The 50,889-nt window shown below is 73.0% G+C and carries 44 protein-coding genes; 25 read left to right on the top strand and 19 right to left on the bottom strand.

From position 1 onward, the window contains the following. Positions 1 to 319: 319 nt before the first annotated feature. The 5 genes from AB0C73_RS30405 to AB0C73_RS30425 all read right to left on the bottom strand — a co-directional run bounded on the left by AB0C73_RS30405 (position 320) and on the right by AB0C73_RS30425 (position 6,899). Positions 320 to 3,469 carry an efflux RND transporter permease subunit gene (locus tag AB0C73_RS30405; RefSeq protein ID WP_362536415.1) on the bottom strand — a complete coding sequence of 1,050 codons (3,150 nt, stop codon included), beginning with the start codon at positions 3,467 to 3,469 and terminating at the stop codon, positions 320 to 322. Positions 3,470 to 3,712: 243 nt separating this feature from the next. Further along, on the bottom strand, positions 3,713 to 4,402 hold the full coding sequence (locus tag AB0C73_RS30410; protein ID WP_362536417.1) for a response regulator transcription factor: 690 nt from the start codon (positions 4,400 to 4,402) through the stop codon (positions 3,713 to 3,715). Further along, the gene (locus AB0C73_RS30415) at positions 4,399 to 5,658 is read right to left on the bottom strand and encodes a histidine kinase (RefSeq protein WP_362536419.1); all 1,260 of its coding nucleotides are present in this window, start codon (positions 5,656 to 5,658) and stop codon (positions 4,399 to 4,401) included. Before AB0C73_RS30415 ends, AB0C73_RS30410 begins: the two co-directional genes overlap by 4 nt. Positions 5,659 to 5,793: 135 nt before the next feature. Then, a complete protein-coding gene (locus AB0C73_RS30420) occupies positions 5,794 to 6,072 on the bottom strand; it encodes a hypothetical protein (RefSeq protein WP_362536421.1) in 279 nt (92 codons plus the stop codon). Between the two features lie 26 nt (positions 6,073 to 6,098). Then, positions 6,099 to 6,899: a PspA/IM30 family protein gene (locus tag AB0C73_RS30425; protein ID WP_362536423.1), complete on the bottom strand. Its 801-nt coding sequence runs from the start codon at positions 6,897 to 6,899 to the stop codon at positions 6,099 to 6,101. Between the two features lie 299 nt (positions 6,900 to 7,198). On the opposite strand from AB0C73_RS30425, the gene AB0C73_RS30430 reads away from it, so the two are divergent. From AB0C73_RS30430 to AB0C73_RS30440, 3 genes are all read left to right on the top strand, one after another. Further along, positions 7,199 to 7,801 (top strand): DUF3043 domain-containing protein, encoded by a 603-nt coding sequence (locus AB0C73_RS30430; protein WP_362536425.1) that lies wholly within the window; start codon positions 7,199 to 7,201, stop codon positions 7,799 to 7,801. Between the two features lie 71 nt (positions 7,802 to 7,872). Next, entirely contained in the window at positions 7,873 to 8,640 is a 768-nt protein-coding gene (locus tag AB0C73_RS30435) for a methyltransferase domain-containing protein (RefSeq protein WP_362536427.1), read from the top strand. A 103-nt stretch (positions 8,641 to 8,743) separates the two neighbouring features. Next, the gene (locus AB0C73_RS30440) at positions 8,744 to 9,805 is read left to right on the top strand and encodes a trypsin-like peptidase domain-containing protein (RefSeq protein WP_362536429.1); all 1,062 of its coding nucleotides are present in this window, start codon (positions 8,744 to 8,746) and stop codon (positions 9,803 to 9,805) included. A gap of 403 nt (positions 9,806 to 10,208) precedes the next feature. Here AB0C73_RS30440 and AB0C73_RS30445 read toward each other — a convergent pair whose 3' ends face one another. Then, positions 10,209 to 10,415: a hypothetical protein gene (locus tag AB0C73_RS30445; protein ID WP_265861758.1), complete on the bottom strand. Its 207-nt coding sequence runs from the start codon at positions 10,413 to 10,415 to the stop codon at positions 10,209 to 10,211. A gap of 92 nt (positions 10,416 to 10,507) precedes the next feature. Here AB0C73_RS30445 and AB0C73_RS30450 point away from each other — a divergent pair, with 92 nt between their 5' ends. The 4 genes from AB0C73_RS30450 (at position 10,508) to AB0C73_RS30465 (ending at position 15,502) form a co-directional block, all read left to right on the top strand. Continuing rightward, a complete protein-coding gene (locus AB0C73_RS30450) occupies positions 10,508 to 11,710 on the top strand; it encodes a bifunctional adenosylcobinamide kinase/adenosylcobinamide-phosphate guanylyltransferase (protein ID WP_362536431.1) in 1,203 nt (400 codons plus the stop codon). 135 nt (positions 11,711 to 11,845) lie between these two features. Then, complete coding sequence (cobT, locus tag AB0C73_RS30455) at positions 11,846 to 12,916, top strand: nicotinate-nucleotide--dimethylbenzimidazole phosphoribosyltransferase (RefSeq protein WP_362536500.1); 1,071 nt, start codon at positions 11,846 to 11,848, stop codon at positions 12,914 to 12,916. Between the two features lie 100 nt (positions 12,917 to 13,016). Then, positions 13,017 to 14,777 carry a phosphatidylglycerol lysyltransferase domain-containing protein gene (locus AB0C73_RS30460; protein ID WP_362536432.1) on the top strand — a complete coding sequence of 587 codons (1,761 nt, stop codon included), beginning with the start codon at positions 13,017 to 13,019 and terminating at the stop codon, positions 14,775 to 14,777. Next, positions 14,774 to 15,502 (top strand): hypothetical protein, encoded by a 729-nt coding sequence (locus AB0C73_RS30465; protein ID WP_362536434.1) that lies wholly within the window; start codon positions 14,774 to 14,776, stop codon positions 15,500 to 15,502. Before AB0C73_RS30460 ends, AB0C73_RS30465 begins: the two co-directional genes overlap by 4 nt. Here the strand turns inward: AB0C73_RS30465 and AB0C73_RS30470 are convergent. Next, positions 15,439 to 16,209 (bottom strand): hypothetical protein, encoded by a 771-nt coding sequence (locus tag AB0C73_RS30470; protein ID WP_362536435.1) that lies wholly within the window; start codon positions 16,207 to 16,209, stop codon positions 15,439 to 15,441. The genes AB0C73_RS30465 and AB0C73_RS30470 overlap by 64 nt on opposite strands. Positions 16,210 to 16,287: 78 nt before the next feature. On the opposite strand from AB0C73_RS30470, the gene cobS reads away from it, so the two are divergent. Further along, on the top strand, positions 16,288 to 17,052 hold the full coding sequence (gene cobS, locus AB0C73_RS30475; protein WP_362536437.1) for an adenosylcobinamide-GDP ribazoletransferase: 765 nt from the start codon (positions 16,288 to 16,290) through the stop codon (positions 17,050 to 17,052). 18 nt (positions 17,053 to 17,070) lie between these two features. Here cobS and AB0C73_RS30480 read toward each other — a convergent pair whose 3' ends face one another. From AB0C73_RS30480 to AB0C73_RS30500, 5 genes are all read right to left on the bottom strand, one after another. Next, the gene (locus AB0C73_RS30480) at positions 17,071 to 17,892 is read right to left on the bottom strand and encodes an endo alpha-1,4 polygalactosaminidase (RefSeq protein ID WP_362536439.1); all 822 of its coding nucleotides are present in this window, start codon (positions 17,890 to 17,892) and stop codon (positions 17,071 to 17,073) included. Beyond that, positions 17,889 to 18,506 (bottom strand): spherulation-specific family 4 protein, encoded by a 618-nt coding sequence (locus tag AB0C73_RS30485; RefSeq protein WP_362536441.1) that lies wholly within the window; start codon positions 18,504 to 18,506, stop codon positions 17,889 to 17,891. The genes AB0C73_RS30480 and AB0C73_RS30485 overlap by 4 nt, the downstream gene beginning before the upstream one ends. An 11-nt stretch (positions 18,507 to 18,517) precedes the next feature. After that, positions 18,518 to 19,999: a hypothetical protein gene (locus AB0C73_RS30490; protein ID WP_362536443.1), complete on the bottom strand. Its 1,482-nt coding sequence runs from the start codon at positions 19,997 to 19,999 to the stop codon at positions 18,518 to 18,520. Next, positions 19,996 to 21,513, bottom strand: coding sequence for a GT4 family glycosyltransferase PelF (gene pelF / locus AB0C73_RS30495; RefSeq protein WP_362536445.1), 1,518 nt, complete (start codon positions 21,511 to 21,513; stop codon positions 19,996 to 19,998). Before pelF ends, AB0C73_RS30490 begins: the two co-directional genes overlap by 4 nt. A 196-nt stretch (positions 21,514 to 21,709) precedes the next feature. Further along, a complete protein-coding gene (locus AB0C73_RS30500; RefSeq protein ID WP_362536447.1) occupies positions 21,710 to 23,848 on the bottom strand; it encodes a hypothetical protein in 2,139 nt (712 codons plus the stop codon). Between the two features lie 303 nt (positions 23,849 to 24,151). Here AB0C73_RS30500 and AB0C73_RS30505 point away from each other — a divergent pair, with 303 nt between their 5' ends. The 6 genes from AB0C73_RS30505 (at position 24,152) to AB0C73_RS30530 (ending at position 34,181) form a co-directional block, all read left to right on the top strand. Beyond that, positions 24,152 to 25,660 carry a leucyl aminopeptidase gene (locus tag AB0C73_RS30505; RefSeq protein ID WP_362536449.1) on the top strand — a complete coding sequence of 503 codons (1,509 nt, stop codon included), beginning with the start codon at positions 24,152 to 24,154 and terminating at the stop codon, positions 25,658 to 25,660. Between the two features lie 311 nt (positions 25,661 to 25,971). Continuing rightward, positions 25,972 to 27,360 carry a dihydrolipoyl dehydrogenase gene (gene lpdA / locus AB0C73_RS30510; RefSeq protein WP_362536451.1) on the top strand — a complete coding sequence of 463 codons (1,389 nt, stop codon included), beginning with the start codon at positions 25,972 to 25,974 and terminating at the stop codon, positions 27,358 to 27,360. Positions 27,361 to 27,422: 62 nt separating this feature from the next. Further along, complete coding sequence (gene sucB / locus AB0C73_RS30515) at positions 27,423 to 29,177, top strand: 2-oxoglutarate dehydrogenase, E2 component, dihydrolipoamide succinyltransferase (RefSeq protein WP_362536453.1); 1,755 nt, start codon at positions 27,423 to 27,425, stop codon at positions 29,175 to 29,177. Between the two features lie 156 nt (positions 29,178 to 29,333). Then, the gene (locus AB0C73_RS30520; RefSeq protein WP_362536455.1) at positions 29,334 to 29,957 is read left to right on the top strand and encodes a GntR family transcriptional regulator; all 624 of its coding nucleotides are present in this window, start codon (positions 29,334 to 29,336) and stop codon (positions 29,955 to 29,957) included. Between the two features lie 303 nt (positions 29,958 to 30,260). Continuing rightward, positions 30,261 to 32,963, top strand: a complete 2,703-nt coding sequence (gene aceE / locus AB0C73_RS30525; RefSeq protein WP_362536457.1) for a pyruvate dehydrogenase (acetyl-transferring), homodimeric type — start codon at positions 30,261 to 30,263, stop codon at positions 32,961 to 32,963. Between the two features lie 255 nt (positions 32,964 to 33,218). Continuing rightward, positions 33,219 to 34,181, top strand: coding sequence for a WYL domain-containing protein (locus tag AB0C73_RS30530; protein WP_362536458.1), 963 nt, complete (start codon positions 33,219 to 33,221; stop codon positions 34,179 to 34,181). On the opposite strand, the gene AB0C73_RS30535 is transcribed toward AB0C73_RS30530, so the two are convergent. Beyond that, positions 34,172 to 35,101 (bottom strand): SDR family oxidoreductase, encoded by a 930-nt coding sequence (locus tag AB0C73_RS30535; protein WP_362536460.1) that lies wholly within the window; start codon positions 35,099 to 35,101, stop codon positions 34,172 to 34,174. The genes AB0C73_RS30530 and AB0C73_RS30535 overlap by 10 nt on opposite strands. A 99-nt stretch (positions 35,102 to 35,200) precedes the next feature. Here AB0C73_RS30535 and AB0C73_RS30540 point away from each other — a divergent pair, with 99 nt between their 5' ends. Then, positions 35,201 to 35,722, top strand: a complete 522-nt coding sequence (locus tag AB0C73_RS30540) for a DUF4240 domain-containing protein (protein WP_362536501.1) — start codon at positions 35,201 to 35,203, stop codon at positions 35,720 to 35,722. Between the two features lie 33 nt (positions 35,723 to 35,755). Here the strand turns inward: AB0C73_RS30540 and AB0C73_RS30545 are convergent, their stop codons facing one another. Beyond that, the gene (locus AB0C73_RS30545; protein ID WP_362536462.1) at positions 35,756 to 36,550 is read right to left on the bottom strand and encodes an SDR family oxidoreductase; all 795 of its coding nucleotides are present in this window, start codon (positions 36,548 to 36,550) and stop codon (positions 35,756 to 35,758) included. A 125-nt stretch (positions 36,551 to 36,675) separates the two neighbouring features. Here AB0C73_RS30545 and AB0C73_RS30550 point away from each other — a divergent pair, with 125 nt between their 5' ends. Then, complete coding sequence (locus AB0C73_RS30550; RefSeq protein WP_362536464.1) at positions 36,676 to 37,320, top strand: TetR family transcriptional regulator; 645 nt, start codon at positions 36,676 to 36,678, stop codon at positions 37,318 to 37,320. Between the two features lie 36 nt (positions 37,321 to 37,356). Here the strand turns inward: AB0C73_RS30550 and AB0C73_RS30555 are convergent, their stop codons facing one another. After that, positions 37,357 to 37,884, bottom strand: a complete 528-nt coding sequence (locus tag AB0C73_RS30555) for a GNAT family N-acetyltransferase (protein WP_362536466.1) — start codon at positions 37,882 to 37,884, stop codon at positions 37,357 to 37,359. A gap of 46 nt (positions 37,885 to 37,930) precedes the next feature. Here AB0C73_RS30555 and AB0C73_RS30560 point away from each other — a divergent pair, with 46 nt between their 5' ends. Further along, positions 37,931 to 38,875: a TIGR01777 family oxidoreductase gene (locus tag AB0C73_RS30560; RefSeq protein WP_362536468.1), complete on the top strand. Its 945-nt coding sequence runs from the start codon at positions 37,931 to 37,933 to the stop codon at positions 38,873 to 38,875. Between the two features lie 243 nt (positions 38,876 to 39,118). Next, positions 39,119 to 40,423 (top strand): NAD(P)/FAD-dependent oxidoreductase, encoded by a 1,305-nt coding sequence (locus AB0C73_RS30565; RefSeq protein WP_362536470.1) that lies wholly within the window; start codon positions 39,119 to 39,121, stop codon positions 40,421 to 40,423. 42 nt (positions 40,424 to 40,465) lie between these two features. Here the strand turns inward: AB0C73_RS30565 and AB0C73_RS30570 are convergent, their stop codons facing one another. Further along, the gene (locus AB0C73_RS30570; protein ID WP_362536472.1) at positions 40,466 to 41,989 is read right to left on the bottom strand and encodes a regulator; all 1,524 of its coding nucleotides are present in this window, start codon (positions 41,987 to 41,989) and stop codon (positions 40,466 to 40,468) included. Positions 41,990 to 42,337: 348 nt separating this feature from the next. Between AB0C73_RS30570 and lipB the strand changes: the two genes are divergently transcribed. The 4 genes from lipB to AB0C73_RS30590 all read left to right on the top strand — a co-directional run bounded on the left by lipB (position 42,338) and on the right by AB0C73_RS30590 (position 45,436). Beyond that, complete coding sequence (lipB, locus tag AB0C73_RS30575) at positions 42,338 to 43,189, top strand: lipoyl(octanoyl) transferase LipB (protein WP_362536474.1); 852 nt, start codon at positions 42,338 to 42,340, stop codon at positions 43,187 to 43,189. 102 nt (positions 43,190 to 43,291) lie between these two features. Then, positions 43,292 to 44,263 carry a lipoyl synthase gene (lipA, locus tag AB0C73_RS30580; RefSeq protein WP_362536476.1) on the top strand — a complete coding sequence of 324 codons (972 nt, stop codon included), beginning with the start codon at positions 43,292 to 43,294 and terminating at the stop codon, positions 44,261 to 44,263. A gap of 239 nt (positions 44,264 to 44,502) precedes the next feature. Next, a complete protein-coding gene (locus tag AB0C73_RS30585) occupies positions 44,503 to 44,712 on the top strand; it encodes a hypothetical protein (protein WP_362536478.1) in 210 nt (69 codons plus the stop codon). Between the two features lie 10 nt (positions 44,713 to 44,722). Beyond that, positions 44,723 to 45,436, top strand: a complete 714-nt coding sequence (locus AB0C73_RS30590) for a DUF4191 domain-containing protein (protein ID WP_362536480.1) — start codon at positions 44,723 to 44,725, stop codon at positions 45,434 to 45,436. A gap of 80 nt (positions 45,437 to 45,516) precedes the next feature. Here the strand turns inward: AB0C73_RS30590 and AB0C73_RS30595 are convergent, their stop codons facing one another. Further along, positions 45,517 to 45,984, bottom strand: a complete 468-nt coding sequence (locus tag AB0C73_RS30595; protein WP_362536481.1) for an RDD family protein — start codon at positions 45,982 to 45,984, stop codon at positions 45,517 to 45,519. Positions 45,985 to 46,205: 221 nt separating this feature from the next. Here AB0C73_RS30595 and glnA point away from each other — a divergent pair, with 221 nt between their 5' ends. Continuing rightward, positions 46,206 to 47,615 (top strand): type I glutamate--ammonia ligase, encoded by a 1,410-nt coding sequence (gene glnA, locus AB0C73_RS30600; protein ID WP_362536483.1) that lies wholly within the window; start codon positions 46,206 to 46,208, stop codon positions 47,613 to 47,615. A 98-nt stretch (positions 47,616 to 47,713) separates the two neighbouring features. Here glnA and AB0C73_RS30605 read toward each other — a convergent pair whose 3' ends face one another. After that, on the bottom strand, positions 47,714 to 47,989 hold the full coding sequence (locus AB0C73_RS30605) for a hypothetical protein (RefSeq protein WP_362536485.1): 276 nt from the start codon (positions 47,987 to 47,989) through the stop codon (positions 47,714 to 47,716). Between the two features lie 147 nt (positions 47,990 to 48,136). Between AB0C73_RS30605 and AB0C73_RS30610 the strand changes: the two genes are divergently transcribed. Beyond that, positions 48,137 to 48,496: an arsenate reductase family protein gene (locus AB0C73_RS30610; protein ID WP_362536486.1), complete on the top strand. Its 360-nt coding sequence runs from the start codon at positions 48,137 to 48,139 to the stop codon at positions 48,494 to 48,496. Position 48,497: 1 nt separating this feature from the next. Here AB0C73_RS30610 and AB0C73_RS30615 read toward each other — a convergent pair whose 3' ends face one another. Beyond that, positions 48,498 to 49,427 carry a Gfo/Idh/MocA family oxidoreductase gene (locus tag AB0C73_RS30615; protein WP_362536488.1) on the bottom strand — a complete coding sequence of 310 codons (930 nt, stop codon included), beginning with the start codon at positions 49,425 to 49,427 and terminating at the stop codon, positions 48,498 to 48,500. A gap of 303 nt (positions 49,428 to 49,730) precedes the next feature. Between AB0C73_RS30615 and glnII the strand changes: the two genes are divergently transcribed. After that, complete coding sequence (gene glnII / locus AB0C73_RS30620) at positions 49,731 to 50,762, top strand: glutamine synthetase (RefSeq protein ID WP_362536490.1); 1,032 nt, start codon at positions 49,731 to 49,733, stop codon at positions 50,760 to 50,762. The last annotated feature ends 127 nt before the right edge of the window (positions 50,763 to 50,889 follow it).

The following is a 50,889-nucleotide window of genomic DNA, read 5'->3' on the forward strand; positions in this document are numbered from 1 at the left end:
TCTGGGGGGGCCCCCCGCCCCCGGCGGGGGCCCCCACCCCTTTCCCGCCCCGGGTCCGGCACCGGAGCCCGGCCGCGGGGCCGGGCAAGCTCCGCCGCACGCGGCGTCCAGCACGCCCGGAGGGGGTGCCCCGCGCGACCGCGCGGAGCCCGGCCGGGGACGGCCTGCGCCTGCGGCGCGGCCGTGCGAGTTCCGCCGCGTGGGGCCCGACCGGCTCCCGGCTCGGCTCCCGCACGCGGGGCCGGCCCGCGGCGTCCCGGACGCCCGGAGGGGGGCCTCACACGATCGTGTGAGGCCCCCCTCCGGCGTTGAGCCGTGCTCAGACGCCCACGGCGTCCAGCGCGTCGCCCTCCGCCTCGGCCGCGTCGGCCGCGTCGTCGGCGGCCTCGGCGGCCTTGCCCGCCTTGCCCGCCTTGCCCGCCTTCTTCGCCGCGCGGCGCTCCTTGCGGAGCTCCACCATCGCGTACAGCGTCGGGACGAGCAGCAGGGTCAGCAGGGTCGAGGTGATCAGGCCGCCGATCACGACCACGGCCAGGGGCTGGGCGATGAAGCCGCCCTCGCCGGTGACGCCGAGCGCCATCGGGAGGAGGGCGAAGATCGTCGCCAGGGCGGTCATGAGGATCGGGCGGAGGCGGTGGCGGCCGCCCTCGATGACGGCCTCGACCACTCCCAGGCCCTGGGCCCGGTACTGGTTGATGAGGTCGATCAGGACGATCGCGTTGGTGACCACGATGCCGATGAGCATCAGCATGCCGATCATGGCCGGGACGCCCATCGGGGTGCCGGTGACGATCAGCAGGCCGATCGCGCCGGTGGCGGCGAACGGGATGGAGACCAGCAGGATCAGCGGCTGGATCAGCGACCGGAAGGTCGCCACGAGCAGCATGAACACGATCGCGACGGCCGCGAGCATGGCCAGGCCCAGGTTCACGAACGCGTCGCTCTGGTCCTCGGAGACACCGCCGATGGTCGCGGTCGCGCCGGCCGGCAGGTCGATCTCCTTGAGCTTGGTCTGCAGCGCCGCGCTGACCGCGCCGGTGTTGTCGCCGGTCGGGGTGGCGGTGATGGTCGCCGCCCGGGCACCGTCGATCCGGGTCTTGGAGACCGGTCCCGGCACCAGCTCGACGGTGGCGATGTCACCCAGCTTCACCGGGCCGATCGGCAGCGCCTTCAGCTCGGCGAGCGTCGTGGCCGGCTTGGCCGAGGTGAGGACGACATCGCGCTCGGCGTCGTCCAGGATCGCCGTACCGGCCGGGGTGCCGTGCACCGCCTGGGCGACGATCAGACCGAGGGTCGCGTCGTCGAAGCCGGCGTCGGCGGCCTTGTCGTTGGCGCGCACGGAGACCCGCGGGACCGACTGGGACAGGTCGCTCTGGACGTCGGTGACGTCCTTCAGCCCCTCGACGCCCTTCTTGACGGCGTCGGCGGCCTGCTTCAGGACATCGGCGTCGGCGGCCTTGACGACCACCTTGAGGTCCTGGTTGCTGAAGGCGTCGCCGCCCGCGATGGTGGTGTCGCCGATGCCGTCGAGCCTGCCGAGGGCCTCGTCGATGGCGTCGTGGGTCTTCTCGTACGAGGCCGAGTCCTCCAGGGTCACCTGGTAGGAGGCCTGGTTGGTGCCCGTACCGCCGCCGAAGGCCGCCATGAAGCCGGAGGAGCCGATGGTGACCTGGTAGTCCTTGACGCCCTCGGTGTCGGCGAGGACCTTCTCGACCTTCTTCGCGGCCTCGTCGGAGACGGCGAGGCTGGTGCCCGGCGGGAGCTCCTGCTTGATGCTGAGCAGCTTCTGCTCGCCCTGGTCGAAGAAGTTGGTCTTCAGCAGACCGCCCATGCCGAAGGTGACCCCGAGGACCACCAGCGCGATGACCAGGCTGGTGACCCGGCGCCGGGTGGCGAAGCGCAGCACCGGGACGTACGCGCGCTGCAGCCTGCTGCGGCTCTCCTTCTCCTCGGCCTGCCGGCGGGCCTCGTCCGGGTCCTCGGACGTGCCCTTGGGGGCGCGCAGGAACCAGTACGAGAGGACCGGGACCACGGTCAGCGAGACGAGCAGCGAGGCGAGCAGCGCGGCCGTGACGGTCAGCGAGAAGGAGCCGAACAGCTCGCCGACGATGCCGCCGACCAGGCCGATCGGCAGGAAGACGGCGACGGTGGTGAGGGTCGAGGACGTGACCGCGCCGGCCACCTCCCGGACCGCGGTGATGATCGCGGTCCGGCGCTCCTCGCCGTAGCCCAGGTGCCGCTTGATGTTCTCCAGGACCACGATCGAGTCGTCGACGACCCGGCCGATGGCGATGGTGAGGGCGCCCAGGGTGAGCATGTTGAGCGAGAGGTCACGGGTCCACAGCACGATCAGGGCGAGGACCACGGACAGCGGGATGGAGACCGCGGTGACCAGGGTGGAACGCAGCGAGGCCAGGAAGAGCAGGATCACGAGGACGGCCATGACCAGGCCGAGCGCGCCCTCCGTGGTGAGGCCGGCGATGGACTTGGCGACGGCCGGGCCCTGGTCGGAGACGACCGTGAGCTTCGCGCCGGCGCCCAGGTCCTCGCGCAGCTTCGGCAGCTTGTCCTCGACGGCGCGGGAGATGGTGACGGCGCTGCCGTCCTTGTCCATGGTGGTGACCACGGCGAGGCTGGGCCTGCCGTCGGTGCGGGTGACGGAGACCCGGCGGGCCTCGTCCTGCTCGACGGCGGCGACGTCGCCGAGGCGGACGGCCCTGCCCTGCGCGGGCTTGATGCGCAGGTCCTCGATCTGCTTGAGCGAGGTGAAACCGCCGCCGACCTGGACGGTGCGGTTCATGCCGTCCTCGGTGAAGGCGCCGGCGGGCATGGTGCCGCCGCCGTTCCTGATCGCCTCGGCGAGCTTCATGGTGGTCAGACCGGCCGCGGCGAGCTTCCGGTCGTCCGGGGTGACGGAGACCTGGAGCTCCTGGACGCCGTCGATGGTGACCTGGCCGACGCCGTCGATGTCCTTGAGGACCGGGACGACGGTGCGCTCCAGCTGGTCGGCGAGCGCCTGCGGGTCCTTGTCCGAGGAGACGGCGAGGACGACGGTCGGGATGTCGTCGGTGGAACCGGCCACGACCTGCGGGTCGACGCTGTCGGGCAGCTTGCTGCGGGAACGGTTCACCGCCTGCTGGACGTCGGCGACCAGCTGCTTGGTGCCCTCGTCGCCGTAGTCGAAGCTGGCCATGATGACGGCGCTGCCCTCGGAGGCGGTGGAGGTGACGCCCTTGACGCCGTCGACCGCCTTGAGGGCGTTCTCCAGCGGCTCGACGACCTGCTTCTCCACCACGTCGGGCGAGGCCCCCTGGTACGGGGCGATGACCGAGACCATCGGGAACTCGATCGAGGGCAGCAACTGCTGCTTCAGCTGCGGGATCGCGATGGCTCCGAAGAGGAGGGCGATGATCGACATCAGTCCGATCAGCGCCCGTTGCGCGAGGCTGAATCTGGACAGCCAGGACATGGGGACTCGTTTCTGTGGCGTACTCGTATTCGGCAGGTCGGCGGCCCGTGTTCGGCGCGTCCGCACCGTGTTCGGCGCGTCCGCACCGTGTTCGGCGCGTCTGCGGCGCTCTCGGCAGGCTCCGGACACCCGCGAGGGGTGCCCAGGTACACCCTCAGGCATGACAAGGGGCCGATTCCTCGGCCCCGGGTCCCAATTCCTCACGCCGCGCATACCGCGTCTGGAGTACGCGCCGCCACGGTGTCACTCCACCCTCGGACGTACCAACCCCGACTCGTACGCGGTGACCACCAGCTGGGCCCGGTCGCGGGCGCCCAGCTTGGCCATGGTCCGGTTGACATGCGTCTTGACGGTGAGCGGGCTGACGTCGAGCCGCTCGGCGATCTCGTCGTTGGAGTGCCCGCCCGCCACCAGGACGAGCACCTCGCGCTCGCGGGCGGTGAGCGCGGACAGGCGCTCGGAGTAGGCGGGGCCGCCGTCCTCGGCGGGGTCCGCGCCGCCGCCCTGGGCGAGGAAGGAGGCGATCAGGCCCTTGGTCGCGGCTGGCGAGAGCAGCGCCTCGCCGGCGTGCGCGACCCGGATGGCGCCGAGCAGTTCCTCCGGTTCGGCGCCCTTGCCGAGGAAGCCGGAGGCCCCGGCGCGCAGCGACTGCACCACGTACTCGTCGACCTCGAAGGTGGTCAGCATGACGATCCGCACGTCGGCGAGTTCGGGGTCGGCGGTGATCATGCGGGTAGCGGCGAGCCCGTCGGTGCCGGGCATCCGGATGTCCATGAGGACCACGTCCGCCCGGGTGGTGCGGGCGAGGGCCACCGCCTCGGCCCCGTCGGCGGCCTCGGCGACCACCTCCATGTCGGGCTCGGAGTTCACCAGGACCTTGAACGCGCTGCGCAGCAGGGCCTGGTCGTCGGCAAGCAGTACCCGGATGGTCACGCGTCCCCCTCGCAGTCGGCCGGCACCGGCAGTATCGCCTGCACCCGGAAGCCGCCCCCGTAGCGGGGTGCCGCGGTGAGCGTGCCGCCGAGCGCGGTGACCCGCTCGCGCATCCCGACCAGGCCGTGCCCGCCGCCCGGCCCGGGCGCCGGCACCACCGCGGGGCCGTCGTCGAGGACGGTGACCTCGACCGTACGGCCGACCCGCAGCACGCTCACCTCGGCCCTGGCCTCGGGGCCGGCGTGCTTGCGCACATTGGTCAGCGCCTCCTGGATGATCCGGTACGCGGCGAGGTCGACGGCGGCTGGCAGCGCGACGGCCGCGTCGGTACGGGCCACCTGGACCGGCAGGCCCGCGTTGCGGAAGGTGGCGAGCAGGTCGTCGAGGACCGCGAGGCCCGACACCGGTTCGGTGGGCGCCTCGGGGTCGCCCGACTGACGCAGCAGCCCGACGGTGGCACGCAGCTCGTCGAGGGCCGAGCGGGAGGCGGCCCGGACGTGCGCCAGGGCCTCCTTGGCCTGGTCGGGGCGCTTGTCCATGACGTGCGCGGCGACCCCGGCCTGCACGTTGACCAGCGCGATGTGGTGGGCGACGACGTCGTGCAGATCGCGGGCGATCCGCAGCCGTTCCTCGGCGACCCGCCGCCGCGCCTCCTCCTCGCGGCTGCGTTCGGCGCGCTCGGCCCGCTCCCGGATCGCGGCCACGAAGGCCCGGCGGCTGCGCACCGCGTCACCGGCGGCCGCGGCCATGCCGGTCCAGGCGAACACGCCGAGGTTCTCCTGCGCGTACCAGGGGGTGGGTCCGAAGACCATGGCGGCGAAGGTCAGCACGCCCATGGTGGCGAGGCCGAGCCGCCAGGTGGTGGGCCGGTCGGTGCGGGAGGCGACGGTGAACAGGGCGATGACGGCGCCCATCGTGACGGGCGCGGGCCGCTCGTCCCGGACCAGCTCCACCAGCGAGAAGAGGGTGGTGACGGCGAGCACCGGGATGGGCCGGCTGCGGCGGAACACCAGGGCGGCGGCGGCGAGCAGCATCAGGAGCAGGCCGGCCGCGGTGGGCACCCGGTCCCCGAAGGTGGGCCCGTCGGGGCTGCCGTGCGGGTCGGTGAAGGACCCGCAGACCATGGCGGCGAGCACCACGAGGGCGAGCCCCGCGTCGAAGGCGAGTGGGTGGGCCCGCAGCCGGTCCCGGGTCCGCGCGAGCGGGGTCCCGGTGGTCGGGTCGGCCGGGGTGGCCGGGGTGCCGTAGGTCGTCACCAGGAGAACGGTACGGGGTACGGACACCACCGCGCCCCGTCCCGGGTGCGGGGGACGGGGCACGGTGGGTGGTACGAGCCGGGGGCCGGGGCCCGGCAAGGGCCTCGGCCGGTCGCCCGCCGCCCGGGCCTCAGCTCAGCCGGGGATCAGACCGTCGTCGGAGAGCATCTGGCGGACCTCGTCGAGGCTCGCGTCGGGCGCGGGCAGGATCAGCTCGGAGGGCTCCAGGGCGTCGTCCGGAAGCGGCTCCCCCAGCTCCCTGACCTTGTCGAGCAGGGCGCCGAGGGTGCGGCGGAAGCCGTCCTCGTCGCCCGACTCCATCTCTTCCAGGAGTTCGTCGTCGAGCCCGTTGAGCTCGGCGAAGTGACTGTCGGCCAGGGTGACCTGGCCCTCCCCCATGATCCGTACGATCATGACGTGCCGTCCTCCTGCCGAAGGGGTTACTTCTCGAAGCGAGGCTGGGACTGCTGCTGGTTCTGGCCCTGGTTCTGCGCGGAGCCGTTGCCGCCCTCGATGGCCTGCTGCTGGGCGGACGGGCCTCCGGCCAGTTCGGCCTTCATCCGCTGGAGCTCCAGCTCCACGTCCGTACCGCCCGAGAGGCGGTCCAGCTCGGCCTGGATGTCGTCCTTGGCCAGGCCCGACTGGTCGTCGAGCGCGCCCGAGGCGAGCAGCTCGTCGATCGCGCCGGCCCGCGCCTGGAGCTGGGCGGTCTTGTCCTCGGCCCGCTGGATGGCCAGGCCGACGTCGCTCATCTCCTCCGAGATGCCGGAGAAGGACTCGGCGATCCGGGTCTGCGCCTGGGCGGCCGTGTACGTCGCCTTGATCGTCTCCTTCTTCGTACGGAAGGCGTCGACCTTGGCCTGCAGCCGCTGCGCCGCGAGGGTGAGCTTCTCCTCCTCGCCCTGCAGGGTCTGGTGCTGCACCTCCAGGTCGCTGACCTGCTGCTGCAGCGCGGCGCGCCGGGACAGCGCCTCGCGGGCCAGGTCCTCACGGCCGAGCGCCAGCGCCTTGCGGCCCTGGTCCTCCAGCTTGGAGGACTGCCCCTGCAGCTGGTTCAGCTGCAGTTCGAGGCGCTTGCGGGAGGTCGCCACGTCGGCGACGCCGCGGCGCACCTTCTGCAGCAGCTCCAGCTGCTTCTGGTAGGAGTAATCGAGGGTCTCGCGCGGATCCTCGGCCCGGTCGAGGGCCTTGTTTGCCTTCGCGCGGAAGATCATCCCCATACGCTTCATGACACCGCTCATGGGCTTCGCGCGCCCCCTTCTGACGGACTCGGCTCAAGCACTCCAACAAGAACCACAGTACGGTTCCTCACTCCATTACCGCACTGTTCGGGGCCCGATGTGCTCCTCCCCAAGAAGGAGTGGAGATCACCGGCCCTCCGGCCCAGGGAGTAGAGGGGCACTCCGGGTGTCCTTCCCCGCCCCGGGCACGGGGTCTGCCACCGGGCAGACCCGGGGTTCGGCAGCGAAGACGCGGGCCGTTAGCGGATCGTTCCCGCCCACGCTGGGTCCCACACCCCGCACCACGTACCCTTGGCCTTGTGTTCCGTAGCCGTTCGAAGGATGAGAAGGCCCCCACCGACAAGGTGACGGCGGACCTCTCCAAGCAGCCCCGCGACCCCGAGGCCCCCAAGGGCCGCCCGACCCCGAAGCGGAGTGACGCGCAGTCCCAGCGCCGCCGTGCGCAGTCAGCGCCGCTGGACCGCAAGGAGGCCGCCAAGCGTCAGCGCGAGGCCCGCCGCGCGGATCTCGCCCGCCAGCGCGAGGCGCTGAACAGCGGTGACGAGCGCTATCTGCCGGCCCGCGACAAGGGTCCGGTGCGGCGCTTCGTCCGCGACTTCGTCGACTCGCGCTTCGCGGTCGCCGAGTTCTTCCTGCCGATGGCCGTGGTCATCCTGGTCCTGTCGCTCTTCGGCAACACCAATCGCTCGCTGCAGAGCATCTCGCTGCTGCTGTGGGGCGTCGTGGTCGTGCTGATCGTGCTCGACTCGATCGGCCTCTGGTTCCGCCTGAAGAAGCAGCTCAACGAGCGCTTCCCGAACGAGCCGAAGCGCGGCGCCATCGCGTACGGCCTGATGCGCACGCTCCAGATGCGCCGGCTGCGGCTGCCGAAGCCGCAGGTCAAGCGCGGAGAGCGGCCCTGAGCGTCGAGCACCCGCCCGCGGCTCCGGCCGCGGGCGGTTCCGTCGGCGCGACCGGGGGCGAGGCACTTCCCGTGGTCGGCAGCCGGCCCGCCGAGCCCGGCGGGCTGCGCGACACCGTCCGCCAGGAACTGATCGCGCGCCAGCTCGACGAGCAGATAGGCGCCCGCTATCCGGTGGGGCAGCGGCTGCGCATCCTCGACGCGGGCATGGGACAGGGCACCCAGGCCCTGCGCCTGGCCCGGGCCGGGCACACGGTGACCGGTCTGGAGGCCGACCCCGAGCTGCTCCAGGCCGCCCGCGAGTCGCTCGCGACCGAACCGGCCGGGATCCGCGAGCGGGTCCGGCTGATCCACGGCGACGGGCGCGAGACCGGGGTGCACTTCCTGCCCGGCAGCTTCGACGTCGTCCTCTGTCACGGTGTGCTGATGTACGCCGACGAGCCCGACGCGCTGCTCGCGGGCCTGGCCCGGATGCTGGCCCCCGGGGGCCTGCTGTCCCTGGTGGTACGGAACGCGGAGGCGCTGGCCATGCGGCCGGGCCTCGCCGGGGACTGGGCGGGCGCGCTCGACGGCTTCGAGTCGGACACGTACACCGACCGCGACGGGGTGAAGGGGCGGGCCGACCGGCTCGACGCCCTCACCACGACGCTCGCCGGGATCGCGGCCCCGCTGCACGCCTGGTACGGGGTGCGGGTCTTCACCGACGGCATCCCCGCTGACATGGGCCTGCCGGCCGCCGCCGACCTCGAGCGGCTGCTCACCGCCGAGGACCGGGCCGGCCGCACCGAGCCGTACCGCCGGATCGCGGGCCTGCTGCACCTCTGCGGCGTACGGGGCTGAGGCGGACGGGAGCGGGGGCCGTTCCGGTGGCCACCGGTCCGCACCCCCCTGATCGGGTGTCTTCACCAAGGCGTACGCCTCCCGCGGCCCGGAGACTGCGGACATGAGACGTCTCCTGCTCCCCCTCGCCGCCGGGGCCTGTGCCGTCGCCCTGGTCGGCGGCTGCTCGGCCGGTGGCGCGCCGCGCGCCGAGCGGTCGCCGTCCGGACCGTCCACCCAGGCCGCCGCCGCTCCGCGGGTCTCCAACGAGCTCCAGGACGACTACCAGGAAGTGATCAAGGACGTCCTGCCGTCGGTGGTGCAGATCGACGCGTCGCAGAGCCTCGGTTCCGGCGTCGTCTACGACGACAAGGGCCACATCGTCACCAACGCGCATGTGGTCGGCGAGGAGCGGACGTTCCGGGTCTCGGCGGCGACCGGCGGGCAGCCGGTGACGGCGAAGCTCGTCTCCGCCTATCCCGAGCAGGACCTCGCGGTGATCAAGCTGGACAGCCTGCCGGAGGGGCTGAAGCCGGCGAAGCTCGGCGATTCGAGCAAGGTCGACATGGGGCAGATCGTGCTGGCGATGGGGTCTCCGCTCGGCCTGTCCGGCAGCGTCACCCAGGGCATCGTGTCGGCGACCGGCCGGACGGTCAGCGAGGGCAGCGAGGGCGGCGGGACCGGCGCGACGATCGGCAACCTGGTGCAGACCTCCGCCGCGATCAACCCGGGCAACAGCGGGGGCGCCCTCGTGAACCTGGACAGCGAGGTCATCGGCATCCCGACCCTCGCGGCGATCAGTCCGGACCTGGGCGGCGGCTCGGCGCCGGGCATCGGTTTCGCGATCCCCGCGTCGATGGTCAGGACGGTGGCCGACCAGATCATCGCGACCGGCAAGGTGACGGACTCGGGGCGGGCCGCGCTCGACATCACGGGCCGCACGATCGTGGACGAGAACAACGAGCCGGCCGGCGTCGCGATCGTCGAGGCGGAGCCGGGCGGGGCCGCCGCGAAGGCGGGGCTTCGCGCGGGTGACGTGATCACCCGCGTCGATGACGACCCGATCACCACGATCACCTCGCTCGCGGAGTCGCTGGCGGGCCGGAAGCCGGGCGACAAGGTGACGGTGACGTTCACGCGGGGCGCGCAGGAGGGCGAGGTCCAGGTCACGCTGGGCGAGATCTAACACCGCCGCGCCCGTTGTGCGCGCCCGCCCGTTGCAGGGCGCCTCGCCCCCCGTTGCGGGCCGCCCCGCTGCCCCCCGTTGTGGGCATACGTTCCGCAGGGGCGGAACGGGTGGGCACAACGGACGGCGCCCCTTGCCGGGCCTAGGCTCCCTGCGCCTGGACGGTCACCCGTAGGGCACTGCGCAACTGGTGCGGGTTCAGGCGCAGGTGCGGAACGCGCCCGCATGGGCGCCGTCCCGTGTGCCCACCCGTCCCGCCCCAGCGGGACGAATGCCCACACGGAGGCGACGACGGGCCACCGCCCATGCAGGGCGCAGGCTCGCAACGGAGTGGCGAGCCCCGCACCGTCAGGCACCGCCCAGCGGGCGCGGGCCCACGCGGAGGGCGGGCGGTGCTCCTGTCCTAGCCCTCGGCGTCCAGCGGCATCGGGCCGTAGATCTTCGCGCCGTCCTCCGACAGCGTCACCTGGTCCGCGCCTCCGTCCAGGAGGTCGCGCCAGTGTTCACCGATCCAGGACTCGGCGTCGCCCTGGGTGGTGAACTCCTCGGGGGTCACCACCGGCGTGACCTCGGTGCCGTCGGACTTCTCGAACCGCCACGTCCATGCCATGTCCGCCTCCGGTTGATCTTCCGGTTGATCGGTTTCCTGCCCGCAGCGTAGCCGGGCGCGCACCCCTCGCGGTGTCGCGGGAGGATCTGGGTGTGGAACTGACTCTGCTCGGCACCGGCGCCCCGCTCGGACTCCCCCGCCCCGACTGCCCGTGCGCCGTGTGCGCGGTGTCCCGCGGGGAGCGGGCGCGGGCCGCGACCTCGCTGCTCGTGGACGGGGCGCTGCTGCTCGACCTGACGCCGGGGGCCGCGCTGGCGGCCGCCCGTTCGGGGCACTCGCTGGTGGGCGTACGGCAGGTGCTGCTCACGCATCCGCACGACGGGCCGGCCGTGGAGGTCCCGGCGGGGCTTCCGACGGCGGGCCGGGTGCCGGACGGGCGGGAGCTGACGCTGATCAGCGGGCACCGGGTGCGGGCGATGCCGATGGATGCGCCGGGCACGGGGTACGAGGTGACGTCGGCGGACGGCGAGCGGTTGCTCTATCTGCCGCCGGGCGGCTCGCCGGCCGGTCTGGTGGACGACCACCGCAGGCCGTACGACCTGGTGGTGGCGGATGTGACGGGACGGCCGGACGCGCTGGCCCGGCTGCGGGCGACGGGCGCGGTCGGGCCGGCCACGGATGTGATCGCGGCGCATCTGGATCATGACGCCCCGGCCGGGGCCGAGCTGGACCGGCGGCTCGCGGCGGCGGGCGCGCGGGCGGTGCCGGACGGGACGACGCTGTACGTGGGCGAGTACCACGCGGTGCCGGACGTGCCGCGCCGCACGCTGGTCACCGGCGGCGCCCGGTCGGGCAAGTCGGTGGAGGCGGAGCGGCGGATGGAGACCTTCCCCGAGGTCGTGTACGTGGCGACGGGCGGGACCCGCGAGGGCGACCCGGAGTGGGCCCACCGGGTGGGCCTGCACCGGGACCGGCGGCCGGGCTCCTGGCGTACGGAGGAGACGACCGACCTGGTACCGCTGCTCGCGGCCGAGGGTCCGCCGCTGCTGATCGACTGTCTGTCGCTGTGGCTGACGGACGCCATGGACCGGGTCGGCGCCTGGGACGACGACACCTGGGCGGGCGGCGGGCGGGACGCGCTGGCGGCGCGGGTCGCGGAGCTGGTGGCGGCGGTCCGGGGGACCTCGCGGACGGTGGTGGCGGTGACCAACGAGGTGGGGTCGGGCGTGGTGCCGGCGACGGCCTCGGGGCGGCGCTTCCGGGACGAGCTGGGGCGGCTGAACGCGGCCTTCGGCGACGAGTGCGAGCAGGTGCTGCTCGTGGTCGCCGGGCAGGCGCTCGTCCTGCGCGGGTAGGCGCACGGGAACTCCGGGACAAGGCCCGGTCCACGGGGCCGCCCGGGCGGACGCGCGGGTAGGGTGCGATCGACCGCGTGACAGTGCCACGACACAGTGCCCACGACCGTATGGACGTCCTAGGTGGAAGCGACCTTGAACCTCGACGACTTCTCCGATCTGATCGAGCGCCCCGACGGGGGGATCCGGCGTGACGCCGAGGAGCGCAGGGAGCGCCTGAGCGTCCGGCCGGGCGCCCTGGGGCGGCTCGACGAGCTGGGCGAGTGGCTGTCGGCGGCGCAGGGTGCGGTGCCGGTGCGGCCGCTGGAGTCGCCGAAGGTGGTGCTGTTCGCGGGCGACCACGGTGTGGCCTCCCTCGACGTGTCGGGGCGGGCCGCGGGCACGGCGTACGAGCTGGTGCGCGCGGTGCTCGACGGTGCGAGCCCGGTGGCGGTGCTCGCGCGGGCCCAGCAGGTGCCGGTGCGGGTGGTGGACGCGGGTCTGGACTGCGATCCGGAGCTGCTGCCGGCCGAGGTGACGCGGCGCCGGGTGCGGCGCGGTGCGGGCCGGATCGACATCGAGGACGCGCTGACGGTCGAGGAGGCGCGGGCGGCGCTGGAGCTCGGCATCGCGGTGGCCGACGAGGAGGCCGACTCGGGCACCGATCTCGTCGTGCTCGGGGATCTGAGCGTGGGCGGCACGACCCCGGCGTCGACGCTGATCGCGGCGCTGTGCGGGACCGACGCGTCCGTGGTGACGGGCCGCGGCGGGGCCGGGATCGACGATCTGGCGTGGATGCGCAAGTGCGCGGCGATCCGGGACGCGCTGCGCCGGGCCCGGCCGGTGCTCGGCGACCAGCTGGAGCTGCTCGCGACGGTCGGCGGCGCCGATCTGACGGCGATGACCGGTTTCCTGCTCCAGGCCTCGGTGCGCCGGATGCCGGTGATCCTGGACGGTGTGGTGGGCGCGGCGTGTGCCCTGGTCGCGCAGCGGGCGGCGTTCCGGGCGCCGGACTGGTGGCTGGCGGGCCAGGTGAGCGGGGAGCCGGCGCAGGCGAAGGCGCTGGACCGGATGGCGCTCAACCCGCTGCTCGACCACGGCGTCACTGTGGGCGAGGGAACCGGGGCGCTGCTCGCGCTGCCCCTCGTCCGGGCCGCCGCCGCGCTGGCGGCGGAACTGCCGGAGGTTGCGGAGACCTCCGCTCCGGTGGCGGACGAGGTGGGCTGAGCCGACGGATCACGGCGCCGGGAGTGTTCCGCCCGCCACGCGGGCGTGGGCGCCCCCGGCGCCCCGCCAGGAGAAGCGGTGCCCCATATGATCGCTTTTCATGGGAGAGGTCCGTTTGTCCACCGAGGGAGCGCCCCAGAGCACGGTCCGTTCGCGGCGCAGCGCCGCGTTCGCCGTCTGGTATCTGCGGGTCGTCACGTTCATCAACTTCCTGAGCGCCGTCTGGGTGTCGTTCGGCAATGACCTGCGCCGGCACAACGAGGACAACTACTTCACCCCGTACATGCTGACGGCGGGCTTCGCCTCCGGCGCGTTCACGCTCTTCCTGGCGATCACCATGCGCCGCCGCAAGCGGGCCGCGTGGATCCTGAACTTCGTGCTCAGCGGGCTCTTCCTGCTGCTCTTCGCGCTGGTGATGGTCTTCCCCGAGATCCGGGAGCACCCCCAGAACTGGATCTCGCTGGTCCTCACGGCGGCCTTCTTCACGGCGCTGCTGCTCGGCCGCAAGGAGTTCTACGCGAAGGGCGACCGCTCCAACCCGCTGCTCGCCACCGCCGTGGCGGTCGGCGGACTGCTCGTCACCTCGCTGCTCGCCGCCGGTCTGGTGACGCTCACCAACGAGGCCACCGCGCCCTCCACGTTCCTGGAGCGCTGGCGGTACGGCGTGATGCGGCTGATCACCCTGGCCGCCGACGACTCGCGGTTCGCCGGCATCTCCACGCCCGGCTGGGTCGACGTGGTCATCAACGTGATGTCGACGCTGCTGCTCTTCGCCGTGCTCTTCGCGGCCTTCCGCTCCCGGCGGGCCGTCGACCCGCTCACCGAGGAGGACGAGGACCGGCTGCGGACGCTGCTCGACAAGCAGGGCGACCGGGACTCGCTCGGCTACTTCGCGCTGCGCCGCGAGAAGAGCGTGATCTGGTCCCCGAGCGAGAAGGCGGCGATCGCCTACCGGGTGGTCGGCGGGGTCTCGCTCGCCTCCGGCGACCCGATCGGCGACCCGGAGGCCTGGCCGGGCGCCATCGAGCCCTGGCTCGCCGAGGCCCGCGAGCACGGCTGGATCCCGGCCGTGATGGGCGCGAGCGAGGAGGCCGGCACGATCTACGCCCGGCACGGTCTGGACGCCCTGGAGCTGGGCGACGAGGCGATCGTGGAGACCGACGAGTTCACGCTGGACGGGCGGGCCATGCGGACCGTGCGGCAGGCCTTCAACCGGGTCAAGCGGGCCGGTTACGAGGTCCGCATCCGGCGCCACGAGGACATCCCGGCCGACGAGATGGCCGTCCTGCTCGCCAAGGCCGACGCCTGGCGGGACGGGGAGACCGAGCGCGGCTTCTCGATGGCGCTCGGGCGGCTCGGCGACCCTCGGGACGGGCGCTGCGTGATGCTGGAGTGCACGGACGAGAAGGGCGAGCTGCGGGCGCTGCTCTCCTTCGTGCCGTGGGGCCCCAAGGGGCTCTCGCTCGACCTGATGCGCCGCGACCGGGAGTCCGAGAACGGCCTGATGGAGTTCATGGTCATCGAACTGCTCCAGCGCGCGAAGGAGATCGGGATCACGCAGGTCTCGCTGAACTTCGCGATGTTCCGGTCCGTCTTCGAACGCGGCTCGAAGCTCGGGGCGGGACCCGTGCTGCGGATGTGGCGTTCGCTGCTCAGCTTCTTCTCCCGCTGGTGGCAGATCGAGTCGCTGTACCGCGCCAACGCCAAGTACCGACCGATCTGGGAGCCCCGATTCATGCTCTTCGAGAAGAGCGCCGACCTGCTGCGGATCGGCCTCGCCGCCGGCCGCGCCGAAGGCTTCCTGGAGGCCCCCGGTCTGCCCGGGTGGATGCACCGCAAGCACCTGGAAGGCAGACGTTGATCCCGCTGCCGGTACGGGCGTTCGCCCGCCGCGAGTGGGGCCCGCTGTACGGCACCGTACGGACGGCGCTGGTCACCCGGAGGTGGCGGGCGATCCCGATGACCCTGGCCGCCGTCTGCCTGACGTCCGTCCTCCAGATCGTGCAGAACCAGGACTGGGGCTACCAGGCGGTCCAGGACATCGGCTCCGTACGGGCGGAGGACCCGCTGGTCCTCTCCCTGCTCCGGACCCCGCTCTCGCTCTTCGTACCGGCGCTCGACCTGCCCGTGTGGGGCGCGCTCGGGCAGGTCCTGCTTGTCTTCGGGATCGCCGAGATCTGTCTCGGCAGGGTGCGGACCCTGCTCCTGGCGTACGTGGCGACGCTCGCCGGCACGCTGTACGCCCGGGTCGGCATCGCGCTCGGCCCGGACAGTCCGCTGGGTCTTCCGGCCACCGACGCGCAGGTGGTCGACACCGGCCCGTCGGCGGCGGTGGTCGCTCTCGCGGTGTACGTGTGCTGGCGCTCACGGGCGCGCTGGACCGGGACCCTGGTGATCGTCGCCATGGTGGTCGAGGTGCTGGTCAAGAACAACCTGGCGGGCAAGGAGCACATCGCGGCGATCGCGGCCGTGCTCCTGGCGGTCGCCCTCCAGGAGTGGCGGGCGCGTCGCCGGCGGCGCGGTCAGCCCGGGGGCGTGGAGCCGCGCCCCGGAACCCGCTCCTGGAAACCGCCGATCAGGTCCTGAGCCCTGCGCCGTACCTTCACCCAGCGCTTGTCGTGCCGGTAGGCGCGGATACGGGAGCGGGCCCGGGCGCGGTGGCGGCGCGGGTAGAGCCGGCGGGACCACCAGGAGCCGGGGCGGGCGAGGCGGACGGCGCCGACGATCGCCACGAACGGGATCAGGGTGCCGATCACGGCCATCCGGAACTTGCCCTTCACCAGGGTGACCAGGACGAAGAGGAAGTTGACCACGAGGGTGAGGATGAACGTCACCCGGTCCTGCCGCTCCTCCGACGTCATGTCGTTCACGCCGAGCGGGGAGAACCCGGCGAGAGCGAGCAGCACCAGGGCGGCGGTGAGCACCACCACCTCGACGCTCTGTCTGCCCGCCTCCGACCAGTAGACGTCGTCGAGGTGCAGGATCAGCGCGAACTCGTCGAGGACCAGGCCCGCGCCGACCCCGAAGATCACCGCGAACACCGCCGAGCCCACCCCGTGCCGCAGGCTGCCGACCGCGCCGAAGCCGCCGACGATGGTGAGCACCACCCCCGGCACGACGTGGTGGATGTGCAGCCCGCCGGCCGAGGAGACATTGCGGAAGGGGCCCTTGCCGGCCCGGATGAGCCGGGTGATGGTGCGGGTGACCGCGAAGGTCAGCACGAAGGAGGTCAGGGCGAGGAACAGCGGGAGTTTCCCGGGTTCCACGATGTTGCGGGAGAACCAGTGACCCATGCCACCCTCTGCCGATTGTTCAGCTTTCTTCCGTTCCGGCCCATTTAACCCTCCGTCCGGGGCACTACCCTTCCGCGGATGGACGGCCTGCGTTTCGCCTTCGGCACCCTCACCGTGCTCCCCGCCCGCATCACCCGCTGGGACCGCGACGCGGCCCGCGCCGGGATGCTCCGCGCCCCGCTCGCGGGCCTGGTCGTCGGCCTGTTCGCGGCCGCGGTCGGCGGGGTGTTCCTGCTGCTCGGGGCCGGCCCGCTGCTCGCCGCCGTCCTCACCGTCGCGGTGCCCGCACTGCTGACCCGCGGTCTGCACCTCGACGGGCTCGCCGACACCGCCGACGGACTCGGCAGCGCGAAGCCCGCGGAGGACGCGCTGCGCATCATGAAGCAGTCCGACATCGGCCCGTTCGGGGTCATCGCCCTCGTCCTCGTGCTGCTCGCCCAGGTCGCGGCCCTGTACGAGCTGTACGGGGAGGGCTGGGCGCACGGCGCGGTGGCCGCCGCCCTCGCCGCGACCGTCGCCCGCCTCGCCCTCACCTCCGCCTCCCGCGAGGGCGTCCCGGCGGCCCGCCCGGAGGGCCTGGGCGCGATCGTCGCCTCGACCGTCCCGGTCCGGGCCGCCGCCCTGACGGCCCTCGCGGTCCTGGCCCTCGCGGCGGCGAGCGGCGCGCTGTTCTCCCCCTGGGACGCCCTGCGCCAGGTGCTCGCCGCGCTCGCCGCGCTGGGCGTGGCGGAGCTGCTGCTGCGGCGGTGCGTGCGGCGCTTCGGCGGGGTGACGGGGGATGTGTTCGGGGCGGTGGAGGAGACGGCGGCGACGGTGGCGGTGGTGGCGCTGACGCTGGGCTGAGCCCACTTGCGACGCCGGTCAGCAGGGCCTGCGCCACACCCCCAGGTCGTACTTCTTCAGCATCGAGCTGAGCCCGAGTTCCTTCGACCGCGGGCAGAACTCCGTGAGCGGCAGCTCGTACTCGACGTGGAAGACCGCCTTCCCCGCCGCCACGAACGGCGTGAGCAGCTCGCACTCCTCGTACTCGGCGCACTGCTCGTTGACCGCGAAGTCGAAGTCGGGGAGGAGCTGCGGGATCTGGTCCAGGTCGTTCTTCAGGCCCACGGCCAGGCCCCGTTCGTGGGCGAGGCGGGCGATCAGACGGTTGTACGTGAGCTGGTCGGCGGCGGTGAGGGGGAAGCCGGTGCGGTTGGTGTAGCCGTCCATGTTGTCGGGTTCGACCGCGTCGAAGCCCTTGGCGCGGCACATGTCGAGGCGGGCCGCCATCAGCGGGCCGAGGACGTCGGTGCGGCGGATGTCGAGCCAGCGTTCGCCGGGCCAGCCGTTGCTCCTGCCGAGCACGGCCTTCGGGAACTGCGCGGCGTCGGGGCGGAACTCCTCCCAGGCGCCGGTGGAGAGGTAGCAGACGACCTTGCGGCCCCGGCCGTGCAGGTCGGCGACGGCCGCGGCCGGGTGGTCGAAGCCGTCGATGTCGTACACCGGCACGTCGACCGTCGGGTCGAGGCGGCCGCTGAGCTGCCACTGCCAGGCGAGGCCGGGCGCGGGGTGCCAGAGGTCCACCGACTTGTGGTCCGGGCCGACCGGGCGGTCCGGGCTTTCGGTCCGGTCGGGGGCGGGTGGCGTGGTGCAGGCCGCGGCGAGCAGCAACAGCGGGACGAGCAGGACCAGCAGACGTCTCATCGGACGGGCTCCAGGGTGTGCGGCAGGGTCCCCCACGGGTGCGCGCCGGTGCCGGGGACCGCGCAGTGCACCGGGGTGGCGGGGCGGGTGCCGGGCGGGGCCGCGTACACCAGATGGCAGTAGTGGGCGGCGACCGGCAGGTCGAGGCGCTGATAGGCGTCCCACGGGCCCTCGAAGGTGACGAGCAGTTCGGCGAGGGCCTCGTAGCCGGGGGCCGGCTGGGCGCCGTGGTTGAGGACCAGCGTGCGCGCCCCGGCCGCACGGGCCGACACCGCCAGGCGCCGGTAGTGCGGCAGCGCGCCCGGCTCGGTCGGCACCTGGTCGAGGAAGGCCCCGTCGGCCGCGTACCAGTCGCGGTGCCGCACCAGGTCGGCGACCACCTCGGCGTGCGGGCGGCGCCCGTAGTCGGTGTCGGCGTAGCCGAGGACCCGTACCCCGGCGGCCCGCAGCCGCGCGGCGACCTCGGCGAAGGCGGGGTCGGGCGCGGTGCCGGCGCCGCTCGCCGGGTTGAGGACGACGCCGTAGAGGGACGGCGCGGCCGCGAGGAGGGCGGCCCAGGCCTCGGGGCGGTCGGCGGGGTGCTCGTAGAACGGCACCAGGAGAGAGGCGTGCACAGTCCAAACCCCTAGACGCGGTGGGCGGTCGGTCGTACCAGCAGAACACAGGTGAGCACGCACAGCGCGGCGGCCGCGGCGCCCGCGGCGAGCGGTCCGGCGGCCGGGGCGAAGGCCTGCGCGAGCCCCTGGGCGACGGCCGCGAGCAGGCACACCACGGCCGCGCTCGCCACCGCGCCGAATGCCTGGAGCAGCAGCCCCAGCCACAGCACGGCGCCGACGAGCAGCAGCGAGGCGATCCGGGGCGCGGAGACGGCGGCGGCGCCGGGCCAGAGGAGCGCGGCGGCGGTGGTGAGGACGAGCAGCACGGCGAGGTAGCCGCCGAGGCAGCGGGCGAGCGCGCCGGTAGCGGCGCGCCGGAACTCGTCGGCCGTGGTGAGCAGGCGCAGCCTGGCGAGCCCGGCGGCGCGGAAGCGGTGCAGGAGCCATTCGGCCGGGCCCATGGAGAGGGTGAGCGCGATGACCGCGTCGGCGCCCGCGTACAGCACGAGCAGTCCGCTGCCGAGGCCGAACAGTCCGTACGGGAGGGAGCGCACGACCGGCGGCCCGCCGCGGCCCCGGGCGAGCCCGCCGGGCCGGGCCGGGCGGAGCACGAGCGCGGCGAAGCCGGTGGTGGCCGCGAGCGAGAGCAGCAGCAGCGTGACCCGCAGCGGCTCCGGCAGGTCGTAGCGGAAGGCGGGCACCGCGCCGGCGAGCGGCGACAGGGCCACGAGCAGGGCCCGCTCGCGGCCGAGGACGAGAAGCACGGTCGCCGCGGCCAGGTAGAGCGCCTGCCCGGCCCCGAACAGGGCGGCGGGCCCCTCCCCCGGAGCGGCCGCGGCCACCGCGACGGCCGCGCCGGCGAGCGCGCCGGCCGGGGCGCCGACGAGCAGCGCGCGGAGGGCAGCCGCCCGGTCGCCGAGCCCGAACCAGGTGTACGCGCGGTGCGCGAGCGCCTGGTTCCACACCCACCCGGTGACCGCCCCCGCGAACAACGGCACGGTCCCCGGCGGCAGCCCGTACCGCCCGGCCCCGCCGGCCAGCAACGGCGCCCCGAGCACATACGCGAGCCCGGGCAACGCGAACACGACCCCGCGCAGCAGACACCTGGCGAGCCCCGTGTGCCAGGGCCCGGCGGCCGGCACCTCGGGCGCCGGGTGACGCCGCTCGACGCGTGCGTACAGGTCCTCGGCGAGCGCGAAGGAGTCGTCGCGCCCGTACACGAGCCGGATGTGATCGTCCGTCATCCCGTCCGACTCGAGCAGCGCTGCCACCTCGTCGGGATGCACGGCGACGGCGACGAGCCCGTCGAGCCGGTCGGCGAGCTCGTCGAGCGGATCGGGAGCGAGGGCTGGGACGGCCGTCGGCCGCTGCCGGGCGGGCGAGGGCAGGCCGGGGGCGGGCAGGCCCGGGGGCGACGCGGCCGGGGCGGGGCCCGTCGTCGCGCGCTGGCGCGGGATCTGTGGCAGGGAGTCCCTCGTCGCGCCCGGCTTCAGCCACAGTGAGCCGCTCATGCGAGGGCACCTCCGCCGACCAGTTCGGCTCGCCAGGGGTCCGTCAGGCGGACCGTCCAGTCGAGGGGGTCCTCGGGGGCGGTGGTGGGGCGGCCGGCGAGTTCGAGGTAGATGCGGCGGAAGCCGTCGACCGAGCGGTGGAGGGTGAAGCGGTCGACGACGCGCCGGCGGGCGCGGCGGGCGAGGTCGGCGCGCCGGGTGTGGTCCCTCAGGAGCTCGGACACCGCCGCGGCCATCACCGCCGGTTCGCGGGGCGGGACGACGAGGCCGGTGTCGCCGACGGCCTCGCGGACGCCGCCGACGTCCGTGGAGACGGTGGCCCGGCCGCAGGACATCGCCTCGATGAGGGAGAAGGGGAAGCCCTCGCTGATGGAGGAGAGCATCACGACGTTGCCCGCCGCGTAGGCGCCGGCCACGTCCGCCGTACGCCCCTCGAAGACGACGCCGTCGGTGACGCCCAGTTCGGCGGCGAGCTTCTCCAGGCGCGTGCGGTAGTCCTCGTTGCCCGCCGGGACCGGGCCGAACAAGCGCAGCCGCAGCTCGGGGAGTTCGGCGCGGCAGATCGCGTACGCCCGGAGCAGGGTCTCCAGGTCCTTGATGGGGTCGACCCGGCCGACCCAGCTGAGGGTGGGGGTCTCGGGCTCGGGTCCGGCCCAGGGGAAAGCGGCGGGGTCGACGCCGTTGTAGACGGTGCGGATGCGGTCCGCGGGGGCGCCACCGCGCTCCTCCCAGCGCCGGTTGTACTGGTTGCAGGGGGTGATGAGGTCGGCCTTGAGGTAGCCGAGCGTGTTGAGCTCGCGGTAGAAGCCGAGGAGGAGGGACTTCACGGGGAAGCGCTGGGCCTCGGTGCGGTAGCCGAGGTAGCGCTCCCGCAGATAGATGCCGTGTTCGGTGAGCAGGAAGGGCACCCCTTCGAAGTGCTGGGCGGCGAGCGCCGGCAGCGTGGCGAGCCCGCTGGACACGGCGTGCGCGACCCGGTCGCCGGATATCCGGGCGGCGAGCGGGCGCAGTGCGTGTTCGAGCAGGTCGGTGGCGGTGAGGGCGTCGTGGACGGTGGGCCGGGCCGCGGCCGTCGGCAGGTGCGGCATGGACCAGATCCACATCAGGGCGCGCAGCACCCGCTCGGAGCGGAGTGCGGCGGTGAGCCCGCCGGCCCGGGCGAGGGCGGCGAGCTCGTACAGCGCCTCGCCGAAGTCGCAGCCGGCGGCGGGGTCGAGGATCGCGAGCAGGAAGCGCTCGTACGTGTCGAGGAAGCGGCGCCGTGCCCCGCCCCGCGGGGCCGCCCTGGCCCGCTCGGGGGCGGGGCCCCAGAGCGGGAAGGCGGTGTGCGCGGTGAGGTTCGGCGGCAGTTCCCAGGTGACGGGCTCCCGGCCGCTGCCGGTGAGCGCGAGGACGTGGAAGTCGACCTCGGGCATGCCCCGGATCAGCTGGTCGCACCAGGTGCTGACGCCGCCGTGGACATGTGGGTAGGTGCCTTCGGTGAGCATGGTGACATGGCGGCCACTGCTCGGCATGGGTGTGTCCCCCGGACGGTGCGTGCTGGTCGGGCGGTCGGTGGGTCGGTGAGGCGGTGGGTCGAACGGTCGGTCAGACCGTCGGTCAGGCGATCGGTCGAGCGGCTGCTCGGGCGGCCGCGGCGGTCACGCGGTCGTGGCCGCCGGGCCGGGCGGCGGGCCGGGCGGCGGGCCGCCGGGGCGGCCGCCCCGCCGCTCACGCCGTCGGGAGCCTGAGCGTGATGCCGCTCTGCAGCGGCTCCGGCGTCGTCCACGCCGACCGCGCGCCCGCGTACGCCGTACCGAACGCCGCCGTGCCGAGCAGGAGCTGCTTGCGGGTGCCCTCCGGCGCGGTGAGCGGGACCGCGACGCCGGACGGGGCCTTGACCGTGACGGTGGTGCCGATCCGGTAGGCGGTGACCTGGCCTGCGGCGAGCGCCCGCTCCCAGGCGGTACGGCGGTCGAGTTCGGTCCCGGCCTCCTTCTGGCGCGGGTTCACCAGGGGCGTGTTGTCGGCGTACAGCGCGCGGTAGTCCGCGAGGACCGTGTCGAGGACGGGGTAGAGGATGCGTTCCTCGGCGAGGTTGGACTGGTGGACGTAGTGCGGCCGGGGGTCGTTGCCCATGACGTGGGCCAGGGCGGTACGGGCCTCCTGCGGCACGATGTGCGCGGCGTAGCCGGTGGCGGTGTCGAGCGGGGCGGGCAGGCAGCTGGAGGCGGGGTTGTCCTCGCAGAGGCCGCTGCCGCCGTCGGCGCGGGAGGTGTAGATCCAGTTGTACTCGTCGGCCATCTCGGCGGCGGTGCCCACGTTGTAGTACACGTTCATGGGGTGCCGGGGGACGGTCTTCGCGGCGCCGCTGCCGGTGCCGACGGACCGCTGGGCCGGTTCGCGGGAGTTGTCGCTCGCCGTCCACTTCACGCCGTTGTCGGCGAGGGCGCCGGACAGGTTGGGGTTGTCGGCGGGCTGCTGGGGCAGGGTCTTCAGACCGGAGTGCTCTCCGGTGACGAGTTCGGTGCGGTCGACGGAGATGCCCTTGCCGGTCGCCCAGTTGAGGTTGTCCCTGATCTGGGCGGAGATCTCGGCGCGGGTGACCCACTGCGTCGCCCCGGCGGCGTCCTTGGCGCAGCTCCAGGGGACGGTCGTGGCGTCCTGGACGCAGCCGAGGAAGGGGTGGGTGTAGGTGTGGTTGATCCAGCGGTACTGCGCGCGGTCGGCGACCAGGCGCGTGGCGAGCGGGTCGCTGCCTCCGTGCTCGGTCCTCCACTGCTCGCCCTGGCCGCCGTTGTAGACCATGTCGAGCCGGAAGCCGGAGGACTTCTGCCAGGCGGCGGCGTAGGCGGCGTCGTCGGCGGTCATCCGGACCGGGTCGTCCCCGGCCTCGCCGTCGCCGCCGGGGCAGTCGAGGTCGCCGGGGGTGCAGTTGCGGACGGTGTCCCAGCGCGCGTCGGGCGCGAGGACGTCGTCGACGTGCACGGAGAGGTAGTTGCGGGACTGTCCGAGGTGGACGCCCTGGGTGAGCCATTCGACGATGCCGCGGGCCAGGGCCCGGAACTGGCGCTGGTACCGGTTGTAGGCGAAGGTCACGACGAGTTCGCGGCGCCCGTCGTGGGCGTACTCGCCGATCAGGCTGATCCGGCCGCCGTCCGCCGCGGGCATGTCGAGGAAGCTGGTGTAGCCGGCCCGGGGTCGGCCCGCGTAGCCGTAACTCTCGGAGACGGCCGGGTCGTTGTCCTCGAAGACCACCGGCCCGCGCAGATCGCGGAAGGGCCCGGCCTGCCCGGCGGGGGTGACATGGCCGACGGCCCCGTCGAGGACGCCGGACCAGCCGCCGTCGGTCGTGTAGTCGAGGCCGACGCCGGGGTGGGCCCAGGTGTACGCGTCGACCTGCGGGATGCCGAAGGCCGTCTCGTACGAGGTGAGCGCGGCCTGCTCGGCGGAGTCGGGCCCGAACACGGCCTCGTGCGGCAGGACCACGCCCTGGTACCTGGCGCGGGGCCGGCCGTCGACCGTGTCGCTGAGGAAGCCGGCGGTGAGCACCGGCCGGTCCGTGTCGTTCAGGTCGAGGGTGCGGTACGGGACCCCGGAGCCCTTGAGTTCGGCGGTGATGGCCTGGACCGCGCTGCCGCCGTCGTCGACGACGAGCACGGTCAGGTCGATCCGCGGCGCCGGTTCGGCGGCGCCGGCCTGCGCGGACGGCACGACGGTGGCGAGCAGCCCGGCCGCGGCGAGGGCGGCGAGCCGGGCCGTACGGGGCGCTCGTGCCGTACGGGGAGCGCGCGCCGCGCGGTGCGCGCGGGCGGCGCGGGCCGTGCGTCCGGTGCCGGTTCTGGGCGCGCTGAAGTGGCCGGAATCCATCGGTGGGTGTCCCCCCTCGGCAGGCCCGCCCGGACGGCGGGACCCGTGGAGATGTGCCGGAAGAGCGAAGGGCGGTGTGTCGCCCTTGCCTGATTGAGGCGAGTGTGAAACGCGTCCGGCCGGACCGGGCGTCAAACCCCGCAGAGACTCCACGGATGAGTGAATCAGCACCGCCGTGAGCGAAAGCAGTGAGCGAGCGTAGGCTCATTACCTGCGCTCACCGGGCCGAAATACGATGCGGCGGGCACGGTCGGCCCATCCCTCGACCGCCACAGAACTCAATGGAAGCGAGAAATCACCACCGTGACTGCTCTCACTCTCAGCACCGCCGGAGCGGCGACGCTGCGCGCCGACGCGGTCGTCGTCGGCGTCGCGAAGTCCGGTAAGACGCTGGTCGTCGCCCCGGGAGCCGAGGTCGTCGACGAGGCCTTCGACGGCGGTCTGGCCGCCGTCCTGGAGACCCTGGGCGCCTCGGGCGCCGAGGGTGAGGCGACCAAGCTGCCCTCCCCCGCCGGTCTGAAGGCCCCCGTCGTGCTCGCCGTCGGCCTGGGCTCCGCGCCCGAGGACGGCGAGGCCTATGGCACCGAGGCGCTGCGCCGCGCCGCCGGCACCGCCGCCCGCGCGCTGACCGGTTCGAAGAAGGCCGCCTTCGCCCTGCCCGTGGCCGACGCCGACGCCGCCGGCGCGATCGTCGAGGGCGCGCTGCTCGGCGCGTACGCCTACACCGCGTACCAGGAGAACGGCGAGGGCAAGAAGCAGCCGCTCGCCGAGGTCGCCCTGCTCGGCGCCAAGCCGCGCGACAAGGCCCACAAGGCCGCCGCGGAGCGCGCGACCGCCGTCGCCGAGGAGATGAACCGCGCCCGCGACCTCATCAACCAGCCGCCGAACGACCTGCACCCGGCCGCGTTCGCCGCCGCCGCGCAGGCCGCCGGCAAGGAGTACGGCCTCAAGGTGCAGGTGCTCGACGAGAAGGCGCTCGCCAAGGGCGGCTTCGGCGGCATCCTGGGCGTCGGCAACGGCTCGGTGAACCCGCCGCGCCTGGTCCGGGTCGCCTACACCCACCCGAAGGCGGAGAAGACCCTCGCCCTGGTCGGCAAGGGCATCACCTACGACTCGGGCGGCATCTCCCTGAAGCCGGCCGGCCACAACGAGACGATGAAGTGCGACATGAGCGGCGCCGCCGCCGTGTTCGCCACCGTCGTCGCCGCGGCCCGCCTCGGCCTCGCCGTCAACGTCACCGGCTGGCTGGCCCTCGCCGAGAACATGCCGTCCGGCTCCGCCACCCGCCCGGGCGACGTGCTGCGCATGTACAGCGGCAAGACCGTCGAGGTGCTCAACACCGACGCCGAGGGCCGTCTGGTCCTGGCCGACGCGCTGACCAAGGCCTCCGAGGAGAACCCGGACGCGATCGTCGACGTGGCCACCCTGACCGGTGCCATGGTCCTGGCGCTCGGCGACCGCACCTTCGGCATCATGGCCAACGACGACGCCTACCGGACCGCGATCCACGAGATCGCCGAGGAGGTCGGCGAGCAGTCCTGGCCGATGCCGCTCCCCGCGGACCTCCGCAAGACCATGGACTCCCCCACCGCCGACATGGCGAACATGGGCGTCCGCATGGGCGGCGGCCTGATCGCCGGTCTCTTCCTCCAGGAGTTCGTGGGCGAGGGCATCACCTGGGCCCACCTGGACATCGCGGGCCCGGCCTTCCACGAGGGCGCCCCGTACGGCTACACCCCGAAGGGCGGCACCGGCTCCGCGGTGCGCACCCTGGTGCGCCTGGCCGAGCGCACGGCCGACGGCGAGCTGTGAGCACTCGCTCGCCCGATGTGATGTGACGCGTACGACCCCGGTGGCCTCGGCCCCCGGGGTCGTACCCGTTCCGGGACCGTTCACCCGCGACGAAATCCGTACGATCCGACACCGCCGCCACCGGTCCGTACGGACGATCGGCCGTCTCAGGACGCGGCCCCGCGTCCCGCCGTCCGGCAACAAGTGCGAAGATGGGTTCTCGGCAGGACAGGGCCCCCACCACAGGGCCGACGAATATGCGGCCGGACACCCGGAGCCGCCGCCCCGTCAGCGAAGACGGGCGACGAGCGCACATGCATGGAGGACGTGACGTGGCGAACGACGCCAGCACCGTTTTCGACCTAGTGATCCTCGGCGGCGGTAGCGGCGGTTATGCCGCGGCGCTGCGCGGAGCGCAGCTGGGCCTGGACGTCGCACTGATCGAGAAGAACAAGCTCGGCGGCACCTGCCTGCACAACGGCTGCATCCCGACGAAGGCCCTGCTCCACGCCGGCGAGGTCGCCGACCAGGCGCGCGAGGCGGAGCAGTTCGGTGTCAAGGCCTCCTTCGAGGGCATCGACATCAAGGCCGTGCACAAGTACAAGGACGACGTGATCTCGGGCCTCTACAAGGGTCTGCAGGGTCTGGTCGCCTCCCGCAAGGTCACCTACATCGAGGGCACCGGCCACCTGTCCTCCCCGACCTCCGTCGACGTCGACGGGCGCCGGGTCGAGGGCCGCCACGTCCTCCTCGCCACCGGTTCCGTGCCGAAGTCCCTGCCGGGTCTGGAGATCGACGGCAACCGCATCATCTCCTCGGACCACGCGCTGACCCTGGACCGGGTGCCGGAGTCCGCGATCATCCTCGGCGGCGGTGTCATCGGCGTCGAGTTCGCCTCCGCGTGGAAGTCCTTCGGCACCGACGTCACGGTGATCGAGGGCCTGAAGCACCTCGTCCCGGTCGAGGACGAGAACAGCTCGAAGCTGCTGGAGCGCGCCTTCCGCAAGCGCGGCATCAAGTTCAACCTGGGCACGTTCTTCCAGTCGGCCGAGTACACCGAGACCGGTGTGAAGGTCACCCTGGCGGACGGCAAGACCTTCGAGGCCGAGGTGCTGCTCGTCGCCATCGGCCGCGGCCCGGTCTCCGCCGGTCTCGGGTACGAGGAGCAGGGCGTCGCGATGGACCGCGGCTACGTCCTGGTCGACGAGTACATGCGCACGAACGTGCCGACGATCTCGGCCGTGGGCGACCTCGTCCCGACGCTCCAGCTCGCGCACGTCGGCTTCGCCGAGGGCATCCTCGTCGCGGAGCGGCTCGCGGGTCTCAAGCCCGTTCCGATCGACTACGACGGCGTGCCGCGGGTGACGTACTGCCACCCCGAGGTCGCCTCCGTCGGCATCTCCGAGGCCAAGGCCAAGGAGATCTACGGCGCGGACAAGGTCGTCGCCCTGAAGTACAACCTCGCGGGCAACGGCAAGAGCAAGATCCTCAAGACCGCGGGCGAGATCAAGCTCGTCCAGGTCAAGGACGGTGCCGTGGTCGGCGTCCACATGGTCGGTGACCGCATGGGCGAGCAGGTCGGCGAAGCGCAGCTGATCTACAACTGGGAGGCGCTGCCGGCCGAGGTCGCGCAGCTCATCCACGCCCACCCGACGCAGAACGAGGCGCTCGGCGAGGCCCACCTGGCCCTGGCCGGCAAGCCTCTGCACTCCCACGACTGACGCTCACGTCATCACAGGGCGCGACGACCAACTTCCGCAATTCGTTAGGAGCAACTGAAACCATGTCGGTTTCCGTAACCCTGCCGGCGCTCGGCGAGAGCGTCACCGAGGGCACCGTCACCCGCTGGCTCAAGGCCGAGGGTGAGCGTGTCGAGGCCGACGAGCCGCTGCTCGAGGTCTCGACCGACAAGGTCGACACCGAGATCCCCGCCCCCGCCTCGGGCATCCTGGCCTCCATCAAGGTCGCCGAGGACGAGACGGTCGAGGTCGGCGCCGAGCTGGCCATCATCGACGACGGCACCGGCGCCCCGGCTGCCGCCCCGGCCCCGGCCGCCGAGCCGGTCGCCGTCCCCGCCCCGGCCCCGGTGGCCGAGGCCCCGGCCGCCCCGGCCCCGGTCGCTCCCGCCGCCCCGGCCGCCGCCGCCGGTGCCGCCCAGGGCACCGACGTCGTGCTGCCCGCGCTCGGCGAGTCCGTCACCGAGGGCACCGTGACCCGCTGGCTGAAGTCGGTCGGCGAGACCGTCGAGGCCGACGAGCCGCTGCTCGAGGTCTCCACGGACAAGGTCGACACCGAGATCCCCGCCCCCGCCTCCGGCGTTCTCCTGGAGATCGTCGTCGGCGAGGACGAGACCGCCGAGGTCGGCGCCAAGCTCGCCGTCATCGGTGCCGCGGGTGCCGCCCCGGCCGCCCCGGCCCCGGTCGCCGCCCCGGCCCCCGCCGCTGTTCCGGCCCCGGCCCCGGTGGCTCCGGCCGCTCCGGCTCCGGCGCCCGCCCCGGTGGCCCCGGCCGCCCCGGTCGCCGCTCCGGCTCCGGCCGCCCCCGTGGCCGCCCCGGCCCCCGTCGCGCCCGCCGCTCCGGCCGTCTCCCCGGCCGCCCCGGAGGACGAGGGCGCCTACGTGACCCCGCTGGTCCGCAAGCTCGCCACCGAGAACGGTGTCGACCTGTCGACCGTCAAGGGCTCCGGCGTCGGCGGCCGCATCCGCAAGCAGGACGTCCTCGCGGCCGCCGAGGCCAAGAAGGCCGCCGCCGCCGCTCCCGTCGCCGCCCCGACCGCTGCCGCCGCCGCGCCGAAGACCCCCGTCCTGGAGGTCTCCCCGCTGCGTGGCCAGACGGTCAAGATGACCCGCATGCGCAAGGTCATCGGCGACAACATGATGAAGGCGCTGCACGGCCAGGCCCAGCTGTCCTCGGTCGTCGAGGTCGACATCACCAAGCTGATGAAGCTGCGCGCCCGCGCCAAGGACGCGTTCGCGGCCCGCGAGGGCGTCAAGCTCTCCCCGATGCCGTTCTTCGTCAAGGCGGCGGCCCAGGCGCTGAAGGCCCACCCGGTCATCAACGCCCGGATCAACGAGGACGAGGGCACGATCACCTACTTCGACACCGAGAACATCGGTATCGCGGTGGACTCCGAGAAGGGCCTGATGACCCCGGTCATCAAGGGTGCGGGCGACCTGAACATCGCCGGCATCTCCAAGGCCACCGCCGAGCTGGCGGGCAAGGTCCGCGGCAACAAGATCACCCCGGACGAGCTCGCGGGCGCGACCTTCACGATCTCCAACACGGGTTCGCGCGGCGCGCTGTTCGACACCATCATCGTTCCGCCGAACCAGGTCGCCATCCTGGGCATCGGTGCCACGGTGAAGCGCCCGGCCGTGATCGAGACCGCCGAGGGCACCGTCATCGGCGTGCGCGACATGACCTACCTGACGCTCTCCTACGACCACCGTCTGGTGGACGGCGCCGACGCCGCCCGCTACCTGGTGGCCGTGAAGGCGATCCTGGAGGCCGGCGAGTTCGAGGTCGACCTCGGCCTCTGAGCCTGCCTGCTGGAGCCGCTGAGGCTACTGGCGAGTAAGAGGCGCGTGCACCGCAACGTAACGAGCCTCACCTGCGGCGCCCCCGTCCGGATGTGTTTCCGGGCGGGGGCGCCGCCGTATTGTCTAAGGGTCAAGAACTCCCGGAGGAGCCACTCAATGACCGTCCCCGTCGTCCATTCGCTGCGCGAGCAGATCCGCGAGCACATCGTGGAGGGCATCGTCAGCGGACGCTGGAAGCCGGGCGAGCGCATCGTGGAGCGGCGGATCGCGACGGAGCTGGAGGTCTCGCAGACCCCGGTCCGGGAGGCGCTGCGCGAGCTGGAGTCGCTGCGGCTGATCGAGTCGGCGCCGAACAAGGGCGTCCGGGTGCGCAATCTGACCGCCGCGGACCTGGAGGAGAGCTATCCGGTCCGGGCCGGTCTGGAGCAGATCGCGGCGGAGCTGGCGGCCGGCCGGCTCGCGGCCGACTGCTCGGCCCTGGAGCCGCACGTGGCGGCGCTGTACGAGGCGGACGCGGCCTCCGACGGCACGGCGCAGGTGCGGCACACGGTGGCCTTCCACCGGGAGCTGGTGCGGGCGGCCGGGAACAGCGTGCTCCTCCACACCTGGGAGGGCCTGGGCATCGAGGTGTTCACGGCGCTCTCGATCCGCTGGCTCGGCACGGTGCAGAAGTCGTACGCGGAGGAGCACCAGGAGCTGGTGGAGGCCTTCCGGCGGGGCGACCCGGACATCGGGGCGCTGGTGAAGGCGCATGTACTGGGGTGCGCGCCGCGCGCCTGACGCCCGACCTCACACTGTCGTACGAGCGGGCCTGCCTCCGGGCGGGCCCGCTCGTCCGTGTGAGCTCCGTGTGACCGGCGTCTCAGATCAGCGGCTTCACCTGCGAAAACAAGGCACCGGGTGCCCTCTTTCGCGGCACCCTGTGCCGACTTTGGTGCTCCGGGCACCTTTTTCTTGCCGAAGCTTTGATCGATCATCGATCGGAGGCTTACAGTCTTCGGCGGGCCGTCACCCGGCCCTTCGCCCTGTCCTGCCAGACAAGGCCTTTTTATCTCCACCCCATCTGTCCGGAAGGCGGCGATCATGACCGGTCCCGTAGGCAACATTCCGAGCGAGCTCGATCAGCTCCCGGACCGTGACACCGAGGAGACCGCCGAGTGGGCGGCCTCCCTCGACGCCGTCACCAAGGCCGCCGGCCCCCACCGGGCCGCCTACCTGATGCGCCGCACCCTCCAGCACGCCGAAGGCGCGGGCCTGGCCCTGCCCAAGCTCCTGGAGACGGACTACCTCAACACCATCCCCACCTCCGCCGAGCCGGTCATCGACGGCGACGAGGAGATGGAGCGGAAGATCACCGCGTGGAACCGCTGGAACGCGGCCGCGATGGTCACCCGCGGCTCCAAGCACGGCGTCGGCGGCCACATCGCGACCTTCGCGTCCGCGGCCTGGCTGTACGAGACCGGCTTCAACCACTTCTTCCGCGGCAAGGAGGGGGACGGCTCCGGCGACCAGCTCTACATCCAGGGCCACGCCTCCCCCGGCATCTACGCCCGCGCCTTCCTCGACGGGCGCCTGACCGAGGCGCACCTCGACAACTTCCGGCAGGAGGCCGGCGGCAACGGCCTGCCCTCCTACCCGCACCCGCGCCGTCTCCCCTGGCTGTGGGAGTTCCCCACCGTCTCCATGGGTCTCGGCCCGCTCTCCGCGATCTACCAGGCGCGCTTCAACCGCTACCTGACCAACCGCGGCATCAAGGACGTCTCCGCCTCGCACGTCTGGGCCTTCCTGGGCGACGGCGAGATGGACGAGCCCGAGTCGACGGCGGCGCTCGCCCTCGCGGCCCGCGAGGGTCTGGACAACCTGACCTTCGTCATCAACTGCAACCTGCAGCGTCTCGACGGCCCGGTGCGCGCCAACTTCAAGATCGTGCAGGAGCTGGAGGCCGCGTTCCGCGGTGCCGGCTGGAACGTCGTGAAGACCCTGTGGGGCAACGCCTGGGACGAGCTGTTCCAGCTCGACACCACCGGCGCCCTGGTCCGCCGCCTCCGCGAGGTCCCCGACGCGCAGGTCCAGACGTACCAGACCCGCGACGCCGCCTACATCCGCGAGGACTTCTTCGGCAAGGACCCGGCGCTCGTCGCGATGGCGCGGCTGCTGTCCGACGACAAGATCCTCGAGTGCTTCCACCTCTCGCGCGGTGGCCACGAGCCGCGCAAGGTGTACGCCGCCTACAAGGCCGCCCTGGAGTTCAAGGGCGCGCCGACGGTGATCCTGGCGCAGACGGTGAAGGGCTTCACCCTGGGCGAGGGCTTCGCGTCGAAGAACGCGAACCACCAGATGAAGAAGCTGTCCTCGGACGAGTTCAAGGACATGCGGGACCTGCTCGACCTGCCGATCTCGGACGCCCAGTTCACCGACGGCGTGGTCCCCTACGGCCACCCGGGCGCCGACTCCCCCGAGGTCCGCTACCTCCAGGAGCGCCGCGCGGCCCTCGGCGGTCCCGCCCCGGCCCGCCGCACGCACCCGCTGGCGCCGCTGCCGGCCCCGGCCGACAAGGCCTTCGCCGCCTTCGACAAGGGCTCCGGCTCGCAGAACCTGGCCACGACGATGGCGTTCGTGCGCCTGGTCAAGGACCTGGTCCGCGACAAGGAGACCGGTAAGCGCTGGGTCCCGATCGTCCCGGACGAGGCCCGTACCTTCGGTATGGAGTCGCTGTTCCCGTCGCTCGGCATCTACTCGCCGAAGGGCCAGACGTACGAGCCGGTCGACCGCGACCAGCTGATGTACTACAAGGAGGCCGTCAACGGCCAGATCCTGAACGAGGGCATCACCGAGGCCGGCTCGATGGCCGACTTCATCGCCGCGTCCACCGCGTACGCGACGCACGGCGAGGCGATGATCCCGTTCTACATCTTCTACTCGATGTTCGGCTGGCAGCGGACCGCCGACCAGATGTGGCAGCTCGGCGACCAGCTCGGCCGCGGCTTCCTCGTCGGCGCGACCGCCGGCCGTACGACCCTGACCGGTGAGGGCCTGCAGCACGCCGACGGCCACTCCCCCGTCATCGCGGCCACCAACCCGGCGGCACTGAGCTACGACCCGGCGTTCGCCTACGAGGTCGCGGCCATCGTCAAGGAGGGTCTGCGCCGGATGTACGGCGAGGCCGCCGAGGGCGAGGACCAGAACGTCTTCTACTACCTCACCGTCTACAACGAGCCGCTGCCGCAGCCGGCCAAGCCGGGCCACGCGGGCGTGGACGAGGGCATCGTCAAGGGCCTGTACCGCTACAACACGGCCGAGTCGGCCGGGCTGACCGTGCCCGCCAACGCGCCGCGGATCCAGCTGCTCGGCTCGGGCACGGCGATCCACTGGGCCCTGGAGGCGCAGCGGCTGCTCGCCGAGGAGTGGGGCGTGGCCGCCGACGTGTGGTCCGCGACCTCGTGGACCGAGCTGCGCCGCGACGCGCTTGAGGCCGACGCGGCCCTGCTGCGCGGCGAGGAGCGCGTGCCGTACGTCCGCCAGGTCCTGGAGGGCGTGGACTCCCCTGTCCTGGCCGTGTCCGACTACATGCGCCAGGTCCCGGACCAGATCGCGCAGTGGGTCGAGCAGGACTGGACCTCGCTCGGCGCCGACGGCTTCGGCCTGTCGGACACCCGCACGGCCGCCCGCCGCCACTTCGGCGTCGACGCCCAGTCCATCGTGGTCGCCGCCCTGGCCCAGCTCGCCCGCCGCGGCGAGGTCCAGGCGACCTCGGTGAAGGAGGCACGGGAGCGCTACGGCCTGTAAGGGCCTCACATCCGTCCGAGGGGCCGCTTCCGTACGCACATACGGAGGCGGCCCCTCGGCGTACTCCGCCGCACCCCCGTGTGGGCAATCGTCCCGCTGGGCGGGACGGGTGGGCACACGGGACCGCGCCCTGGCGGCGCGTCCGCCCCCTGCACCTGCCCGCACCACACGGCGCCGCGCCTCCTTGGCGGGCGTCCGAAGCGGTAGGGGCCTAGGCCCAGCCCACGAGGTCCGTGTGGATGACAGGCTGGGGGCATGCGTGCCGCCCGCCTCATCAAGCTGGTCCTGCTGCTCCAGTCCCGGCCGTCGATGACGGCCGCCGAGCTCGCCGCCGAGCTGGAGGTGTCGGAGCGGACCATCACCCGGGACGCGCTCGCACTCTCGGAGGCGGGGGTTCCGGTGTACGCGGACCGGGGGCGGGCCGGCGGGTACCGCCTGGTCGGCGGCTACCGGACACGGCTCACCGGGCTCGCGCGCGGGGAGGCGGAGGCGCTGTTCCTGTCCGGGCTGCCGGGGGCGCTGCGGGACATGGGGCTCGCGGACGCGGCCTCGGCGGCGCGGCTGAAGGTGTCGGCGGCGCTGCTGCCGTCGTTGCGGGACGCGCCGGAGGCGGTGGGGCGGCGGTTCCATCTGGACGCGCCGGCCTGGTTCCAGGAGCCCCGGACGCCGGAGCTGCTCGCGCCGGTGGCGGAGGCGGTGTGGGGCGACCGGCCGGTGCGGGCCCGCTACCGGCGCGGCGACGGCGAGGTGGAGCGCGAGCTCCAGCCGTACGGGCTCGTCCTGAAGGCCGGCGTCTGGTACCTGTGCGCGCGGGCGGGCGACGCCTTCCGCACGTACCGGGTGGACCGGTTCGCCGGTGTGGAGCTCCTCGGGGAGCCCTTCGAGCGGGATCCGGACTTCGATCTGGCGGCGTTCTGGAGCGAGCGGTCGGCCGAGTTCGCGCGCTCGCTGCTGCGCGCGGAGGTGGTGCTGCGGCTCACGGAGGCGGGGGCGCGGCAGCTGCCGTATGTGACGGACCGGGCGGCGGCCGGCGAGGCACTCGCGGCGGGGGTGGCCGAGGCGGACGGCCGGCTGCGGGTGGTGCTGCCGGTGGAGGACGAGGAGGTCGCCTTCGGGCAGCTGCTCGGGCTCGGCCCGGAGGCCGAGGTGGTGGCCCCGGACGGCCTGCGCGAACGGTTCGCGGCGGCCGCCCGGGCGATGGCCGAGCGCTACCGGTAGTCCGCCGGGTTCACGTCCGGGTCGGTCTCCTTGGCGAGCAGGAAGCCCCAGGAGTCGGGCCGGGATCCGTCGGCGTCGGTGAAGCCGTACTCCCTGGCGAGCTGTCCGCTGTCGAGGGACCGCCCGTTCCAGCGGGCCCGGTCGGGGTCGGCGGCGAGGGCGGCGACGGCCCGTCCGACGTAGACCGGGGACTCGGAGACGGCGAAGTCGGGGAGCTTCTCGGTGGCATCGCGCCAGTTCTCCTCGGTGACGCCGAAGCCGGCGAGCATCTGCTCGGAGCGGAGCCAGCCGGGGCTGACGGAGACGGCGGTGCCGGCCGAGTCGGCGAGCTCCTCGGCGAGGCCGAACGCCATCCGGATGGGTGCGTTCTTGGTGAGGTCGTAGAAGAGGTTCTCGCGGTAGTGGCCGCCGTTGTACGCGGTGGTGCCGTCGGTGACCTCGACGACCAGGCCGCCGGGGTGACGGGTGAGCAGCGGGAGGGCGGTGTGGGAGGTGACGAGGTGCGTCTTCACGCCGAGTTCGAGCATCCGCAGACCGTCGGTGAGGTCGATCTCCCAGGTCTTCTTGCCGAAGGAGGAGCCGATGAGGTGCTCGCCGCCCCAGACGTCGTTGACGAGGACGTCCAGCCGGCCGCGCTCGCGGTCGATCCGCCCGACGAGAGCGCGGACCTGCTCGGGCTCCAGATGGTCGGTGGGCACGGCGATGCCCTCGCCCCCGGCTGCGGTCACCAGGTCGGCGGTCTCCTCGATGGTCTCGGTGCTCCGGCCGACCTCGCTGACCTCGGCACGGGTGGTGCGCCCGGTGACATAGACGGTGGCTCCGGCGGCACCGAGCTGGACGGCGATGGCGCGTCCCGCGCCACGGGTGGCGCCTGCGACGAGGGCGATACGGCCGGTGAGGGGCTTGTTCTCCTGGGTCATGCGAGCAGCCTGGCAGGGAAATCCGACATCTTCTGTCCGGATTGATTTCAGCCGATTCCGGGTGCGTCGCCCCGCGGCAGCCACGATGCTTGTCCCGTGATGGACGAGACGGAGTTCTGGGAGATCATCGACTCCACCCGGGAGGGCGCCGAGGGCGACCCGGAGGAGCACGCCGACCTGCTCGTGGAGCGCCTCACCCGGCTCGACCCGGACTCCGTGGTGGACTTCGCCCGCCACTTCGAGGCCCGCTACAACCGCGCGTTCAGCTGGGAGCTGTGGGGCGCGGCGACGGTGCTGCTCGACGGGGCGGCGGACGACACCTTCGACTGGTTCCGGTGCTGGCTGATCGGCCAGGGCCGGGAGGTCTTCGAGGGCGCGGTCCACGATCCGGACGCGCTGGCGGAGCTCCTCGACGACTTCGATCCGGAGATCGACGGGGACGGCGAGGAGCTGGGGTTCGCGGCGGACGAGGCGTACGAGCAGCTGACCGGCGCGGAGACGCCGGAGCTGGGCATTCCGCCGCAGGGCGCGGAACCGCAGGGCACCCCGTTCGACCTGGACGACGACGGCGTGCTCGCGGCCCGCTTCCCGCGCCTGTGGGCCCGCTTCGGCCCCGGCTGAGGGCCGAGGGCGGGGGGCAGGACCGGTCCGCCGTCAGAAGTGGGTGCCGCCGTCGATGCGGACCTCCGTTCCGGTGATGAACCTGCCGTCCTCGCTCGCGAGCATCGCGACGACACCGGCGACGGTCTCGGGGCCGGCGAAGCCCTGGCCCAGCGCGGGGGCGAGCTTGGCGAAGAGCGACCAGTCGGTGTCCTCGGGCAGGCCGGGGCCCTGGGACTGCTTGCTGGCGCCGGAGCCGTCGGTCATGCCGGAGGAGATGGAGCCGGGCTGGACGGCGGTGAAGCGTATGCCCTGCTTGGCGTACTCGGCGGCGAGCGCGTGGGTCATGGACTGGATGCCGCCCTTGCTGGCCGCGTAGGCCGCCATATAGGGGTGGGCGAACATCGCCGAGGTGGAGGAGAAGTTGACGACGGCGGCGTCGTGACCCTCCAGGAGCGCCGGGATCGCCTCGCGGATCACCAGGAAGGTGCCGGTCAGGTTGACCCGGATCACCTGCTCGAAGGCGTCGAGGCCGGTCTCGTGGGTGTGCGAGGAGCGCAGGATGCCCGCCGCGTTGACCAGCACGTCCAGGCCGCCGAGGGCCTCGACGGCGGCGGCGACACCCGCGCGCACGGAGGTCTCGTCACCGACGTTCACGACGACGGTGGTGAGGCGGTCGACCGCGTCTCCGGCCTTGGTGACGGTGTCCTTGAGGCCGTCCTCGCTGATGTCGGCGGCGACGACCCGCCCGCCCTCGGCCAGCAGGCGCAGCACGGTGGCCTGGCCGATGCCGGAGCCGCCGCCGGTGACGAGTGCGCGGCGTCCCTCGTAACGGGTCAGCTGGTTCATGACGACAACCTCTCGATCTCACGCTTCGTTCTCTTCTCGATAACGCCACCGTACGCCAATGTGGCACGTTTTGCCATACCTGCATGGAGTGCAATTCTGGCAGGCGCAGGCGTACGCTGAGGGGCGTGAGCACCAAGCCCCCCTCCCTGACGGAGCGCCGCAAGGCCGCCACCCAGCTCGACATCGCCCGTGCGGCGGCCGAGCTGTTCACCGAGCGCGGGCCCGACGACACCACCGCCGAGGACATCGCCCAGCGGGCCGGGGTCGCCCTGCGCACCTTCTACCGGTACTTCCGTTCCAAGCAGGACGCCGTCGCCCCGCTCCTCGCGGGCGGTGCCGACCGCTGGCGCGCCGAGCTGGCCGCCACCGGTCCCGGCACCGCGCTGCCGACCGCCCTGGAGCGGTCGATCGCCGAGTCCCTCGCCGCCGCGGACGCCGAGGCCGAGGAGGGCCTGCGGTGGACCCGCGGGCTGCTGCGCGCGGCCGCGTCCGACCCGGCGCTCCGGGCGGTCTGGTTCCGGGTCAACCAGGAGTCGGAGGACCGGCTGCGCGTGGTCCTCGCCGACCTGGCGGGCCCCGCGGCCGACCCCCTGGAACTGCGGCTCGCGGCGGCCGCGGCCACCGACTCGATACGGCTCGCCCTGGAGACCTGGGCCGAGACCGACGCCCCGGTGCACGGCCCGGGCTCCCCGGCCGAGATCGCGGTGCGCTGCCTGCGCGAACTCATGGGCGGGATGCGGCTCCTCGCGCCCCCGCCGGCCGAGCAGTGACCTCGGTCGAACAGTGACCTCGGCCGAGCGGTGACCTCAGCCGAGCAGTGAGCGGCCCATCAGCACGTCGTCCACATACGCCCCCGCGAGCAGGAACTCGCCCGGCAGCACGCCCTCGACCGTGAACCCCTCGCTCTCGTAGAGCGCGCGGGCCGGGGCATTGTGGCCGAGGACCCGCAGCGTGATGCGGGTGGCGCCCTCGGCGCGGGCCCGGTCGAGCGCGGCGCGCAGCAGGGTGCGGGCCACGCCCCGGCCCCGGGCGGCCTCGGCGACGGCGAGCCCCTGGATCTGGCGTACGTGGGTGTGGCAGGCCATGGGGGTGGGCGGGACGAGCCGGAGGTAGCCGACCGCCCCCTCGGCCCCGGCGTCCGCCACCAGGTAGTGCGCGGGCAGGTGCCGCTCGTCGAAGAAGGGCTGCCCGGGCCCGGATGCGGGCAGCACGGCGTGCAGGGTCGACCAGGTGGCGCGGTCGAGTGCCGCGAGGGCGGGCTCGTCGGCGGCCTCGGCCCCGCGGACCCGGATCTCCGGGTGCTTCGAGTCTTTCGGTATCTCCGGAACGATCATGCGGGCCACTGTGCCACGGCGGGCCTGGGGAGGGCAGGATGGCGGCATGCACCGTTCTCCTGGACGCTCCTCCCGGCCCTCCGCCCGGCCTTCCGCCCGCCGCCGGGTGGCCGTCACCGGCGCGTCCGGACTCATCGGCTCCGCCCTCGTGCGCTCTCTGCGCGCCGACGGCCACGACGTCCTGCGCCTGGTCCGCCGGCCCGCGGCCACCGCCGACGAGGTCGAGTGGGACCCGGCGCGCCTCCATGTGGACGCCGCCGGCCTGGTCGGGGTCGACGCGGTCGTGCACCTGGCGGGGGCGGGCGTCGGCGAGCGGCGCTGGAACGAGACGTACAAGAAGGAGATCCGCGAGAGCCGGGTGCTCGGCACCCGCGCCATCGCCGAGGCCCTCGCCTCGCTCGCCGACCCGCCCGAGGTGCTGGTCTGCGGCACCGCGCTCGGCTACTACGGCGACACCGGCACCCGCGCGGTCGACGAGAGCGCGCCCGCGGGCGAGGGCTTCCTGCCCGAGGTGTGCGTGGCCTGGGAGGCCGCGGCGGCGCCCGCCGAGGCGGCCGGGATCCGCGTCGCGTACGCCCGTACCGGCCTGGTCGTGGCCCGCCGGGGCGGGGCCTGGGGGCGGCTCTTCCCGCTGTTCCGGGCCGGGCTCGGCGGGCGGATGGGCGACGGGCACCAGTACTGGAGCTTCATCGCGCTGCACGACGAGGTCGCCGCGCTGCGCCACCTCGCCGACACCCCGGGGGTGTCCGGGCCGGTGAACCTGACCGCGCCGGAACCGGTCACCAACCGCGAGGTGACGGCGGCGATGGGGCGGGTGCTGCGCCGCCCGGCCTTCTGCCATGTGCCGGCGCAGGCGCTGCGGGTGGTGCTCGGGGAGTTCGCCGGGGATGTGCTGGGCAGTCAGCGGGTACTGCCGGGGCGCCTGTTGGAGACCGGCTTCGACTTCGCGTTCCCGACCATCGACGAGGCGGTACGGGCCGCCGCCCACTGACACCGCCCGCCGCGAGCGACCCTCCCCGCCGATACCGCTCCTCACTGACGAACCGTCATCCTCCGTTTTCCCAGCGGTCTCCCCGGCGTGCCCCCGGGTGTGCTCCCCCGTGCTGCGTGCACCCCGTCGCGCGCGGCTGCCCGCCGTGGGAGCGCTGCCTAGTCTCGTGGCGAACGAGGGCATTCCGGGGGCCCGTTGGGGGCATAGGCCTCCCACAAGCCGCGCCGACCTGGGGAGGGGCACGTGCTCAACAACGCGGACGTCGTCGTCGTAGGAGCGGGAATCGCGGGTCTCGCGACCGCTCATCAGCTGGCCGGGGCCGGTCTCTCGGTCACGGTCCTGGAGGCCGCGCCGCATGTCGGCGGCCGGATGGCGACCGACACCGTCGACGGTTTCCGGCTCGACCGGCTGGGACCGCTGTTCACGGCGCCGGAGGTCGCGGGTGTGCCGCTGCGTCCGTTCGCGCCGGGGGTGCTGGTGCACAGCGACGGGCGGTACGCACGCTGGGGTGCGCCGCACACACCGTGGGGCACGGGGCCCTGGGGCACGGGGGGCGTACGGGGTCTGGGGGGAGCGCGCGGGATGGCGCGCGCCCTTGCAGGCGCCCCGCGCAACCCGGCCGTCTCGCTGGACCAGGCGCGCCTGGGGGCGTCGCTCGTCCGGCTCGCCACCACGCCCGCCCAGCGGCTGCTCACCCGCACGGAGCGCACCGCACGCGAGGCCCTGTCGGCCCGGCTGCCCGTGCGCACCGTGCAGGGCGTGCTGCGCCCGCTGCTCGCCGCGCTGCTCGGCGACCCGGATCTGTCGACCTCCAGCCGTCGGGCCGACCTCGCGCTCCGGTCCTTCGCGCGGGGCCGGCCCGGGGTGCCGGAGGGCGGTTCGGGCGCGCTGGTGGAGCGGCTCGCGGCGGGACTGCCGCCGGGCTCCGTCCGTACCGGCGTACGGGTCACCGACGCGTCGATCTCGCGGGTGACGACCGAGGAGCACGGGGTCTTCGGCTGCCGGGCGGTCGTCCTGGCGACCGGCGGCCGGACGGCGGCCGAGCTGCTGCCGGGGCTGCGGGTGCCGGACTACCACCCGGCGACCGTCCTCCACCACACGGCGCCGGCCGCGCCGATGACGGACCCGGTGCTGGTCCTGGAGGCCGACCCCGGCGGGCCGGTCGCCCACACGGCCGTCATGAGCACGGTCGACCCGCGCCGCGCCCCCGACGGACGCGTCCTGATCACCTCGACGGTGCTCGGCACCCCGCCGGACGACACCGAACGCCGGGTCCGCAAACACCTGGCGACCCTCTACGGCGCGTCCACCGACGACTGGGAACTTCTCGCCCTCCACCACACCCCGGCCGCCTACCCGGCCATGCGCCCCCCGTTCGACCCCGAACGCCCCGTCCGTCTCCTCTCCGGCCTCTACGTCTGCGGCGACCACCGCTCCACCGGCACCCCCTTCGGCGCCCTCGCCTCGGCCCACCGCGCGGCCTCGGCGCTCCTTGCGGACCTGGGCGTGCGGGCGGGGGCGACGGAGGGGGGCGCGGAGGCGGCGTAGGGGCGGGGACCCCGGGGCGGCGCGCCCCGGCGCCGGAGGCGGTCAGCCCAGGGCCGCCACCCGGTCGCGGTAGGTGCGGGCGGCCGGGGCGTCGCGGTAGGGCTCCAGGCGGCGTTCGAAGTCGCGGACGTATTCGAGGGCGCGGGCCGAGCGCATTTCGGACGCCTGCTGGGCGGCTTCGGCGCCGAGGGCGCAGGCCTGGTCGAGTTCGCCGAGGGCGAGACGGGCGGAGGCGAGGACGACGCGGCAGAAGAGGCGGCTGCGGGCGAAGCCGGGGGCGCGGAGCTGGAGGGCGCGTTCGGCGTGCTGGGCGGCGGCGCGGTACTGCTGGAGGTCGCGGTGGCAGTGGCCGAACTCGTCGGCGAGCTGCGCCTCGTCGAAGGAGCGCGCCCAGTACGGCACCTCGTCGCCGGGCCGTGCCGCCTCCAGGGCCCGCTCGGCGCGGGCGAGGGAGGCGCCGCAGGCCCGGGAGTCGCCGAGGACGCCGTGTCCGCGCGCCTCGACCGAGTGGAGCAGGGCCTGGACGACGGGCGGGGCGCCGGCGCCGACGCCCTGCTGGGCGACCCGCGCGAGCTGCACCGCCTCGCGCCCGTGCCCGAGGTAGACGGCCTGGTGGCTCATGGTGATCAGGACGTACGAGCCGTAGGCCCGGTCCCCCGCCGCCTGGGCGAGCCGCAGCGCCTGCACGAAGTAGCGCTGGGCGAGACCGTGCGCCGCGATGTCGTACGAGGTCCAGCCGGCGAGCCGGGTGAGGTCGGCGGCGGCGCCGAACAGACGGCGCCCGACGCTCTCCCCGTACGTGCCGCGCAGCATCGGCTCGGCCTCGTGCTCCAGGTAGCGGACCAGGGCCTGGCGGGCGTGCCCGCCGCCGTACGCGTGGTCGAGGGTGCGGAACAGCTCGCCGACGGAGCGCAGCGCGGCCACGTCGCCGCTGGACACCCGCTGGCCGGGTCCGCGGTCGGTGCCGCGCTGGCGGGGGACGGAGGTGTGGCGGCCCTGGGCGGGCACCCTCGGGTCCGCACCGCCCGGGGCGCCCGGGACGGTGCGGCCGTGGGAGCCATGAGAGCCGTAGCCGTGCCCATGGCCGGGGGCGCCCGGCGCCGCGGGCTCCCCGCGCGCCACCCGTTCGTCCGCCCGGCCGATCAGCCAGTCGCGGCTCGGCACGACGAGACCCGCCGGGGTGAAGGCGATCTTCCGCAGTTCGGCATGGCTTCCGGAGTCCTTGCGCCACAGGCCGCTGACGATGTCCACGGCCTCCTCCGGCGTCGCCGCGAACTCCAGACCCGCGTACACCGGCGCGCACGCGTCGAGCCCCAGGTCCTGTGCGGAGAGCCGGCGGCCGAGGCGCCGGGTGAAGACCTCGGCGATCAGCGCCGGCGTGGTGCCGCGCGGCTGCTGTCCGCGCAGCCACCGCGTCACCGAGGTCTTGTCGTAGCGGAGGTCGAGGCCGTGTTCCAGGCCGAGCTGGTCCACCCGTCTGGCGAGACCCGCGTTGGAGAAGCCCGCCTCGGCGATGAGCGCGGCGAGCTGGCGGTTCGGGATGCGCTGCGAGGGTCGTTCCGTCATCAGCTGTGCGGTCTCCTGCCTTCCGGGCCCGGGTTGGCAGCCCGTGTGGACCCTCATGGCCCTCATGGAACGGCGTGAATTTAGCGGCAGTCGTGGGGTTTACCACCACCTTCGCCCCACATTCATCCGATCGTGTGAGGATTGACCGGTCGCTGACGCGACCGGTCCGGACCGGCGTAGAAGGCCTCGCCCTTCCGCCGGAGGGGTGCTCGCGCACCTGCCGGAGGCCGTTCGGGCGCACCGCCGTACAGTGGCATGGGCGCGAATGACGCATGGTGCCGAGCCGGCTCCCACCCCCGGGAAGATCCCCGGGAACCCGGCCCACGGCACCCAGGAGGAGGCATTGCCGTGAGTGAGCTGCGATTCGTCCGTCTGGGCTTCGGCGAGGACGCCGTCGACTACCAGGTGGCGTGGGACAAGCAGCGCGAGGTGCACGCCGCACGGTTCGCCGACGAGGTCGAGGACACCTGCCTGCTCCTGGAGCACCCGCCCGTGTACACCGCGGGTCGGCGCACCGCGGACAGCGAGCGCCCGCTCGACGGCACGCCGGTCGTGGACGTCGACCGCGGCGGGAAGATCACCTGGCACGGCCCCGGCCAGCTGGTGGGCTACCCGATCATGAAGCTGCCCCGCCCGGTCGACGTGGTCGCCCACGTGCGCCGTCTGGAGGAGGCGCTGATCCGTACCGCCGCCGAGTTCGGCCTGGAGACCACCCGGGTCGAGGGCCGCAGCGGCGTGTGGGTGCTCGGCGACCCGGTCGAGCAGCGCCCGGCGATCGGCGGGCTCTCCCTGGACTTCGACCCGCGGCTGACCGACGAGGAGTTCGACCCGCGGCTGAACGGCCCCGAGTACGCCCCGTCCAACGCCGGCCAGCGCCGCGAGGACCGCAAGCTCGCGGCCATCGGCATCCGGGTCGCCAAGGGCGTGACCATGCACGGCTTCTCGTTCAACGTGAACCCGGACAACACCTGGTTCGACCGGATCATCCCGTGCGGCATCCGCGACGCGGGCGTGGCCTCGCTCGCCAACGAGCTGGGCCGGGACGTCACGATCGAGGAGGTGCTCCCGGTGGTGGAGCGCCACCTGCGCGAGGTGATGGCGGACGCGGTGCTCAAGCCGCGCGACATCGAGCGACCGGCTGAGCCGGTGACGGCGGCGCCTGTGGCGGCGGAGCCTGTGACGGAGCCGGCCTCGGCCTGAGGAATGCCGACCCCTGGCCATGGGTTGGCCAGAGCGTAAAGGCATGGGAAGCAACGGGCGTACCCTGGTGTGCGCCGAAGAATCGAAGCTACAGGAGCCGATGTGTCCGCAGTCGCACCCGACGGACGCAAGATGCTGCGCCTTGAGGTCCGGAACAGCCAGACCCCCATCGAGCGCAAGCCCGAGTGGATCAAGACCCGGGCGAAGATGGGGCCCGAGTACAACAAGATGCAGGGCCTGGTGAAGGCCGAGGGCCTGCACACGGTCTGCCAGGAGGCGGGCTGTCCCAACATCTTCGAGTGCTGGGAGGACCGCGAGGCGACCTTCCTCATCGGCGGCGACCAGTGCACCCGCCGCTGCGACTTCTGCCAGATCGACACCGGCAAGCCGCAGGCCCTCGACCGTGACGAGCCCCGCCGGGTCGGCGAGTCCGTCGTCACGATGGACCTGAACTACGCCACGATCACCGGCGTCGCCCGCGACGACCTGGAGGACGGCGGCGCGTGGCTGTACGCGGAGACCGTGCGCCAGATCCACCGGCAGACCGCGGAGCGCGCCGCCGGCCGCACCAAGGTCGAGCTGCTCGCCCCCGATTTCAACGCGGTGCCGGAGCTGCTCAAGGAGGTCTTCGACTCCCGCCCCGAGGTCTTCGCGCACAACGTCGAGACGGTGCCGCGGGTCTTCAAGCGGATCCGCCCCGGCTTCCGCTACGAGCGCTCGCTCGACGTGATCACCAAGGCCCGTGACTACGGTCTGGTCACGAAGTCCAACCTGATCCTCGGCATGGGCGAGACCCGCGAGGAGGTCAGCGAGGCGCTGCAGCACCTGCACGACGCGGGCTGCGAGCTGATCACCATCACGCAGTACCTGCGCCCCTCCGTCCGGCACCACCCCGTGGAGCGCTGGGTGAAGCCGCAGGAGTTCGTGGAGCTGAAGGAGGAGGCCGAGGAGATCGGCTTCTCCGGTGTGATGTCGGGCCCGCTGGTCCGCTCCTCGTACCGGGCCGGCCGCCTCTACCAGCAGGCGATCGAGAAGCGCGGCGCGGGCACGGTGGACGCGGCCCAGGCCGTCTGAGTCCCCCGCCCCTCTCCGGGCGCCCCGCCTCCCCGGGTTCCCCCGACTGCCTCTGTGGCCCGTACGCACCGCGTACGGGCCACAGGCCGTTTCTGTACGGCGATCCCGCGCGTCCCGGCGGCCTCATCCGTCTCGTCAGGGTTTCATCAGTGTTTGACCCCCGGGTCACGCCCTGGTAACACCGTTCTGTGAGTCTGTACTCACTCACCGCCACCGAGCGTTCACGGAGGCCCTCGCCCATGCAGGCCGCGCACATCCGAGCCAACGCCTTCCCGACCGTCACCGGCGCCCTGCGGGCCGTCGAGTCCGTGCTGCTCGCCGGTGGGCAGCGCACCGCCCGTCGCAATGCCTGGACCTCGGTCCTCGAGGACCGCCGCCGGGCCAAGGACCGGGTCGAGGCCGAGCATGTGATGGAGGCCGTGGAGGGGCGCGCGTCCCGGGGCACGTAAACTTCAGGACATGGCGAGGAAGGCAAACACCACGGGCGGCGCTGACGCCGCGAACCCCGGGCGACTGAAGCAGATCGCCCTCACGTACAAGATGACCCGGAAGGCCGACCCGAAGGTCGGTCTCGTCGTCGCGGGCGTGGGCATCGTCGTACTCGGTGTCCTCCTCGCGATCGGCTTCCTGATCGGTCACCCGGTCTATCTGGGCATCCTCGGCTTCGTCCTGGCGTTCCTGGCGATGGCCATCGTCTTCGGCCGGCGCGCCGAGAAGGCGGCCTTCGGGCAGATGGAGGGCCAGCCGGGCGCGGCCGCGGCGGTGCTGCAGAACATCGGGCGCGGCTGGACGGTGACCCCGGCGGTCGCGATGAACCGCAACCAGGACGTCGTGCACCGGGCGGTCGGCCGTCAGGGCATCGTGCTGGTCGGCGAGGGCAACCCGAACCGGCTGAAGACGCTGCTCGCGGCCGAGAAGAAGAAGATGGCCAGGATCGTGGTGGACGTCCCGGTGACGGACATCCTCGTCGGCAACGACGAGGAGGCGGGCCAGGTCCCGCTGAAGAAGGTCCGCACCAAGATGCTGAAGCTGCCGCGGCTGCTGTCCGGCCCGCAGGTGACGGCCGCCAACGACCGGCTGCGGGCGATGGGCGACCTGATGAGCAACATGCCGCTGCCGAAGGGTCCGATGCCGAAGGGCATGCGGATGCCGCGGGGCGGGAAGACGCGCTGAGCGCGCACGCCTGATCCATACGAACGGGAAGCGCCCCGGACCTGCTCGGTCCGGGGCGCTTCGCGTTGTTCGTACGGGTGTCAGATCCGGACCTGGACGGCGCCGGAGAAGCGGTCGTGCAGGCCGCGGCCGTCGCGGTCCCAGATGAGGGCCGGGAGGGCGAGGCAGACCAGGACGCTGCGCAGGACCACGCGCAGGAAGCCGAGGCGGCCGCCGTGCACGGAGACGACCCGGAGGCCGAAGAGGCGCTTACCGGGGGTGAAGCCGACGGTGCCGACCGTGAGCACGCTCATCGCCAGCAGGATCACGATCGCCCAGTTCTGGTTGACCTGGTCGTAGCGGTGGGTGATGAGGCCGTATGCGATCAGGCTGCAGAGCGCCCAGTCGACGGCGAGGGCGCCGAGGCGGCGGCCGGGACGGGCGATGGAGCCGGGGCCCTCCTCGGGCAGGCCGAGCTGCTGCCCTCGGTAACCGAAGTCCACGCCCGCTTGTTCGGCCGCGGCGCGGGGGCCGGAGAGCCATGATCCGAGTGCTTGCCTGTTGTCCACCCGACCACGGTACTGCGCCCGTTTTTGATCACTTCGGCCCGGGTGGCCGGGAACCCGCCGGGCTGCGAGGCACACCCGCCCCGGTTAACTTCGACGAAACAAATGGGTCATGCTTGAGAAATCACGTCTGCCTATGGTCGGGTCCAGCGTGTGCCACCGCACTGGCCGCACGACCGAGCTGCAAGCCCGCCCCTCCCCGGGCCGGGAGTAGGAGGAGTTGGATGTTCCAGAACGCCGACGAGGCCAAGAAATTCATCAAGGACAACGACGTCAAGATGGTCGACGTCCGGTTCTGCGACCTTCCGGGCGTGATGCAGCACTTCACGATCCCGGCGACGGCGTTCGACCCGTCCGAGGAGCTGGCCTTCGACGGTTCGTCGATCCGCGGTTTCCAGGCCATCCACGAGTCGGACATGGCCCTGCGCGCCGACCTGTCGACGGCCCGCCTGGACCCGTTCCGCGCCGACAAGACGCTGAACATCAACTTCTTCATCCACGACCCGATCACGGGCGAGCAGTACAGCCGTGACCCGCGCAACATCGCGAAGAAGGCGGAGGCGTACCTGGCCTCCACCGGTATCGCCGACACCGCGTACTTCGGCCCCGAGGCCGAGTTCTACGTGTTCGACTCGGTCCGCTTCGAGACCGCCGCGAACCAGGGCTTCTACCACATCGACTCCGAGGCCGGCGCCTGGAACACCGGCAAGGAGGAGGACAACCGGGGCTACAAGGTCCGCTACAAGGGCGGCTACTTCCCGGCCCCGCCGGTCGACCACTTCGCCGACCTGCGCGCGGAGATGTCCCTGGAGCTGGAGAAGGTCGGCCTGCAGGTCGAGCGCCAGCACCACGAGGTCGGCACGGCCGGCCAGGCGGAGATCAACTACAAGTTCAACACGCTGCTCGCCGCGGCCGACGACCTGATGCTGTTCAAGTACATCATCAAGAACGTCGCCTGGCGCAACGGCAAGACCGCGACCTTCATGCCGAAGCCGATCTTCGGCGACAACGGCTCGGGCATGCACGTCCACCAGTCGCTGTGGTCGAACGGCGACCCGCTGTTCTACGACGAGGCCGGCTACGCGGGCCTGTCGGACACCGCGCGCTACTACATCGGCGGCATCCTGAAGCACGCCCCGTCGCTGCTCGCCTTCACCAACCCGACGGTGAACTCGTACCACCGTCTGGTCCCGGGCTTCGAGGCCCCGATCAACCTGGTCTACTCGCAGCGCAACCGCTCCGCCGCGATGCGTATCCCGATCACGGGCTCGAACCCGAAGGCCAAGCGCGTCGAGTTCCGCGCGCCGGACCCGTCCTCGAACCCGTACCTCGCCTTCTCCGCGCTCCTCCTCGCGGGCCTCGACGGCGTCAAGAACAAGATCGAGCCGGCCGAGCCGATCGACAAGGACCTGTACGAGCTGGCTCCCGAGGAGCACGCGAACGTCGCCCAGGTCCCGACCAACCTCGAGGCCGTCCTCCGTGCCCTGGAGGAGGACCACGAGTACCTGCAGGCGGGCGGTGTCTTCACCTCCGACCTGATCGAGACGTGGATCGACTACAAGCGCACCCACGAGATCGCCCCGATCCAGCTCCGCCCGCACCCGCACGAGTTCGAGCTCTACTTCGACCTCTAAGCCGTAGCGGCTGCTCGACGAGGCTGATCGCCGAGGCCCGTCGCCCCTTCGAGGGGGCGGCGGGCCTCGCCGCGTTCACACGGGGGCTTGCGTCGGGGTCAGCGGCCGTAGCGGATCAGGGCACGGACCATGTGGCAGGTGGTGTCGGACGGCGGGTGGATGCCGAGCTGGGCGGCCGTGCCGCGTATCTTCGCGTTCGTCGCCCGCGAGGGCAGGTAGACGCCCGCGTCGAGCAGGGCGATCGCGAGGCGCATGGCCTTCAGCCGGCGGTTGTGGGTGACGTACCACTCACGGGGGCGGCCCGCGGGGAGCGGCTGCTTCCGGAGGGGCTTCCAGGATTCGATGGACGGTGTCCTGAGCGTGGCTACGGCCATGGGCGACCTCCTGGCGAACGGGGGTGGGGGCCCTCCCCGGGACCCTCACCTTCACCCCCCATTTTAGTGGCCGCCACTGACAATCGTCCCTGGCCAGACGGGCATTGACGGGGTTGGGGAGGGAGGTTTGAAGGTACGTTGGAGGGCATGGAGATCTGGATCAACCCCGCCTGTTCCAAGTGCCGCAGCGCACTGACCCTGCTCGACGCCGAGGGTGCCGACTACACCGTGCGCCGCTACCTGGAGGACGTGCCGTCGCCGGACGAGATCCGCGCGGTCCTCGAACGGCTCGGCCTGGAGCCGTGGGACATCACCCGCACCCAGGAGGCGGCCGCGAAGGAGCTGGGCGTCAAGGACTGGCCGCGCGACGAGGCGAGCCGGGACCGCTGGGTGGAGGCGCTGGCCGCGCACCCGAAGCTGATCCAGCGCCCGATCATCACCGCCGAGGACGGCACGGCCGTGGTCGCCCGCTCCGAGGAGGCGGTGCGGGACGCGCTGTCCCGCTGAGTCAGCTCCCCGTGCCCATGAGGGGGCGGGCCGCGGCGGCGACCGACTCGGCCTCGGCGAGGATCTCGGTGAGCCGGGCTCCGAAGCGCACGTCGCAGGCGTGGGCCCGGCCGGTGCGGACGGACTCCAGGAGGGCGTCGACGGCCGCGCCGAAGGCGTCGAGGGCACCGTCCCAGTGGGGCATGACGGCCTTGCCGTGCTCGCCGTACACGGAGAGCGCGGCCTCGGCGGAGGCGGCCGGGGCGCTGAGGGTGAGGGTGGCGGTGCTGCTCGCGCCCGAGGTGTGGCGCAGCGTCAGGTGACGGGTGTCCGCGCGGCCCTCGGTGCAGCTGATGGAGGTGACGTCACCGAGGATCGGCAGGAAGACGGACAGGACGTGCGGGCCGACGTCCCACAGGCCGCCCTTGTCCCTCCGCCAGGGAGAGGCCGCGTAGACACTGTCGGCGTCCGGGGAGAACAGCGCGCCCAGCCAGTGCGCCTCGCCGAGGAACCAGCCGCCCGCGGCGACCTGTTCGGATATCCAGCGCGCGGTGGGCGGGGCGAAGCGCAGGGTGCAGAACACCACGGAGGCCACACCGGCGCCGGTCACCGCGTCGGCGAGCTCGCGGGCGGTGTCCGCCGAGGTCGTCACCGGCTTGTCGAGTATGACGTGGCAGCCGGCCGCGGCGGCCCGCGCGGCCAGCGGGGCCTGCACCTCCGGCGGCAGGGCGAGGGCGACCGCGTCGCTCGCCGCGAACAGCGCGTCCACGTCCTCGTACGCCCGGGTCCCGAACCCCGCGGCGAGCGCGGCCGCGGCCTCGGGCCGTCTGCCCCACACGCCGCTGAACTCCACGTCCGGATGGGCCGCGAGCGCGGGCGCGTGAGTGCGCTCGGCCCAGGGGCCGGTGCCGAGGAGTCCGATGCGGGTCTTCGTGCCTGTGAGCTTCGTCATGCCCACCAGTCTGCCGGTCCCCGCCGCGCCCCGGATCAGGGGTCCCCCTGACCGGTCCCCGGCCCGCCCCGGAGCGCACGTCCGGGGCGCACGTCCGGGCGCGAACCCGCGCGAACCCACGCGTTACCGAGGGCGCGAACGGAGGGCTGAGTAACACGGGGTTCACAAACGGGCAACCGATGGGAAATCCCGTGTTGCGAAGCTGCGCACGACGCAGACACCGCCACCGCGGCTCTCGCAACGGCGCGAGCCACCGCCGAGCGCGGAGCAGAGCACCCGCAGCACGCCAAAGGATGAGGCCCCGTGACCTTCAAGGCTGAGTACATCTGGATCGACGGCACCGAGCCGACCGCCAAGCTCCGTTCCAAGACGAAGATCATCACCGGTGCGGTGCTTCCGCTGGAGGAGCTGCCGATCTGGGGCTTCGACGGTTCCAGCACCAACCAGGCCAAGGGCCACGCCTCGGACCGTGTCCTCAAGCCGGTCTTCTCCTGCCCGGACCCGATCCGCGGCGGCGACGACATCCTGGTGCTGTGCGAGGTCCTGAACACGGACATGACGCCGCACGCGTCCAACACGCGTGCCGCGCTGGCCGAGGTGTACGCGAAGTACGCGTCGCAGGAGCCGATCTTCGGCATCGAGCAGGAGTACACCTTCTTCGACGGCGAGCGCCCGCTCGGCTTCCCGGTCGGCGGCTTCCCGGCCCCGCAGGGCGGCTACTACTGCGGCGTCGGCGCGGACGAGATCTTCGGCCGTGACGTCGTCGAGGCGCACCTGGAGAACTGCCTGAAGGCGGGTCTGGGCATCTCCGGCATCAACGCCGAGGTCATGCCGGGCCAGTGGGAGTTCCAGGTCGGCCCGCTGGCGCCGCTGGACGTCGCCGACCAGCTGTGGGTGGCCCGCTGGCTGCTCTACCGCACGGCCGAGGACTTCAAGGTCTCCGCGACGCTCGACCCGAAGCCGGTGAAGGGCGACTGGAACGGCGCGGGCGCGCACACCAACTTCTCCACCAGGGCGATGCGCGAGGGTTACGACGCGATCATCACCGCGTGCGAGTCGCTGGGCGAGGGCTCGAAGCCGCTCGACCACGTCAAGAACTACGGCGCCGGCATCGACGACCGCCTGACCGGTCTGCACGAGACCGCCCCGTGGGACAAGTACTCCTACGGCGTCTCCGACCGCGGCGCCTCGGTCCGCATCCCGTGGCAGGTCGAGCAGGACCAGAAGGGCTACATCGAGGACCGGCGCCCGAACGCCAACGTGGACCCGTACACGGTGACCCGCCTCCTGGTGGACACCTGCTGCGAGGCCCTGGAGAAGGCCGGCCAGGTCTGATCCGCCGGGTTCCCCCTGGTTTCCGCCCGGTTCCACCGGTACTCCGAGAGGGGCGCCCGCCGTACCACGCGGTGAGAACGGGCTTTCCGGCCGCGGCGAGCGGGGCGACCGGGGCGACCGCTCCGTC

This window comes from Streptomyces sp. NPDC048623 (assembly GCF_040650755.1).
GTDB lineage: Bacteria > Actinomycetota > Actinomycetes > Streptomycetales > Streptomycetaceae > Streptomyces.

What these genes read in the sequence shown, in the direction of transcription:
- AB0C73_RS30545 (WP_362536462.1), bottom strand. Translation starts at nt 36,550, where the DNA reads ATGAACCAGCTGACCCGTTACGAGGGACGCCGCGCACTCGTCACCGGC.
- pelF (WP_362536445.1), bottom strand. Translation starts at nt 21,513, where the DNA reads ATGCCGAGCAGTGGCCGCCATGTCACCATGCTCACCGAAGGCACCTAC.
- glnA (WP_362536483.1), top strand. Translation starts at nt 46,206, where the DNA reads ATGTTCCAGAACGCCGACGAGGCCAAGAAATTCATCAAGGACAACGAC.
- AB0C73_RS30420 (WP_362536421.1), bottom strand. Translation starts at nt 6,072, where the DNA reads ATGATCGTACGGATCATGGGGGAGGGCCAGGTCACCCTGGCCGACAGT.
- AB0C73_RS30615 (WP_362536488.1), bottom strand. Translation starts at nt 49,427, where the DNA reads ATGACGAAGCTCACAGGCACGAAGACCCGCATCGGACTCCTCGGCACC.
- AB0C73_RS30440 (WP_362536429.1), top strand. Translation starts at nt 8,744, where the DNA reads ATGAGACGTCTCCTGCTCCCCCTCGCCGCCGGGGCCTGTGCCGTCGCC.
- AB0C73_RS30470 (WP_362536435.1), bottom strand. Translation starts at nt 16,209, where the DNA reads ATGGGTCACTGGTTCTCCCGCAACATCGTGGAACCCGGGAAACTCCCG.
- AB0C73_RS30540 (WP_362536501.1), top strand. Translation starts at nt 35,201, where the DNA reads ATGGACGAGACGGAGTTCTGGGAGATCATCGACTCCACCCGGGAGGGC.
- AB0C73_RS30560 (WP_362536468.1), top strand. Translation starts at nt 37,931, where the DNA reads ATGCACCGTTCTCCTGGACGCTCCTCCCGGCCCTCCGCCCGGCCTTCC.
- AB0C73_RS30610 (WP_362536486.1), top strand. Translation starts at nt 48,137, where the DNA reads ATGGAGATCTGGATCAACCCCGCCTGTTCCAAGTGCCGCAGCGCACTG.
- cobS (WP_362536437.1), top strand. Translation starts at nt 16,288, where the DNA reads ATGGACGGCCTGCGTTTCGCCTTCGGCACCCTCACCGTGCTCCCCGCC.
- AB0C73_RS30555 (WP_362536466.1), bottom strand. Translation starts at nt 37,884, where the DNA reads ATGATCGTTCCGGAGATACCGAAAGACTCGAAGCACCCGGAGATCCGG.
- AB0C73_RS30460 (WP_362536432.1), top strand. Translation starts at nt 13,017, where the DNA reads ATGGGAGAGGTCCGTTTGTCCACCGAGGGAGCGCCCCAGAGCACGGTC.
- AB0C73_RS30425 (WP_362536423.1), bottom strand. Translation starts at nt 6,899, where the DNA reads ATGAGCGGTGTCATGAAGCGTATGGGGATGATCTTCCGCGCGAAGGCA.
- AB0C73_RS30490 (WP_362536443.1), bottom strand. Translation starts at nt 19,999, where the DNA reads ATGAGCGGCTCACTGTGGCTGAAGCCGGGCGCGACGAGGGACTCCCTG.
- AB0C73_RS30605 (WP_362536485.1), bottom strand. Translation starts at nt 47,989, where the DNA reads ATGGCCGTAGCCACGCTCAGGACACCGTCCATCGAATCCTGGAAGCCC.
- AB0C73_RS30445 (WP_265861758.1), bottom strand. Translation starts at nt 10,415, where the DNA reads ATGGCATGGACGTGGCGGTTCGAGAAGTCCGACGGCACCGAGGTCACG.
- AB0C73_RS30480 (WP_362536439.1), bottom strand. Translation starts at nt 17,892, where the DNA reads ATGAGACGTCTGCTGGTCCTGCTCGTCCCGCTGTTGCTGCTCGCCGCG.
- AB0C73_RS30530 (WP_362536458.1), top strand. Translation starts at nt 33,219, where the DNA reads ATGCGTGCCGCCCGCCTCATCAAGCTGGTCCTGCTGCTCCAGTCCCGG.
- AB0C73_RS30520 (WP_362536455.1), top strand. Translation starts at nt 29,334, where the DNA reads ATGACCGTCCCCGTCGTCCATTCGCTGCGCGAGCAGATCCGCGAGCAC.
- AB0C73_RS30500 (WP_362536447.1), bottom strand. Translation starts at nt 23,848, where the DNA reads ATGGATTCCGGCCACTTCAGCGCGCCCAGAACCGGCACCGGACGCACG.
- AB0C73_RS30585 (WP_362536478.1), top strand. Translation starts at nt 44,503, where the DNA reads ATGCAGGCCGCGCACATCCGAGCCAACGCCTTCCCGACCGTCACCGGC.
- AB0C73_RS30570 (WP_362536472.1), bottom strand. Translation starts at nt 41,989, where the DNA reads ATGACGGAACGACCCTCGCAGCGCATCCCGAACCGCCAGCTCGCCGCG.
- AB0C73_RS30535 (WP_362536460.1), bottom strand. Translation starts at nt 35,101, where the DNA reads ATGACCCAGGAGAACAAGCCCCTCACCGGCCGTATCGCCCTCGTCGCA.
- sucB (WP_362536453.1), top strand. Translation starts at nt 27,423, where the DNA reads ATGTCGGTTTCCGTAACCCTGCCGGCGCTCGGCGAGAGCGTCACCGAG.
- aceE (WP_362536457.1), top strand. Translation starts at nt 30,261, where the DNA reads ATGACCGGTCCCGTAGGCAACATTCCGAGCGAGCTCGATCAGCTCCCG.
- AB0C73_RS30590 (WP_362536480.1), top strand. Translation starts at nt 44,723, where the DNA reads ATGGCGAGGAAGGCAAACACCACGGGCGGCGCTGACGCCGCGAACCCC.
- AB0C73_RS30405 (WP_362536415.1), bottom strand. Translation starts at nt 3,469, where the DNA reads ATGTCCTGGCTGTCCAGATTCAGCCTCGCGCAACGGGCGCTGATCGGA.